The sequence below is a fragment of the Streptococcus suis genome, assembly GCF_017601095.1.
Taxonomy (GTDB): Bacteria; Bacillota; Bacilli; order Lactobacillales; family Streptococcaceae; genus Streptococcus; species Streptococcus suis_Z.
The window spans coordinates 57,515-115,185 of sequence record NZ_JAGFUX010000001.1 but is presented as its reverse complement, the minus strand read 5'-3'; the positions used below and the strand labels follow the sequence as shown (position 1 = coordinate 115,185).

At 41.8% G+C, this 57,671-nt stretch carries 57 protein-coding genes and 1 pseudogene (1 of these 58 cut by a window edge); 17 read left to right on the top strand and 41 right to left on the bottom strand.

Features of this window, described 5'->3' with window-relative positions:
* Positions 1 to 25: 25 nt before the first annotated feature.
* The 9 genes from guaC to J5566_RS00550 form a co-directional block, all read right to left on the bottom strand.
* On the bottom strand, positions 26 to 1,009 hold the full coding sequence (gene guaC, locus J5566_RS00590) for a GMP reductase (protein ID WP_208561652.1): 984 nt from the start codon (positions 1,007 to 1,009) through the stop codon (positions 26 to 28).
* Between the two features lie 293 nt (positions 1,010 to 1,302).
* The gene (nth, locus tag J5566_RS00585; RefSeq protein ID WP_208561651.1) at positions 1,303 to 1,926 is read right to left on the bottom strand and encodes an endonuclease III; all 624 of its coding nucleotides are present in this window, start codon (positions 1,924 to 1,926) and stop codon (positions 1,303 to 1,305) included.
* Positions 1,927 to 2,000: 74 nt separating this feature from the next.
* Positions 2,001 to 3,071: an ABC transporter substrate-binding protein gene (locus J5566_RS00580; protein WP_208561650.1), complete on the bottom strand. Its 1,071-nt coding sequence runs from the start codon at positions 3,069 to 3,071 to the stop codon at positions 2,001 to 2,003.
* The gene (locus J5566_RS00575; RefSeq protein WP_208561649.1) at positions 3,071 to 3,841 is read right to left on the bottom strand and encodes an ABC transporter permease; all 771 of its coding nucleotides are present in this window, start codon (positions 3,839 to 3,841) and stop codon (positions 3,071 to 3,073) included. The genes J5566_RS00580 and J5566_RS00575 overlap by 1 nt, the downstream gene beginning before the upstream one ends.
* Positions 3,841 to 4,641: an ABC transporter permease gene (locus J5566_RS00570; RefSeq protein ID WP_208561648.1), complete on the bottom strand. Its 801-nt coding sequence runs from the start codon at positions 4,639 to 4,641 to the stop codon at positions 3,841 to 3,843. The genes J5566_RS00575 and J5566_RS00570 overlap by 1 nt, the downstream gene beginning before the upstream one ends.
* Positions 4,625 to 5,779: an ABC transporter ATP-binding protein gene (locus J5566_RS00565; RefSeq protein WP_208561647.1), complete on the bottom strand. Its 1,155-nt coding sequence runs from the start codon at positions 5,777 to 5,779 to the stop codon at positions 4,625 to 4,627. Before J5566_RS00565 ends, J5566_RS00570 begins: the two co-directional genes overlap by 17 nt.
* A 17-nt stretch (positions 5,780 to 5,796) precedes the next feature.
* Positions 5,797 to 6,705, bottom strand: coding sequence for a UDP-N-acetylmuramate dehydrogenase (gene murB, locus J5566_RS00560; protein ID WP_208561646.1), 909 nt, complete (start codon positions 6,703 to 6,705; stop codon positions 5,797 to 5,799).
* Positions 6,706 to 6,827: 122 nt separating this feature from the next.
* Positions 6,828 to 7,691, bottom strand: coding sequence for a homoserine kinase (thrB, locus tag J5566_RS00555; protein WP_208561645.1), 864 nt, complete (start codon positions 7,689 to 7,691; stop codon positions 6,828 to 6,830).
* A 1-nt stretch (position 7,692) separates the two neighbouring features.
* Entirely contained in the window at positions 7,693 to 8,979 is a 1,287-nt protein-coding gene (locus J5566_RS00550; RefSeq protein ID WP_208561644.1) for a homoserine dehydrogenase, read from the bottom strand.
* A 92-nt stretch (positions 8,980 to 9,071) separates the two neighbouring features.
* Here J5566_RS00550 and J5566_RS00545 point away from each other — a divergent pair, with 92 nt between their 5' ends.
* Positions 9,072 to 10,025, top strand: coding sequence for a polysaccharide deacetylase family protein (locus J5566_RS00545; protein ID WP_208561643.1), 954 nt, complete (start codon positions 9,072 to 9,074; stop codon positions 10,023 to 10,025).
* Positions 10,026 to 10,105: 80 nt separating this feature from the next.
* On the opposite strand, the gene J5566_RS00540 is transcribed toward J5566_RS00545, so the two are convergent.
* Both J5566_RS00540 and J5566_RS00535 read right to left on the bottom strand, forming a co-directional pair.
* Positions 10,106 to 11,257, bottom strand: coding sequence for an iron-containing alcohol dehydrogenase (locus J5566_RS00540; RefSeq protein WP_208561642.1), 1,152 nt, complete (start codon positions 11,255 to 11,257; stop codon positions 10,106 to 10,108).
* Between the two features lie 275 nt (positions 11,258 to 11,532).
* Positions 11,533 to 11,871 carry an ATP cone domain-containing protein gene (locus J5566_RS00535; protein WP_105109201.1) on the bottom strand — a complete coding sequence of 113 codons (339 nt, stop codon included), beginning with the start codon at positions 11,869 to 11,871 and terminating at the stop codon, positions 11,533 to 11,535.
* A gap of 162 nt (positions 11,872 to 12,033) precedes the next feature.
* Here J5566_RS00535 and pepF point away from each other — a divergent pair, with 162 nt between their 5' ends.
* Positions 12,034 to 13,824 (top strand): oligoendopeptidase F, encoded by a 1,791-nt coding sequence (gene pepF, locus J5566_RS00530; protein ID WP_208561641.1) that lies wholly within the window; start codon positions 12,034 to 12,036, stop codon positions 13,822 to 13,824.
* A 28-nt stretch (positions 13,825 to 13,852) separates the two neighbouring features.
* On the opposite strand, the gene J5566_RS00525 is transcribed toward pepF, so the two are convergent.
* The 14 genes and pseudogenes from J5566_RS00525 to J5566_RS00460 form a co-directional block, all read right to left on the bottom strand.
* The gene (locus J5566_RS00525) at positions 13,853 to 14,455 is read right to left on the bottom strand and encodes an alpha/beta hydrolase (protein WP_244228906.1); all 603 of its coding nucleotides are present in this window, start codon (positions 14,453 to 14,455) and stop codon (positions 13,853 to 13,855) included.
* A gap of 12 nt (positions 14,456 to 14,467) precedes the next feature.
* A complete protein-coding gene (locus J5566_RS00520; protein ID WP_208561640.1) occupies positions 14,468 to 15,418 on the bottom strand; it encodes a VOC family protein in 951 nt (316 codons plus the stop codon).
* Positions 15,419 to 15,621: 203 nt separating this feature from the next.
* Positions 15,622 to 15,957 (bottom strand): Lin0368 family putative glycerol transporter subunit, encoded by a 336-nt coding sequence (locus J5566_RS00515; protein WP_172050595.1) that lies wholly within the window; start codon positions 15,955 to 15,957, stop codon positions 15,622 to 15,624.
* Between the two features lie 12 nt (positions 15,958 to 15,969).
* Complete coding sequence (locus J5566_RS00510; RefSeq protein WP_105125392.1) at positions 15,970 to 16,323, bottom strand: Lin0368 family putative glycerol transporter subunit; 354 nt, start codon at positions 16,321 to 16,323, stop codon at positions 15,970 to 15,972.
* A gap of 53 nt (positions 16,324 to 16,376) precedes the next feature.
* Positions 16,377 to 18,205 (bottom strand): annotated as a pseudogene (gene glpO, locus J5566_RS00505) (type 1 glycerol-3-phosphate oxidase).
* A 21-nt stretch (positions 18,206 to 18,226) separates the two neighbouring features.
* Positions 18,227 to 19,738, bottom strand: coding sequence for a glycerol kinase GlpK (gene glpK / locus J5566_RS00500; protein WP_208561639.1), 1,512 nt, complete (start codon positions 19,736 to 19,738; stop codon positions 18,227 to 18,229).
* A gap of 206 nt (positions 19,739 to 19,944) precedes the next feature.
* Positions 19,945 to 21,303, bottom strand: a complete 1,359-nt coding sequence (locus tag J5566_RS00495) for a helix-turn-helix domain-containing protein (protein ID WP_208561638.1) — start codon at positions 21,301 to 21,303, stop codon at positions 19,945 to 19,947.
* Between the two features lie 113 nt (positions 21,304 to 21,416).
* Positions 21,417 to 22,751 (bottom strand): FAD-dependent oxidoreductase, encoded by a 1,335-nt coding sequence (locus J5566_RS00490; RefSeq protein WP_208561637.1) that lies wholly within the window; start codon positions 22,749 to 22,751, stop codon positions 21,417 to 21,419.
* A 112-nt stretch (positions 22,752 to 22,863) separates the two neighbouring features.
* Entirely contained in the window at positions 22,864 to 23,799 is a 936-nt protein-coding gene (gene dapA, locus J5566_RS00485; protein WP_208561636.1) for a 4-hydroxy-tetrahydrodipicolinate synthase, read from the bottom strand.
* Positions 23,800 to 23,875: 76 nt separating this feature from the next.
* Complete coding sequence (locus tag J5566_RS00480) at positions 23,876 to 24,952, bottom strand: aspartate-semialdehyde dehydrogenase (RefSeq protein ID WP_208561635.1); 1,077 nt, start codon at positions 24,950 to 24,952, stop codon at positions 23,876 to 23,878.
* A 283-nt stretch (positions 24,953 to 25,235) separates the two neighbouring features.
* The gene (locus J5566_RS00475; RefSeq protein ID WP_024387563.1) at positions 25,236 to 25,523 is read right to left on the bottom strand and encodes a DUF1905 domain-containing protein; all 288 of its coding nucleotides are present in this window, start codon (positions 25,521 to 25,523) and stop codon (positions 25,236 to 25,238) included.
* An 8-nt stretch (positions 25,524 to 25,531) separates the two neighbouring features.
* Entirely contained in the window at positions 25,532 to 26,185 is a 654-nt protein-coding gene (locus J5566_RS00470; RefSeq protein WP_208561634.1) for a DNA alkylation repair protein, read from the bottom strand.
* A complete protein-coding gene (locus J5566_RS00465; protein ID WP_208561633.1) occupies positions 26,175 to 26,684 on the bottom strand; it encodes a GNAT family N-acetyltransferase in 510 nt (169 codons plus the stop codon). Before J5566_RS00465 ends, J5566_RS00470 begins: the two co-directional genes overlap by 11 nt.
* The gene (locus J5566_RS00460; protein ID WP_208561632.1) at positions 26,685 to 27,302 is read right to left on the bottom strand and encodes a DUF5052 family protein; all 618 of its coding nucleotides are present in this window, start codon (positions 27,300 to 27,302) and stop codon (positions 26,685 to 26,687) included. It lies immediately after the preceding gene.
* A gap of 328 nt (positions 27,303 to 27,630) precedes the next feature.
* Between J5566_RS00460 and J5566_RS00455 the strand changes: the two genes are divergently transcribed.
* The 3 genes from J5566_RS00455 to J5566_RS00445 all read left to right on the top strand — a co-directional run bounded on the left by J5566_RS00455 (position 27,631) and on the right by J5566_RS00445 (position 29,087).
* Positions 27,631 to 27,780, top strand: a complete 150-nt coding sequence (locus J5566_RS00455) for a hypothetical protein (protein ID WP_208561631.1) — start codon at positions 27,631 to 27,633, stop codon at positions 27,778 to 27,780.
* Positions 27,768 to 28,004 carry a hypothetical protein gene (locus J5566_RS00450; protein ID WP_208561630.1) on the top strand — a complete coding sequence of 79 codons (237 nt, stop codon included), beginning with the start codon at positions 27,768 to 27,770 and terminating at the stop codon, positions 28,002 to 28,004. Before J5566_RS00455 ends, J5566_RS00450 begins: the two co-directional genes overlap by 13 nt.
* Before the next feature lie 306 nt (positions 28,005 to 28,310).
* Complete coding sequence (locus tag J5566_RS00445) at positions 28,311 to 29,087, top strand: DUF6261 family protein (RefSeq protein ID WP_208561629.1); 777 nt, start codon at positions 28,311 to 28,313, stop codon at positions 29,085 to 29,087.
* A gap of 57 nt (positions 29,088 to 29,144) precedes the next feature.
* Here J5566_RS00445 and J5566_RS00440 read toward each other — a convergent pair whose 3' ends face one another.
* Entirely contained in the window at positions 29,145 to 30,461 is a 1,317-nt protein-coding gene (locus J5566_RS00440) for an FAD-containing oxidoreductase (protein ID WP_208561628.1), read from the bottom strand.
* Between the two features lie 181 nt (positions 30,462 to 30,642).
* On the opposite strand from J5566_RS00440, the gene J5566_RS00435 reads away from it, so the two are divergent.
* Positions 30,643 to 31,452, top strand: a complete 810-nt coding sequence (locus J5566_RS00435; RefSeq protein WP_208561627.1) for a PrsW family glutamic-type intramembrane protease — start codon at positions 30,643 to 30,645, stop codon at positions 31,450 to 31,452.
* A 45-nt stretch (positions 31,453 to 31,497) separates the two neighbouring features.
* Here J5566_RS00435 and J5566_RS00430 read toward each other — a convergent pair whose 3' ends face one another.
* Complete coding sequence (locus J5566_RS00430; RefSeq protein WP_208561626.1) at positions 31,498 to 33,168, bottom strand: formate--tetrahydrofolate ligase; 1,671 nt, start codon at positions 33,166 to 33,168, stop codon at positions 31,498 to 31,500.
* Between the two features lie 201 nt (positions 33,169 to 33,369).
* Here J5566_RS00430 and J5566_RS00425 point away from each other — a divergent pair, with 201 nt between their 5' ends.
* From J5566_RS00425 to J5566_RS00410, 4 genes are all read left to right on the top strand, one after another.
* Positions 33,370 to 34,056, top strand: a complete 687-nt coding sequence (locus J5566_RS00425) for a phosphopantothenate--cysteine ligase (protein ID WP_208561625.1) — start codon at positions 33,370 to 33,372, stop codon at positions 34,054 to 34,056.
* Positions 34,057 to 34,060: 4 nt separating this feature from the next.
* Positions 34,061 to 34,606, top strand: a complete 546-nt coding sequence (coaC, locus tag J5566_RS00420; RefSeq protein WP_208561624.1) for a phosphopantothenoylcysteine decarboxylase — start codon at positions 34,061 to 34,063, stop codon at positions 34,604 to 34,606.
* The gene (locus tag J5566_RS00415; protein ID WP_208561623.1) at positions 34,596 to 35,165 is read left to right on the top strand and encodes an ECF transporter S component; all 570 of its coding nucleotides are present in this window, start codon (positions 34,596 to 34,598) and stop codon (positions 35,163 to 35,165) included. The genes coaC and J5566_RS00415 overlap by 11 nt, the downstream gene beginning before the upstream one ends.
* Positions 35,166 to 35,255: 90 nt before the next feature.
* Positions 35,256 to 36,974 carry a phospho-sugar mutase gene (locus J5566_RS00410; protein WP_208561622.1) on the top strand — a complete coding sequence of 573 codons (1,719 nt, stop codon included), beginning with the start codon at positions 35,256 to 35,258 and terminating at the stop codon, positions 36,972 to 36,974.
* A gap of 597 nt (positions 36,975 to 37,571) precedes the next feature.
* On the opposite strand, the gene mutY is transcribed toward J5566_RS00410, so the two are convergent.
* The 8 genes from mutY to J5566_RS00370 are packed head-to-tail and all read right to left on the bottom strand — an operon-like array spanning position 37,572 to position 45,991.
* Positions 37,572 to 38,726 carry an A/G-specific adenine glycosylase gene (gene mutY / locus J5566_RS00405; RefSeq protein ID WP_208561621.1) on the bottom strand — a complete coding sequence of 385 codons (1,155 nt, stop codon included), beginning with the start codon at positions 38,724 to 38,726 and terminating at the stop codon, positions 37,572 to 37,574.
* Between the two features lie 38 nt (positions 38,727 to 38,764).
* The gene (locus J5566_RS00400; RefSeq protein ID WP_208561620.1) at positions 38,765 to 39,172 is read right to left on the bottom strand and encodes a PaaI family thioesterase; all 408 of its coding nucleotides are present in this window, start codon (positions 39,170 to 39,172) and stop codon (positions 38,765 to 38,767) included.
* A complete protein-coding gene (locus tag J5566_RS00395) occupies positions 39,165 to 40,892 on the bottom strand; it encodes an ABC transporter ATP-binding protein (protein ID WP_208561619.1) in 1,728 nt (575 codons plus the stop codon). Before J5566_RS00395 ends, J5566_RS00400 begins: the two co-directional genes overlap by 8 nt.
* On the bottom strand, positions 40,889 to 42,613 hold the full coding sequence (locus J5566_RS00390; protein ID WP_208561618.1) for an ABC transporter ATP-binding protein: 1,725 nt from the start codon (positions 42,611 to 42,613) through the stop codon (positions 40,889 to 40,891). Before J5566_RS00390 ends, J5566_RS00395 begins: the two co-directional genes overlap by 4 nt.
* 1 nt (position 42,614) lies before the next feature.
* Entirely contained in the window at positions 42,615 to 43,601 is a 987-nt protein-coding gene (gene pta, locus J5566_RS00385) for a phosphate acetyltransferase (protein ID WP_208561617.1), read from the bottom strand.
* Between the two features lie 25 nt (positions 43,602 to 43,626).
* Positions 43,627 to 44,517: an RluA family pseudouridine synthase gene (locus J5566_RS00380; RefSeq protein WP_208561616.1), complete on the bottom strand. Its 891-nt coding sequence runs from the start codon at positions 44,515 to 44,517 to the stop codon at positions 43,627 to 43,629.
* Positions 44,518 to 45,336 carry an NAD kinase gene (locus J5566_RS00375; RefSeq protein ID WP_172044225.1) on the bottom strand — a complete coding sequence of 273 codons (819 nt, stop codon included), beginning with the start codon at positions 45,334 to 45,336 and terminating at the stop codon, positions 44,518 to 44,520.
* On the bottom strand, positions 45,320 to 45,991 hold the full coding sequence (locus J5566_RS00370) for a GTP pyrophosphokinase (RefSeq protein WP_208561615.1): 672 nt from the start codon (positions 45,989 to 45,991) through the stop codon (positions 45,320 to 45,322). Before J5566_RS00370 ends, J5566_RS00375 begins: the two co-directional genes overlap by 17 nt.
* Positions 45,992 to 46,177: 186 nt before the next feature.
* Here J5566_RS00370 and J5566_RS00365 point away from each other — a divergent pair, with 186 nt between their 5' ends.
* From J5566_RS00365 to J5566_RS00340, 6 genes are all read left to right on the top strand, one after another.
* Entirely contained in the window at positions 46,178 to 46,756 is a 579-nt protein-coding gene (locus J5566_RS00365) for a CYTH domain-containing protein (RefSeq protein ID WP_208561614.1), read from the top strand.
* A 110-nt stretch (positions 46,757 to 46,866) separates the two neighbouring features.
* Entirely contained in the window at positions 46,867 to 47,844 is a 978-nt protein-coding gene (locus tag J5566_RS00360; RefSeq protein ID WP_208561613.1) for a ribose-phosphate diphosphokinase, read from the top strand.
* Between the two features lie 8 nt (positions 47,845 to 47,852).
* On the top strand, positions 47,853 to 48,968 hold the full coding sequence (locus J5566_RS00355; protein ID WP_208561612.1) for a cysteine desulfurase family protein: 1,116 nt from the start codon (positions 47,853 to 47,855) through the stop codon (positions 48,966 to 48,968).
* A gap of 1 nt (position 48,969) precedes the next feature.
* Positions 48,970 to 49,317 carry a DUF1831 domain-containing protein gene (locus J5566_RS00350; RefSeq protein WP_158455025.1) on the top strand — a complete coding sequence of 116 codons (348 nt, stop codon included), beginning with the start codon at positions 48,970 to 48,972 and terminating at the stop codon, positions 49,315 to 49,317.
* A gap of 2 nt (positions 49,318 to 49,319) precedes the next feature.
* Positions 49,320 to 49,520 carry a DUF4649 family protein gene (locus tag J5566_RS00345; protein ID WP_208561611.1) on the top strand — a complete coding sequence of 67 codons (201 nt, stop codon included), beginning with the start codon at positions 49,320 to 49,322 and terminating at the stop codon, positions 49,518 to 49,520.
* A gap of 145 nt (positions 49,521 to 49,665) precedes the next feature.
* Positions 49,666 to 50,301 carry a redox-sensing transcriptional repressor Rex gene (locus tag J5566_RS00340; RefSeq protein ID WP_158455031.1) on the top strand — a complete coding sequence of 212 codons (636 nt, stop codon included), beginning with the start codon at positions 49,666 to 49,668 and terminating at the stop codon, positions 50,299 to 50,301.
* Here the strand turns inward: J5566_RS00340 and radC are convergent.
* Genes radC through gyrA form a run of 3 tightly spaced genes read right to left on the bottom strand, consistent with a single transcriptional unit; the run spans position 50,298 to position 54,238 of the window.
* Positions 50,298 to 50,990 (bottom strand): RadC family protein, encoded by a 693-nt coding sequence (gene radC, locus J5566_RS00335; protein ID WP_208561610.1) that lies wholly within the window; start codon positions 50,988 to 50,990, stop codon positions 50,298 to 50,300. The two genes, J5566_RS00340 and radC, sit on opposite strands and share 4 nt — an antisense overlap.
* 58 nt (positions 50,991 to 51,048) lie before the next feature.
* Positions 51,049 to 51,792, bottom strand: a complete 744-nt coding sequence (locus J5566_RS00330) for a class A sortase (RefSeq protein ID WP_208561776.1) — start codon at positions 51,790 to 51,792, stop codon at positions 51,049 to 51,051.
* 1 nt (position 51,793) lies between these two features.
* Positions 51,794 to 54,238: a DNA gyrase subunit A gene (gyrA, locus tag J5566_RS00325; RefSeq protein WP_208561609.1), complete on the bottom strand. Its 2,445-nt coding sequence runs from the start codon at positions 54,236 to 54,238 to the stop codon at positions 51,794 to 51,796.
* Between the two features lie 190 nt (positions 54,239 to 54,428).
* On the opposite strand from gyrA, the gene J5566_RS00320 reads away from it, so the two are divergent.
* Entirely contained in the window at positions 54,429 to 55,412 is a 984-nt protein-coding gene (locus J5566_RS00320) for an L-lactate dehydrogenase (RefSeq protein WP_208561608.1), read from the top strand.
* Positions 55,413 to 55,445: 33 nt separating this feature from the next.
* On the opposite strand, the gene J5566_RS00315 is transcribed toward J5566_RS00320, so the two are convergent.
* The 3 genes from J5566_RS00315 to J5566_RS00305 all read right to left on the bottom strand — a co-directional run.
* Entirely contained in the window at positions 55,446 to 55,976 is a 531-nt protein-coding gene (locus tag J5566_RS00315) for a dihydrofolate reductase family protein (protein ID WP_208561607.1), read from the bottom strand.
* 479 nt (positions 55,977 to 56,455) lie between these two features.
* Complete coding sequence (locus tag J5566_RS00310; protein WP_158455046.1) at positions 56,456 to 57,409, bottom strand: ABC transporter permease; 954 nt, start codon at positions 57,407 to 57,409, stop codon at positions 56,456 to 56,458.
* 1 nt (position 57,410) lies between these two features.
* Positions 57,411 to 57,671 carry the end of an ABC transporter permease gene (locus J5566_RS00305; protein ID WP_208561606.1) on the bottom strand. It continues 801 nt past the right edge of the window, so only the last 261 of its 1,062 coding nucleotides appear in the window; the start codon falls outside the window, past its right edge; the stop codon is at positions 57,411 to 57,413.

Below are 57,671 nucleotides of genomic sequence, written 5' to 3'. Positions count from 1 at the left end.
TCTTTTGGGTCCGTCTTCATATCTATTAAATAGAATCACCGTTCCAGATTGAATTTTTCACGATGACATAATCCACGTGTTTCAAGCTGGTGATATCACGACCGCCAGCATAAGAAATGGATGATTGCAAGTCCTGTTCCATCTCTACAAGCGTATCTTTTAAGTGTCCTTTGGCTGGCAGGAGAATTTTCTTTCCTTCAACGTTTTTGTAAGCACCTTTTTGGTATTCAGAGGCAGAACCGTAGTATTCTTTAAACTGTTTGCCATCCACTTCTACAGTCTTCCCCGGGCTTTCGATATGACCAGCAAAGAGCGAACCAATCATGACCATGCTTGCACCGAAGCGGATGGATTTGGCAATATCTCCGTGGGTACGGATACCACCGTCCGCAATAATCGGCTTACGAGCAGCCTTTGCACACCAACGAAGGGCAGCCAGCTGCCAACCGCCTGTACCAAAACCAGTTTTGACCTTGGTGATGCAGACCTTACCTGGACCAATTCCAACTTTTGTTGCATCCGCACCGGCATTTTCCAACTCACGAACAGCTTCAGGTGTGCCGACATTACCAGCAATGACAAAGGTATCAGGCAATTCTTTCTTGATATGCTTGATCATTTTAATCACGCTATCCGCATGACCGTGTGCGATGTCAATGGTAATAAATTCAGGTGCGTCAGCTTTTAAACTAGAAACAAAGTCGTACTCATAGTCTTTTACACCAACCGAAATGGAAGCAATCAAACCTTGGTCATGCATGCGCTTAATGAAAGGAATTCGTCCCTCTTCATCAAAACGGTGCATGATGTAAAAATAACCATCTTTTGCTAGCATCTCTGCTACATCTTCATCCAAAATCGTCTGCATATTGGCAGGAACCACTGGCAGTTTAAAGCTGTATTTTCCAAGAGTTACAGATGTATCTGCCTCCGAACGGCTATTGATGATACATTTATTTGGAATCAACTGGATATCTTCGTAGTCAAAAACAGGTGTTTCATTAAACATGATTTTCTCCTCAGTTCGTTTTCTAATGATTTTTTACATAAGAAAAGCGTATTTGTTCGCCTTTCCTTAACCGACATCTAAAATTATATCTCATCGTTTGGTTTTTGTCAATATCAAAGGCTGTTCACGATGTAACATTCGTTTTTATGCAAAATATTCAAATAAAATCCGGCCGAATATTCGTATAATTTCATTTTAACAGGTTTTTTGTTGAATAATTTTAAAAATGTTCTGATTTAGCTAGGTATTTCTGACAAGAAAATTAAAAAAATCTCCAAAAACTGAAGATTTTTTTAATCAAATTCATATAATTGTGGGAATTTATCACAGTCAGGATTTTTTGGATGACAGACTTCTCGTCCAAAATATATCATAGCCTGATGGGCTGGTAACCACAATTCTGGTGGTAAGACTTCCATGACCCGCTTCTCCGTTTCCAAAGGAGAAGCTGATTTTTTAACGATGTCATGATGTTTGCAGATCCGTCCCACATGAGTATCAACTGCAAAGGCAGGAATGCCAAATCCAACACTCAACACTACGTTGGCCGTTTTTCTACCAACTCCAGCCAAGGCTTCTAATTCCTCACGAGTTTGAGGTACAAGGCCATCATGTCGATCCAATAACTGCTGAGCGCATTCTTTCAAAAATTTGGCTTTATTGCGATACAAGCCCAAGCGAGAAATATAGGGCTCGATGTCCTTTACTTCTGCTGCTGCCATAGCCTGGGGTGTTGGGAAAGCTGCGAACAAACCAGGTGTCGCCTTGTTGACGGCAGCATCCGTTGTCTGAGCAGATAAAAGTACTGCACAGACCAATTCAAAATGATTGCGGAAATCCAAACTTGGTTGAGCATCAGGATAGAGGGCGATAATTTCTTCAATAACTTTTCTTGCACGTTTCTTTGATAATACCATGTCATACTCTTTCTAGTTTTTTTACAATTATATCATGAACCAGGATAAAAGAAAAAGCATCAGATTAATGATGCTTATTTCCGATACATTTTAAACTGAAGGAAGAGGTCATTATAGGCTCCGAGGAGCTTGACTCCAAGGTTGTCATAGACTTCCATGTTTTCCATAGTTTCTTCTGACGGGTAGAAGGCTTCATCGTTCTGCGTTTCTTCATCCAACATAGCCTTAGCTTCTGGAATCGGTGTTGAATAGCCTACATACTCTGCATTACGGTAGGCATTTTCTGGACGAAGCATAAAGGAGATAAAGGCATGAGCACCGTCGATGTTCTTGGCTGTTTTTGGTATAACCATATTGTCAAACCAAAGGTTAGAACCTTTTGATGGTACCACGTAACGAAGGTTTTCATTTCCATCTAGCATCTCGCTAGCCTCTCCTGAGAAACTAACGGCAACTGCTGCTGCATCTTGGATCATGTAACCCTTAATCTCATCTGCAACAATGGCCTTGACATTCGGGGTCAGATTATAGAGATGATTGGCTGCTTCTTCCAGCTCGGCTGGATTTTTGGAGTTAAGACTGTAGCCCAAAGACTGCAAGCCAAAGCCCATGACCTCGCGTACACCGTCGATTAACATGATATTGTCACGGTATTCCTCTGACCAGAGATCTTCCCACTCCTCAGGGGCATTTTCTACCATGGTTTCATTGTAAACAATCCCCAATGTGCCCCAGAAGTAAGGGACAGAGTAGTCATTGTTCTCATCAAAGCTGAGTCCCATAAACTGCGGATCGATATTGTCCAAGCCTTCCAATTTAGACTTGTCCAGCTTGACCAGCATATCTTCCTCAATCATTTTTGAAATCATATACTCTGATGGAACAGCTAAATCATAGGTTGTGCCTCCCTGCTTGATTTTGGTGTACATGGCTTCGTTGGAATCAAAGGTCTGGTAATCAACCTGAATCCCTGTTTCAGCTGTAAATTCTTCAATCAATTCAGGGTCAATATAGTCTCCCCAGTTGTAAATGACCAATTTATCCGTCGTTCCCTGGGTAGACTGCTCTTCCAAATTCTGACTGACTGCCCAGAGAGCAAGGATAATTACCACTACTCCTGCTAGAAATGAATAGAGTCGCTTCATTATTCTGCCTCCTTTTCACGTGAGATAAAGTAATAGCCCACCACTAATAAGATTGAAAAGAGGAAGACAAGAGTTGACAGAGCATTGATCTCCAAAGAAATCCCCTGACGAGCCCGTGAGTAAATCTCAACAGAAAGGTTTGAATAGCCATTTCCTGTGACAAAGAAGGTCACGGCAAAGTCATCCAAGGAATAAGTAAAGGCCATAAAGTATCCTGCAATAATAGCAGGGGTTAGATACGGCAACATGATTTCTCGCAGCATCTGAAATTGGCTAGCTCCCAAATCATAGGCTGCAGATACCATATCCGCATTCATTTCTTTTAGACGAGGCAAGACCATCAACACCACAATCGGAATGGAAAATGCTATATGGCTAAGTAAAACAGACACAAAGCCTAATTGGAAGCCAATCATAGTGAAGAGAATCAAGAAACTGGCACCAATCATAACATCGGGAGCTACCATTAGGATATTATTGATAGACAAAAGAGCATTTTGAAAACGAGGACGAGCCTGATGGATATAAATTGCTCCAAAAGTACCAATAATCGTCGCAATTAAGGAACTAGTGAATGCTAGGAAAAAGGTTTGAGCAAGGATAAGCATCAAACGCTTATCCCCCAGCATGGAAGAAAAATAATCCAAGGTAAAACCAGTAAACCCGTTCATGTCACCGCCTTCGTTAAAGGCATAAGCTATCAAGTAAAAAATAGGAAGATAGAGGACAAGAAAGGCTAGCGTGAGATAAATTTTTGCAAATTTCTTCATTATTTTTTCCTCTCTTTCGTCAACCACATGGTAAAGAGCATGGCCACAATTAAGACGACACCAATTGTAGAGCCCATTCCCCAGTTTTGTGTTGTGAGGAAGTGTTGCTCAATAGCCGTTCCCAAGGTAATTACGCGGTTTCCTCCAATCAAGCGTGTCAACATAAACAAGCTTAAACTTGGAATGAACACCGCCTGCACACCTGAACGAACGCCATTCATAGAAAGAGGAAAAATCACTTTAGTAAAGGTTTGCCAAGAAGTCGCGCCCAAATCCCGACTAGCATTAATGAGATTTGGATCCAAATCATCTAGCGCATTGAAAATCGGTAAAATCATAAAGGGAATTTCAATGTAGGCCGCTACTGCTATGAAAGAAAAATCTGTAAAGAGAATCTGCTGGGCACCAATGCCAACAAACTCCAAGAAGGAATTTATCGAGCCATTTTGACCAAAAATCCCAATGAAGGCATAGGCTTTCAACAAGAGATTGACCCAGGTCGGTAAAATAATCAACATCAGCCACAGCTGCTTATGCTTGAGTTGCGTCAAAAAATAAGCAGTTGGGTATGAAACAAGTAAGGTGACCAAGGTGATAATGCCTGCATAGAAAATCGAGTTGAAACTCATACGCAGGTAAGTCATGTTTGGAGAGTTGAAATAACTCGCGTAATTATCCAAAGTAATATTTCCATCTAAATCAAAAAATGACTTGTAGATGATTAAGACAACTGGAGCTAAGACAAAGAGGAAAACCCATAGAGCATAGGGAATAGCAAACAGTCTAGAGGTTTTCTTCATTTCTCTCCTCCTCGATGGCATTGATCAAGCCATCTTCGACTTCTTCAATTTCCACGTACTCTTCAATACGAGCATCAAATTCTTCTTCCGTTTCGTTGAGACGCATGATATGGATATCTTCTGGCTCAAAGTCAAGCCCAATTACTTCTCCGACAATGGCCTTGCGTGTCGAGTGAATCATCCATTCATTGCCTAGGTCATCGTAGGCAATGATTTCATAGTGAACACCTCGGAAGAGCTGGGTATCCACTTTTACCTGCAACTTGCCTTCTTCTGGTAGAGTAATCTGCAAATCTTCTGGACGAATGACCACTTCGACCTCTTCATTTGGTCGCATACCGCCGTCCACCGCCTCAAAGCGTTTGCCATTGAATTCTACGAGGTAGTCTTCAATCATACGACCAGGCAAAATGTTGGACTCGCCGATAAAGGTTGCAACAAAGTGGTTGATCGGTTCGTCATAAATATCAACTGGTGTTCCAGATTGGACAATCTCTCCTTCATTCATGACGAAAATCCAGTCACTCATAGCCAATGCTTCTTCTTGGTCATGAGTGACAAAGACGAAGGTAATCCCCAACCGCTGCTGCAGCTCACGGAGTTCATACTGCATCTCTGTCCGCAATTTCAGGTCCAAGGCAGAAAGCGGCTCATCCAGCAAGACCACGCGGGGCTGGTTGATAATAGCACGAGCAATGGCTACACGCTGGCGTTGTCCACCAGAGAGTTTCTGGATTGAACGCTTTTCATAACCCGAAAGACGGACCATTTGAAGAGCTTCCGTAACACGGCGCTCAATTTCTGCTTTCTCTACCTTACGCAACTTCAAGGGGAAAGCCACATTTTCAAACACGGACATATGTGGGAAAAGAGCATAGGACTGAAAAACGGTATGCACATCCCGTTTATTGGTTGGAAGATCATTGATCCGTTGACCATCTAGGAAAATATCGCCAGAACTCGCGTCCAACAAGCCAGCAATAATGTTCAAAATGGTTGATTTTCCAGATCCAGAAGCACCCAACAAGGTATAAAATTTTCCTTCTTCTAATGCAAAGTTAATATCCTTGAGAACGGTTGTGCCACTATCTTCAAAAACTTTTGAGACATTTTTAAATTCAATAATTGGTTTTTTCAATTTTCATCAATTCCTTCTTAATTGGCTGACGAATCCTCACCGATGATGCGGACTTCTCTTTCTAACACGATGCCAGATTCTTTTTCAACAACAGAAATCACGTGGGCGATCAGGTCTTCGTAATCTTTAGCAGTACCATTGTCCACATTGACCATAAATCCTGCATGCTTTTCAGAAACTTCAACACCACCGATTCTGTAACCTTTTAGACCAGCTTCCATAATCAATTGACCAGCAAAATGACCAAGCGGGCGTTTAAAGACGGAACCACAAGATGGCCATTCCAATGGTTGTTTCAATTCACGTAAATGCGTTAGACGGTCCATTTCTTGTTTAATAACCGTGTGATTACCTGGCTTCAATGCAAACTTGGCAGATAATACGATGGCACCATTTTCTTGCAAAATAGATGAACGGTAGCCAAAACGCAAATCACGTCCATCCAAAGTTTCAACATATCCAGATGGAGTCAAAACTTGGGCGGAAACCAAGATATGTGCAATCTCCCCACCATAGGCACCTGCGTTCATATAAACAGCACCGCCGATGCTTCCTGGGATACCACAAGCAAACTCAAAACCTGAAAGCGAATGGAACAAGGCTACTTTAGTTGTTTCAATCAAATTAGCTCCTGCTTCTGCCTCGATTGTATAGCCAGAAACGGTCACAGACTTGAGTTCATCCATTCGGATGACAAAACCACGAATACCCCCATCTTTTACAATGATGTTGCTAGAATTACCCAGAACCATCCATGGAATCTGTTCACGATTGGCAAATTCAACAATGCGAACAATTTCATAGCGATTGCGTGGAAATGCCAGGTAATCTACTGCTCCCCCTACTTTAGTATAGGTATAGTCTTTCAACGGTTCGTCGAAACGAATATCGATTCCTTCGAGTTCTTGCCTGATTTTATCTTTCATATTACATCTCTTTTCAAAAAATAGAATATCTAACACATTATACCAAACTTTGGTATGAATTTCCATCCTATTTCCCTCCTTTCTCATTTGACCAAAAGAAAAATCCACCGCGGTGGACTTTCTTATTCTTGGATCTGGATCCCTTCTTGGTCAACTTCAAGAACATGGAGGCTACCATCCAGTTGTAAGGCAGTAATTTTCTCCGAAATACACTCCAGTTTTTCTTTGGCTGCAAGGACCATGACAGTTGGGCCTGCGCCAGAAAGATAGGTCGCATAGGCTCCTTCTTCATGACCAATTTGTTTAATTGGGTAGAATTCTTGAACCAATTTTTGACGAAAAGGCTCATGGAACATATCGGATTCAATAGCCTTACCAGCTGTTTCAATATCCCCTTTTAAAAGGGCTGCAACTGCCACGTTTGCAATGCTACTGGCTGCAACGGCTTTCTTGGCTGATAATTGACTAGGCAAGACACCGCGACTTTCGCTTGTACGCAAGGGGTAATTGGGAATGAAGGCAAGAAAACCTGACTCAGGAAAATCTGCCACAACTGCTGCTACCTTTTTATTGACATAGCTTGAAATCACCAAATTTCCATAAATAGCTGGTGCTACGTTGTCAGGATGGCCTTCTATTTCAGTCGCAATGGTCAACTTTTCTTCCTTTGTCAGTTGAAGGTTTCCAAGTTGGTTTGCCAGTTCAATACCAGCAACAATGACAGAACTAGATGAACCAAGTCCTCGAGCTAGAGGAATATCACTGGTCATCTTAAGCCGATGGGGTTGCAAATTTTTACAAACCTTTAAAGCGGTTTTTATCAATAAATTGTTTTGGTCACTTGGTACGTACTCCAAGTTGTGTTCTATTGCCCATTGGTCTGCCGGTTCAAGAATATCGATATGTAGATACTTGCTCAAGGCAACACCTACTGAGTCAAAACCAGGACCAATATTGGCACTGGTTGCAGGTACCGTAATTCTCATATTAATCTCCCAAAACTTTGAAGGTATTTTGAACTTCAACAGCTTCCGCTGCAGCTAGTTTAGCTTGTACCTTTTCCAACTGGGTTTTACTCATTGCGTGAGTAACAATGACTACACGTGCCTGGTCTCCAAGTGAAGCATCTTGCAAGATTTGTTTAAAGGAGATGGATTCGCTATTGAAGATTTCAGCCAAGCGAAGTAAGGTACCAGTCTTGTCAGGTGCTAAGATAGAGAAATAGTATTCACTCACGACATCCTCAGGTTTGGCCAACTGTAGCGGACGACTGTATTCATTAAAGGCTTTGCCAACAGTATTATCATTCAAGCGACGAACGATCCGAACGATATCTGCCACAACACTTGTTGCAGTTGGCTTTTGACCTGCTCCTGGTCCGTAGTACATGGACTCGCCAATTCCAATTGATTCCACAAAGACGGCGTTCATGACCCCGTTGACACTTGCAAGGGGGTGTGATTTTGGTAAGAAGGTTGGAGATACTTCGGCTGCAATACCAGAGGTGGTTTCTTGAATATCACCTACGAGCTTGATAACGTAGCCCAGCTCTTGCGCTACCGCTACATCTTCTGGTGTGATTCCTGAGATGCCCTTGTGTGCAACTTGTTCAAAATCAATGGTCATACCAAATGCAAATTGACTCAAAATCACAGCCTTGTAAGCCGCATCGATTCCTTCAACGTCATTGGTTGGGTCTGACTCTGCATAACCCAATTCCTGAGCTGTTTTTAAGGCTTCATCATAGGTCCATCCTTCGTCGACCATTTTAGTCATCATGAAGTTTGAAGTACCATTCAATACTCCAAGAACGCGGGTAACCTTATCAGAAGTAAGCGAATTTGCCAAGGTCCGCAAAATTGGAATACCGCCAGCGACTGCTGCTTCATAATAAAGAGCTACACCCATATTTGCAGCCAATTCGCGCAATTCACCACCATGAACAGCTAGTAAGTCTTTGTTTGCAGTAACAACATGTTTCCCTGCTTCTAATGCACGGCTAATGAAGGTTTTAGCAGGCTCGATTCGGCCCATTAATTCTACAACAATTTGAATTGTATCATCAGATAGAATATCATCAATATTGGTTACAAAATGATAATCATGTCCAGCTGCAAGCAATCGTTCCTTTTCCGCTTGGTCTTTCACCAAAACCTTTGCAACTTGGATGTTTTCTTTAGCAGCTTGTTGAATTTTCTCAGCATTTTCCTTCAACAAAAACGGAACACCACTCGCTACTGTTCCAAAGCCTAAAAGGGCAATATTAATTGTCATAAATACTCCTTAAAATCTATTTTTCCCATTATAGCACAAATTTTTAGAAAATTCTGCTACAATAGATTTATAAATAAATATAGGAGGAAAAAATGACCACCAAGCACACACGATTCAGTCGCAGATACAGGAGGAAAAGCGGCCCCAAACTTACCCTTTGGCTAGGCATGCTCCTCAGTCTTTTATTTATCCTTGGAACCATGATTCTTTTTATCAGAGGTAATAGTCTTTTCAGGCAGGATAGTCAAGCAAGCACTCCCATCTCTAGCTTTGTAACGAGCTCAACCACAAGTGAATCCCAAGCAAGTACTAGTCAAGATGACAGCACAAACTCTTCTGATATTCTTTGGGAGCAACAAGCAGAGTCGGTTAAAATCCCTATTCTTATGTATCATGCCATTCATGTCATGGCCCCTGAAGAAAGTGCCAATGCAAATTTGATAGTGGATCCAACTACTTTTGAAACCCATCTCCAAGCCTTGCAGGAAGCCGGGTATTATAGTTTGTCTCCCGAAGAAGCCTATAAAGTGTTGACGGAAAATGTCTTGCCTGCTGGAAAAAAAGTGGTTTGGTTAACTTTTGATGACAGCCTCTGGGATTTTTATGAAATTGCCTATCCGATTTTGAAAAAATATAAAATGAAGGCTACCAACAATGTCATTACTGGTCGGACAGAAAGTGGTATGACCGGCCACCTCACACTTGACCAATTGAAAGAGATGCAAGCAAATGGCATGTCCTTCCAAGCCCACACCGTGACACATCCTGATTTGGAATACTCGAGTTTAGAGGACCAGACAAGTGAACTTCAACTTTCCAAGACCTACCTAGACACCAATCTCCATCAAGATACCCTTGCAGTGGCCTATCCAGCTGGGCGCTATTCAGCCGACACCTTAGCCATCGCTGAAAGTATAGGTTACAAGTTGGGCGTCACTACCAACGAAGGGCTTGCTTCGGCTGCTGATGGCTTACTCAGTCTCAATCGTGTCCGCATCCTACCAATCACCACTCCTGAGACACTCTTACAAACAATTACACAGTAAGATATATAAACAAAAATCGCACCCCATTTTTGAGAGTTGGGGTGCTTTTTTATTCCTCGAAATCTATAACAAATAGACATCTAGAAGAGTTCTTTATAGAAGGCAATGGTCTCTTCCAGGGTCGGCATAAATGGATTGCCTGGTGCGCAGGCATCAATCAAGGCATTCTTGGAGAGGTATTCAAAGTCGAAGTCTTCCTCTTTAATGTCCAGTTCTGTTAATTTCTTCGGAATGCCAACTCTAGCAGACAATTCTTCAATTTGTGCGATGGCGTAGTCTGCGCATTCCTCATCAGACTTGCCTGCAATATCAAGTCCCAAGGCTTTTGCGACGTCACGGAAGGCAGCTGGTACACGTTTGGCATTTTCACGCTCGATGATTGGCAAAATCATGGCACAGCAGACGCCATGTGGTAAATCATATACAGCCCCCAACTGGTGTGCCATAGAGTGAACATAGCCTAGACCAGCATTATTGAAACTCATACCACCAAGGAAAATAGCATGGACCATAGCTTCCCGAGCTTCAATGTCCTGTCCATTCTCAACTGCACGAGGCAAATATTCCTTGATCAGTTCAATTGCACCCATAGAAAGTTTCTTAGTCACGCCATAAGCACCCGGTGTTACCAAAGCTTCAATAGCATGGGTCAAGGCATCCATACCCGTTGCCGCCGTTAAAGCTGCTGGTTTAGAAAGCATAAGTTCTGGATCATTAACTGACATCACAGCCAAGCTATTCTTATCTACCATTACCATTTTCACCTTACGTTCCTCGTCCGTAATAACATAGTTAATGGTAATCTCAGCAGAAGTACCTGCAGTTGTATTGATAGCGACAACTGGCAAGCCTTTTTTCTCCGACTTATGAAGACCTTCATAATCTTGAGGTTTTCCGCCGTTTGTTGCCATAATGGAAATACAGCTTGCCGCATCCTGTGGAGAGCCGCCACCAACCGAGATAATGAAATCACAGTCATTTTCCTGCAAGACTGCCAGTCCATCGTAGACATTTTTACAGGTTGGGTTTGGGTCCACATGACTGAAGACCACATAATCTACACCTGCTTCATCAAGCGGCTTGGTCACTTTGGGTAGAATATCACTTGTTAGCAGAAATTCATCCGTCACAAGCAAAGCCTTCTTGTAGCCCAGTTCTTTGACATAGCCACCGATTTCATTGACACAACCGCGACCAATCAAGTTGACAGCTGGAACATAAAAAGTTGCCATAGCAAAACCTCCGTTTAATATATATTATTATGTTTTCTATACTATTAGCATACACCTTTTTCCTAGCTTTTTCAATTAATATGTGAAGTTTTTCTCAATTAATTCACGAAAATAAAAGAAGGTAAATAACGCATTCTATCCTCGATTAATTGAATGCCACCAAGAATAATGAAATACGACACTAGTCATATAAATGATTAACCTAGAATTCTATTTAATAATCAATCAGCTCAACTAAAAAAACGACCAACAAATAGTTGGACGTTTTCTTTGAATTAACGAATCTGTTCAAATCGCAAATGTACAACAATCTTATCTGCATAGCCATTGCGTTCCAAATCACGTTGCAAACGATAAGAAATATAATGTTCAGCAATGGTAATATAGCCTGCATCCAAGAGACGATGCTCAACTTGTGACTGAACCATGCTAATGGTTGGACGTTCTGTATGAGCTTCTTCCAAGTCTAGCACGACTTTTTTAGTCACTTGCGCTAGGTTCTTCCGCCATGTATCGTCGATTACATATACAGTTTGAGCTGCCTTAATAATGGCTTGGTAAATCTTTTCTGGGTCGAATTCTACAATTTCACCACTTCGTTTAATAACCTGCATATCTAACTCCTTTCCGGTTTTCAGTAAACCCTTTCATACTATAATTATCTACGTTTTTAAGCATTTTGTCAAGTTTTCTTTTCATAAATTGGTCTATAATAATTTTTCCTCAAACCAATTCTTATGTTATAATGTAGCTATCAATAAGAAAAGGAGAAATATATGACTTCTGCAATGCCAAAGCGTCAAGAAATTGATGCGCAATTAACTTGGAATACCGATTTGCTATTCCCAACACCTGAAAATTACAAAGAACAATTGGTTGCTTATACAAATCAAGTCACTGCCTTCGAAACAAACTTCAAAGGAAAACTAACAGACAAGGAAACCATTGTAGCTGCTCTCAAAGAATATGAGAAAATCGTTATTCTGGATAGCCGACTTTCCCACTATGCATTTTTGCCACTTGAAGTCGATAAGATGAATACTGAACTTGCTAGCCTTGCCAACGAATATGACTTGGTTGCAGCTAAGACTCTTCCAAAACGTGATTTCCTCTATTCTGAACTTGGTCAGTTAGATGAAGCCTTTCTTCTTGAATTAAAAGATGAACAACCACAATGGGCTGCATTCTTTGACGGCATTCTCCGTGACAAGCCGCACCAGCTTCATCCACTTCAAGAAGAATTGCTAGCAAACTTTGCACCAACCTTTGGTCAGCCTTATAACAACTATGGTGTGACAAAGTTTGAGGATATGACCTTTGACAACTTTGAGGCAAATGGCGAGACGCTCGGAAACAGCTATGTACTTTTTGAAAATGATTATGAACTCAGCCACGATACCGAAATCCGTCGCAATTCCGCGGCTAGTTTCTACTCAACCTTGAAGAAATACAAGAATACAACCGCAGCAACTTATTTGTCTCACATCAAGAATGAGCAAATCGAAGCTCGCTTGCGTGGCTTTGACAATACCATTGACTTCCTCTTACATCGTCAAAACGTATCCCGTGACCTATTTGATCGTCAGATTGATGTCATCATGAAGGAATTGGCTCCTCACATGCGTCGCTATGTGAAATTGGTTGCCAAGGCTCATGGTTTGAATAAAATCACTCATGCTGACTTGAAAATCAGCTTGCCATCGGAATACAACCAACGCATTACTCCTGAAGAATCCAAACAATTCTTGATTGACTGCTTGGGCATTCTTGGTGAAGATTATGTGAAAATGATTGAACAATCATTTGATGAGCGTTGGATTGACTTTGCTCAAAACGAAGGCAAGGCAACAGGTGGTTTCTGTGCTACTCTTTATGATGGACCATCCTATATCCTCCTTTCATGGACAGGTTTGATGAACGAAGTCTTGGTTTTGGCTCACGAATTAGGCCATGCTGGACATTTCCAATGGGCGAAAAAACAAAGCGTACTTAGCTATGAACCTTCACTTTACTTCATCGAAGCTCCATCAACTGCTAATGAAGTCTTGACCTGTAACACCCTTTTGAAAAACAACCAAGACCCTGGCTTCCAGGCTTACTTGATCAGCGAGTTGATCAGCCGTACTTACTTCCACAATATGGTGACTCACTTGCTTGAAGCAGCCTTCCAGCGTGAAGTCTATACTCGTTTGGATAATGAAGAATACCTCAATGGTGATATTCTCTGCCAAATCAAGTTGGATGTCATCAAGGAATTCTGGGGTGAAGACTTTGAAATCGGTGATGATGCAGGTCTTATCTGGATGCGTCAACCACACTACTACATTGGTTTGTATCCATATACCTACTCAGCTGGTTTGACCATCGGTACAGCCATGGCAAAACAATTGGAAGAACATCCTGAAGAAGTTGTTGAAAAATGGTTGGAAACCTTGTCACTGGGTGCTAGCCTTTCTGCTCAGGACCTTGCTAAGCACGCAGGTGTTGACGTTTCAACTGACCAACCACTTAAAGAAACTATTGCTTACGTCGGTTCCTTGGTGGATAAATTGGAATCACTAATCTAAGACACATAAAAGACTTGAACTTATTAGTTCAGGTCTTTTTGTCTATTCTTTCTTGATACCAATTTTTTATATAGGTCAATTCATCCTGACTTAAAAAATGTCCCTTGTCAAAACGAGCTAGGTTGGCTTTGGAAAAAGCTGACGCTTGCCAATCTACTACAAGATTTTCAAGAGCCAATGGGTCAATTAACACATCATTCTGACCTAACGTAAATAAAAGTTCTGCTCTGCTATTTTCCATAGGAAAAGCATAATCTAAGGCTGAGGGATGGAGTAAGATATAATTGTCCGCCAGGTTTGACTGCTTGGTCAACAAGCCCATGATGAAATTAGCACCGTTTGAAAAACCTACGAAAGTAATCTGACGATAATCTCGGATGTCCAAGTCCTGCCAAAAATCCAGAAAAGCCGACAAGCGCATTTCAAAATCGACAAGATCCAGCTGACCGTCGATCAGCGGTGCAAAGAACCGCCTTTCCCTGCCTTGGCCCCAACTTCCATCCAAGGAAAGGACAAAAGCTTCTGGATCCAGCTGTTGGCGGAGAAAGAGCATGGAGTCCTTGTTGCCACCTGTGCCATGGAAAAAGAACAAAAGACTAGGACTGGTCCCTTTGATGAAGCGATAATCCATACTTCATTTCTCCTAATAACGTTGGGAGAGATTTTTTTCGATAACCTGTCTGTCCTCTTCAAAGAAACTTGGCAAGAACAGTTCAACTTTATCTAGTAACTTATCTTGTCTTGGCATGGCAGCCTCTCTTTCGCCAGTCATGGTCGCGACCTCAAACATAAGGTAATTTGGCGCGCGGAAGTACAAGGAATGAATGAAATCTCGATTTATGATACCAGAATGTGGACGATTGATGAGATTTAATCGGCTAATCAGATCTTCCAAATCAGACTCATCTAAGACACCAAATGCAATATGATGAATAGCCCCAACTCCCAATACACTGATTGGAGACTCTTGGTCTAAAATCAAATAAAGGCGATGCTGGAAGGTGTTAACAAAGAGCAGAGAAATCACTAAATTATCTTCAAAAACAAATCGACCTTCCTCGACGAAACCAAAAGTCTCTGTCAATAAAGATAACAATTCTTTTTCTTCACGAATCCGCATATGTAGACTGGCGATGCCAAGAATAGCATATTCCAACGGAATTCCATCTGTTTCATATGGAAACATTTCACCGACAGATTCATGATAGGTCAATCCAAGCAATTGTCCATCTTCATCTTGGAAATTCAGAATATGCCCATTTCCAAAAGCAAGAATTCCTTCATTTTCCACTTCCAAATCTGTCAACCTTTTCTGCCAAAATTCCAATGCCTCAAAATCTTTTACCAGAAAAACAGTTCTTTCCAAGCGATTGGTTCCGTTTCGATGACTGGGATGGTTAGGCATATCAAAAATGGTGTATTCCGTTCCAAAACGACCTTCATCATCACCAAAAAAAAGATGATACATGCTTGAATCTTCTTGATTGACTGTTTTCAAGGTCAATTTCAAACCAAGAATATGATGATAAAAATGATAGGCTTGGTGTATGTTCCCTACCAAACTTGAAATGTGATGAATACCTGTATTGTTCATAGCTTTACCTCGATAGTTAATATGAATGTATTTTATCACTAATTAGTTATAAAATCAAGAAAAATGCACAAAGAAAACACCTGAATGACTTCAAGTGCTTCTAGGAGATTATATGAAAAAGATGATTTTATTATAAGGCACTTTCCTTAAAACAATCTAAACCAAAAACAACTAGAAAAAAATGTTCTAGCTGTTTCTATCTATTATAAAATGAAGGAGAGGATTAAGCCACCTAGGATTCCACCTACAAGTGCTGCAAGTAGATTATTTGTCGCTTTACCAACTTTACCACCTCTGGCTGCCGAAGCAACAAATAAGCCGATACCTGCTGCCAATCCCATGTCAACCCAAACTGCACCAGACTGGGTCATGAGTCCAACACCGTGGTTAAGGGTCCAAATTGTTCCGACAATCATAGAAGCTGCCATCCATCCTCCAATGGCACCCCAGTGCTCAACCATTTTTCCCCACATCAGGCGAATGACAAATGGGAAGATAAAAGCACCTACAATTGTTGCGATTGCTTGTTGAATTGTCATCTCTACTCCTCCTTAATCTTTTTCCATATCTTCTTCGACTTTTGCAGCAACCAAGCCACCCAAAACAGCACCTACTGTAATCAGAAGAATGGTTGGAAGAGAATCTGCCAGTGTTCCAAATCCATTGAGAAAGGCATCACGGAAAATACCACACAGCGCAATTCCCAATCCCATATCAACAAAAGCTGAATCAGAATCGTGTTTGATTAGACCTAGATAGTGGTTCATAAACCACATAGGTCCAATGATAATAAAGGCTGCAAAGTAGCCACCTGCTATGCCATAGGCTTCCGCAAAGGCTCCCCAAACACTCATGACAATCATACCGGCAATCATATAGCCGATTGTTGAACGTAAAAATTTCATAATTCCTCCTTTGGATATTCTAATCTACTACCTTGTAAATCAGATAAATTATATTATGCTTGTTTCAAATATGCCAAATCATTCTTAACGAGTGTATCAGCTAGCAATTGTTCCTGTTGAGTCACTTCCTCCTCAGACCAAGCATAATAGGCTGCCATTTCCTTGATGATTTTAGGTGCTACTGCATCCAATTGTTCTCGCATGAAGAGCATATAGTTTGTTCTACGAAGCAGATAATCCACTACTGTTAAGGTCATTTCTTCTTTCATGGCATAATGAAGAGAAAGCAAATCACGTTGATTAAGGTCAGACACAGCCTCTACTTTATGGTTCAAGGCAAAAACTTTAGGTGCATTTGAACCGTACAAGTTAGCAAGGTAGAGTGCATCCTCGTAATCCAAACCTTTTTTCACCCCTAATTGTGCCAAGTGTTCGATTTCTTCTGCTACATTAGCTGGGTTCAATTCACCACCAGATACAGGATAGGTCTTGGAATTGATGAGTTTAAAGCTACGCCCATGTTCTTCTTTTAGAATGCTTGCCACTTTTTCAAGTGCACCTTCTGCCATCTTACGGAAGTCAGTGATTTTACCACCGGCAAGTGTGAGTAAACCATTGTCATCACGGTCAAGGGCAGAACCACGCGATACAGCAGACGGATCCAAGTGTTTTTCAGAAACACTACCTTCCAGATGAGTCAAATCGTGTTCCACATCATCACGGGTCTTTTCATTGTTCAAGTAACCTTTGACTGTTTCAATTAAGCTGTTGAAACTATCATCGCTGAGTTTTCCATTATTGCCACCATTGTAGTCAGAAGCACCATTTCCAGATAAGAGGGGACGAAGACCAGCCCAGCCACTTTCAATATCATCCAAGGTCAAGTGTGCTTCTGGGAAACGATTGTTAACGATATCCAATAGATAATCGACATCTTCTTGAGTGACCGTTGGGTTTGCCAAATCGCCTGTATAGTCCGTATCTGTCGTACCAAAATAGGTTTTGTTTTCACGAGGAAGGACAAAGACCATACGGCCGTCAGCGTGACCAGTGTCGAAATAGGTTGGCTGAGGGACAGACAAGCGAGAGCTATCAACAACTAGATGCACCCCCTTGGTTGGACGCATTTGGAGAACACCTGAGCCTTCTCCTCCAAGATTACGCACTTCGTCACTCCATGGTCCTGTTGTATTGATGACCAAACGCGCACGGATTTCAAAGGTGCTGTCTGTCAGCAAATCACGAGCGATGATTCCGACAACTTTTCCAGCCTCATCCTTGATGAATTTTTCCGCTTTGACACGGCTGGCAATCAAGGCTCCGTCTTTGGCTGCACGTTTGATATTTTCAATTACCAGACGAGCATCATTGTTACGGAAGTCAAGATAAACACCACCACCAAGCAAGCCTTCTTTTTTCAAATGCGGTGCTCGTTCCAGCACTTCTTCTCTCGTCAACACCTTATTGGCAAGGTCAGTATTGTTGACACCAGCCAACAAATCATAGAGATCCATAGCCACTTTCAAGCGGAAGAGGCTAAAGGTAGATCCTTCTTCATCGTAAACTGGAAGCAACATTGGGTCTGGTTTGGGAATGTGAGGTGCAATATTTTGCACTACTGCACGTTCTGAAACTGTATCTGATACTACTTCTACATCAAACTGTTTGAGGTAACGAAGCCCACCGTGAACCAACTTGGTTGAACGACTGGATGTCCTTCGGCAAAGTCCTGCATTTCAATCAAGCCAGTTTCCATACCACTAGCAGTGGCTTGGAGGGCAACACCCGCCCCCGTAATACCACCACCAATAATCAAGAGATCCAACTGTCTATCTTGCATTTTTTCAATCGCTAAGCGACGTGTTTCTTTTGAAAATTCCATGTTTTCACACTTTCTAACTTTTTACTCTTCATCCAATTGTGCAAATAATTGCGTTGCAGCAACTGCTTTTTTCCAGCCTTTATAGAGCTGTTCTTTGCGTGCTTCATTCATTGCTGGCTTGAAGGATTGACCAACTGCATTCAATTCCTTCAATTCATCCAAGTCCTTCCAGAAACCAACTGCTAAACCTGCTAAGAAGGCTGCACCAAGTGCAGTTGTTTCCAAGTTTTTCGCACGGGCAATCTCAATACCAAGGATATCTGCCTGGAATTGCATGAGAAGACTGTTCATAGCCGCGCCACCATCAACCTTCAAGACAGAAATGTCGATACCTGAATCAATTTGCATGGTATCAATAACATCTCGCACCTGGTAGGCAATAGATTGAAGAGTTGCTTTCACAAAATCTTCCTTGGTTGTTCCACGCGTCAAGCCAAAGACTGAACCACGCGCTTCTGAATTCCAGTATGGAGCTCCTAGACCAGTAAAGGCTGGCACAACATAGACTTCATCATTGCTGGTTGATTTGCGAGCCAACTCTTCAGATTCTGGTGATTCTTTAACCATTCGCATACCGTCACGAAGCCATTGCACAGCTGATCCTGCGATAAAGATTGACCCTTCGAGTGCATAGTAAACTTTACCGTTGATACCATACCCGATTGTGGTCAAGAGGCTATTTTCAGAAAGCTGCATTTCCTCACCCGTATTCATTACGATGAAGGAACCTGTTCCGTAAGTATTTTTCACCATACCTGGTTCAAAGGCCAACTGTCCAAAGAGGGCTGCTTGTTGGTCACCTGCCATACCTGAGATTGGAACTTCTGCACCGTAAAAGTGGAATGGTGCTGTTGTTCCGTAGATTTCTGAGTTGGAACGAACTTCTGGCAGCATGGCTTTTGGAATATTGAGCAGTTCAAGGATTTCATCATCCCACTTGAGTTCCTTGATATTATAAAGCATGGTACGAGCTGCGTTTGAGTAGTCCGTCACATGGCACTTGCCGTTTGTCAACTTCCATACCAACCAAGTATCAATAGTGCCAAAGAGGATTTCACCTTTTTCTGCACGTTCTTGGGCTCCAGGAACTTGGTCCAAAATCCAACGAACTTTTGTAGCTGAGAAGTAAGCATCAATGACCAAGCCTGTTTTCTTATGGAAAAGGTCAGCATAACCATCTTGTTTTAACTGTTCTGCAATATGTGCTGTCTGACGAGATTGCCAGACAATGGCATTGTAAATTGGAAGTCCTGTTTCCTTGTCCCAAACAACTGTAGTTTCGCGTTGGTTGGTAATCCCAATCCCCTCGATCTGGTCTGGACGAACACCACTTTCAATAAAGGATCCCGCAATAACAGACTGAACGGAATTCCAGATTTCATTGGCATTGTGTTCTACCCAACCTGGTTTAGGGAAAATTTGAGTAAATTCTTTTTGGTAACTACCCACTTTCTCACCTTTTTTGTTAAAGATGATGGCGCGTGAACTCGTTGTACCTTGGTCGATGGCCATGATGTATTTTTCTGTTGACATTTCCTGTCCCCCCTATTTTTTGTTTTTGAAAACGCTTCCGTTTTCCTTGTGACTTTATTGTAAACTATTTTGTGAATTTTTCCTTATCATTTTTTTTACATTTTACAAAAAATCTGATAAAACACTCTTCTATCAAGGCTTAAACCAACTTATGAATCATACAAAACATGCAAAAACTTCCTAGATTTTTCTAGGAAGCTGATTGATTATCGGCGCTCAATCTTATAATACTCTCCTTCCAACAATCGCTTGGCTCGGTCAAATTTTTGAAGATGTAGAGAGGAAATAATCTTTTTTAGAGCGAGAATATCATGTTGATGTGGATAGGAAAAAAGCTGATATGTATGAGAGCTAGTCAGGGGGTAATCCAAGCATAAAATCAGGTCATAGTCTTTTCCTTCTTCGAAGAATTCAAACTGTAGAGCACCATTTCCATCTAATTCCTGTTGCAAGTATTGGAACAAGGGAAGATTCCTTACTTTGGAATAACTAGAAGCCAAAGCAAGGCGAACCTTAGTTCTCTCAACTTGTAAGAGATAGACAATGAGTTGGACCATGGCTTGAAACTGCTGGTCAGCAATTGGTTTTGACACTTGCTGAAACCAATTTTCTTGAACTGAAATCAGTATGTGCTTGGTTAAATCCTGTAAGGCTGTTGGACATGATGGGCATTCTTCGAAGCCTGTTTCAATCCAAGATTGAAAAAAATAGAACTGACTTAAGAGTTGATTGAGTTGATAAAGGCTCTCTTCTTCCATCATCAACTCCATCTGCATTGAAGTTTTTAGTTCCTGAAAACTCCAACTGGTCGCTTCCATGATTGGGCCACCAAAGCCTAGCAATTGCTCTAATTGATGGGCAGCCAAGATACCTTGACTAAATAGAAAAGCAAAAATCGTCATGGTATCTCTTTCTTGAAAGGAGCTTGATTTTTGTTGACTCATGGTGAGAAAAAGGCTGCGCAATTGACGGTAAAATTTATGCTGGTGATAGGGCTTCATTCTTTCATAAGTCGACTGGAAATCCAGATCCTTTAAGCGCATGCGTTTTTGAACCAAGGTCAACCAGAGAGCCAATTGGTGGGCTTGACGAGGATTAAAGGATGATTGATACTGTCTTTCAAAAATAGGTAAGTAGGCCAATTGTTCCTGGTAAACCCGATCCAGTTCAAAATCAGAGGCCGGCTGGGTTAGCCACAGCAAATGAAAATAGAAATAGCGGATCTGTAACTCACTCCCCTTTAGTTTCCCACCCTTGATTCCAATTTGAAATTCCTTTAGCAGTTTATTAAGACTGGCTAATTGACGGCTAATCGTTGCCTCACTAACCAACAATTCCTGAGCCGATTGTGGAATTGATACATCATTGCGATCGAGTAAACAAAGTAAAAGCTGGTAGCGTAAGCTCGGACGACAGAGATAGCCCAATAATTCCTGACTAGACAAACTTGCAGACCGTTTCAAAGTAAGACTTTCGTCTTCTAAGGAAAATTCCAAGCCTAGTTCATCTACGCCCGCATCTTCATTAAAAGTTGTAATATAGCGAAGAAGTGTTGATCGTGACACATCAAGACGTCGGCATGCCTCTTTCAAACTAAGAGCATATCCCCATCTTTGTAAATCTATTATCAAGTGTAGTATGGTGCTTTCACGTTTTTCTAATAAGAGAGCAATATGCACTAGATACCTGCCTCCCTTCTTCGTTTTTCGTGGTAATAGTAATTGGCTGCTTCTATTAAAAATGGAACCAGAGCAGTCTGCTGGGGTAAACAAAGCCAAGATTGTTGTAACAAATCATCAATTGCTAATCCTTGCTGAATAGCTAAAGCCAGCTGATTCATTTGTGCCAGATGATCCGATTTTGAAATCAATTGTCCGCCCAAAAGACGACCATCGGTCTGGCTCAAAACCAGCTTGAAATCCAGTTTTTCCTTATCCCATTGACTATAAGGTTGCTGGATACGAACCACGTCTGTGTCCAGCCACAATTGCGCCTCTTTTTCTGTCAATCCAACGCTTGTCATATTCATCCCAAAAATCCGACTGGAGACAATACGCACAACATCTTTTAATGGTCGCTTCTTCTCTTGTAAATTTGCAACTGCTAGACGACCTGTTAAAATTGCATGGTTGATCATTGGGAGATAGGCTTGACCAAAAAAGGCAAATGGAAGTCGTATAAGGTCGCCAACCGCAAAAACTCTTGGACGACTGGTTTCTAGGAAGGCATCAACAACCAAGCAACCATCTGGATCCATTTCTAATTGCCCTTGCAAGAGCTGACTATTGGGTCTAAAATTCGTTGCTAAAAGACAAAAGTCTGCCCGAATGCCTTCTTCATAAGTTTCACAGACAAAACTACCATCCTCAATCTCTAGCTTATTAACAGTTTGACCGAAATAGGTTTTGATATTTCGACTGTCAAATTCCTCTAAGATAAACTCCGTCATCTCTTGATCAAAATACTTTGCCAGCGGCCACTCTTGTGACTCAATCAACTGCAATTCGATGGGATATTCCGATAAAGCATCAATGGTTTCCAAGCCAATTTGCCCTGCCCCAATAACTGCAATCTTTTTGGCAGTAGCGATTTTTTCAAATGCTACCAAAGCCTCTCGTTTCGATTTACAAGATAGAATTCTCTCCCTGCTATCCTGACTTTGGTATTCCCATACCTGACAGGAGCCCATAGCAAGAATCAAATAATCAAAAGAAAGATTCGTTACTTGACCATTTCGACTGATTTGGATTACATTTTCCTCCTGAGATAAGCTCAAGAATCGCGTTTCCAAGAGTAGCTCAATGTCCGAAGAAAGGACTTCCTCATAGAGTTGACAAGTAGCTTCTTCCCAAGTCGAAATACGATTTTTCATTCGCCAATTGAAAGCATTGGGAAAATAGCCAACTTCTTTTTCCTGGTCAATCAGACAAATATTAGCCTGAGGATAGGTTTTTCTTGCCTCTACTGCTGCTGCTAATCCAGCAAAAGAAGCTCCAATAATAATAATTTCCATACAAGATCCTTATTTGTTTTTGCTATTATAACAAGAATTACCCAAAAATGAAAAGGCTTGCAACTAAAAAACACATCAGAAATCTGATGTGTTTCACTACATGGAATATTTTTTAATAATCTGGTCTTACGACTCCTGTTACTGTTGCTTTGGTTGCTTCGTAGTCGCCATCAACGACAACTTTGATAATGCGTTTGGCATCTTCTTCTGGACATGGTACCAATGGTAAGCGGAGCGGGCCAACTTCAAATCCCATATAATTAAGAACTGCCTTAATCGGTGCAGGACTTGGGTAGGAGAAGAGGGCATTGACTTTCGGAATAAACTTACGTTGAATCGCGGCTGCTGTTCGGATATCTTGTTGCTCAATGGCTGTGAACATCTCATACATCTCATCACCATTTGTATGGGAAGCCACTGAAATTACACCGTCTGCTCCCAAGTTCATGGCATGGAAGGCATCTCCGTCCTCACCTGTATAAATCAAGAAATCTTCTGGCTTGTTTTCAATCAAGTAAGCCATATTGGCAAGGCTGGTACACTCTTTGACCCCAATGATATTGGGATGTTCTGCCAAACGCAACATGGTTTCTGGCGTCATTTCAACAACGACACGACCTGGGATATTGTAGATAATGATTGGCAAATCTGAAGCATCTGCAATGGCCTTAAAGTGCTGATACATTCCTTCTTGAGAAGGTTTGTTGTAATAAGGCACGATGGCAAGACCAGCCGCAAAGCCTCCGAATGCCGCTACTTCCTTAGCAAACTCAATCGAATCGCGCGTATCGTTGGTACCGATACCTGCAATCAAGGGGACACGACCGTTGACAATCTTTTGCACGGCAGCAAATAATTCTAATTCTTCCGCGTGAGTAAGGGTTGGACTTTCAGCAGTTGTTCCTGCCAACAGAATCCCTTCTGTGTGATGGGACAACAGATGCTCAACCAACTCGGGCAAGACTGCATAATTTATCGAACCATCCTCATTGAATGGTGTAATCATAGCTGTAATAATTTTTACATCTCGTAACTCTTGAATAGACATGGCATTCCTCTCTTATACTTCCTTTCCAAAAAAGGCTGATTTGAACCAATGGTTCTCAATCAAGCCTATCCATTAATTATTTCAATTCAAATTTCAATTCTGCAGTTGGACGAACTAGACCACGTTCATGAAGAGTCTCAGCGATTTGCACAGAGTTCCATGCAGCACCCTTGAGCAAGTTATCAGAAACAACCCACATGTGGATACCGTTTTCCTTATCCAAATCTTTACGGATACGACCGACAAAGGTATCACGGCTACCAACAGCGTTAATGGCTTGCGGATATACTTGGTTTGCCACATCATCTTCCAAAACAGCACCTGGGAAGGCTGCAATGGCTGCTTTTACCTCATCAATCGGTGCAATTTCTTTTGTCTCAATATAAACAGACTCAGAATGAGCAGACAAGACTGGAATTCGAACACAGGTTGCAGAAACGGCAATGCTGTCATCTTCCATGATTTTCTTGGTTTCTTTGGTCATCTTCATCTCTTCATAAGTGTAGTCATTTTCAGTGAAGAGGTCAATTTGTGGAATCGCATTGAAACCGATTGGATAGTGCTTCTTATCACCACCTGAAGGAAGAATATTTGCTTCTACCGCTTTTGGTTCCACGCCATCATTCAAGACAGAACGAAGCTGAGCTTGTGTTTCCAAGATTGCTCCCATACCAGCACCAGAAACTGCCTGATAGGTTGATACGATAATCCGCTCCAAGCCCCATTTCTGACGAATAGGCTCCAATGCAACCATCATCTGAATAGTTGAGCAGTTTGGACAAGCAATGATACCATTATGGGCATCAAGCGCGTGTGCATTAACTTCAGGAACAACCAACGGTACATCTGGATTTTGACGGAAGTAAGAGGTATTGTCAACTACTACAGCTCCTGCTTTTACCGCATAAGGAGCGTACTTGGCAGATGTAGAGCCTCCAGCTGAGAAGAGGGCAATATCCACTCCTTCAAAGGCTGTTTCTGTTGTTTCTTCAATGACAATGTCCTGTCCCTTAAACTGCAAGGTCTTGCCTGCTGAACGGGCAGAAGCAAGGAAACGCACTTTCTCGATTGGAAGTGTTGACTCTTCCAACATTTTTATCATTTGGGCACCAACTGCACCAGTTGCACCAACAACAGCTACTACATAAGCCATAGAAATCTCCTTTAGGTTAATTCTTCAAAATTTTCTAAAAATTTGTTATTTCATAATTATACCACAATTTCAATAAATGGAAAGTCTGAAATACAAAAAAAAGCCCACCTAAGTGGGCAAGGGCATCGTTTCCGATGAGAATAGAAGGTTCACACAACTATTCAAGGTCCGCTCCTGCGTTTCAATCTAATGAAGACCTCCCTAGCGTCGAATGTGACAAAGTCACTACTCGGCTCATCGCATGAATCTATTCTACCATAATCTCAAGGATTTGCAAGCCTGATTACTCCATTCGTTCTTGAATGGTTACTTGTACTCTATCGCCAGCCTGTTTTCCAATAGCCGCTCGAATAGCTTTTTGAACGCCTATTATGTAACAGATATTGCCTGCTTCATCCTTAACTCCCATATTGACAATGGAGCCATCATAAGGATGACCATCAAATCTGGCATGGACTTTTACCCTTCCCTTACCAAATTCTTCTCGAATATCATAGGGAAAGATGACATAGGCTCCGCCCTTATCTGGTACTGGATGTATAAGGGTTTCAAATTCATAGACTTTGGACATGGCTCCTCCTAGATATACTTACTGGCTTCGCGAATGGACAAGCCTGCCATTTGGGAGCGGTATGTGTCAAGGAAAGCCCGTACCCATTCAGGATTGGTTTTAGAATAATCCCGCAAACTCCAGCCAATCGCCTTGTTGATGAAAAATTCAGTCTGATTGAGATTGTTGACCAGAATTTTCTCTAGAAGTTCTGTATCTGTCTTTTCTTTTTGCAAGAGTTGATGGTCAATGGCAATTCGCCTCAACCAGAAATCATCATCAAGACTCCATTCCAAAACGGTCTGCTTGGCCTCTGGATTGTCCAAGACAATCTTACCAACTAACTTATCAAGACCGTCAATACTGTCCCACCAAGACTTGCTTTGAGCCAGTTTTTTCAAGCGGGATAAATCAGCTAGAACCAGGTCTTTTTTCTTAGTAACCAGGTAATCAATGGCGATATACTGAAACTCACGATAAGGCTTTTCCCAACAAGCCTCCACAAAATCCCAGTCAATTCCCGGAGCCTTAAAATCTTTGAAAAATTGCTTGGCAACTGTTCGACGGTTAGGTGTCCGAACTCCCAGAAAATCAAAGTTATTTTTCATGTAGGCCTTCATAGGCTGGACCTGACTGGCATCTGCTACCGCCATCAAACGTTTTTCTAATTCTTTAATCTTCATTACATTCACCTACCAAGGATTTTTGTAGCCAGACAATATCATGCCAGGTCCCAAATTTATATCCCACCTTTTTGAAATGCGCCATCTGTTCATATCCCCTCTTCTCATGGAGGGCAAGGGAGGCAGGATTTGGCAGGGCAATACAGGCTAAAAAGTTCTTAAAACCACGCACTTTCAATTTCTCTTCCAAAGTATCATATAAAAGACTTCCGATTCCTTTTCCTCGTGCTTCTTTACTGACATAAACAGACAATTCAACTGTCCAATCGTAAGCAGCACGGGCATAGTAGGTCGATGCATAAGCATAGCCCACAACTCGCCCATCTTCTTCAGCGACTAGATAGGGAAAATTCTCCAAGGTCTTTTCTATTCTACTTGCAAAGTCTGTCACAGTCGGCACTTGAGTCTCAAAGGTAAAAGCGGTCTTTTCTACATAAGGTGCATAAATTGCCGCCAGGTCTGCAGCGTCCTCTATCCTTGCGGAACGAATTTCTATCATCTAGTTCTCCAATAATTCTCTATCATAAATGGTATAGTCACAACGATAGATGATCAAACGCTTGCCGTCAATCAAGAGCTCGGAAGTCTTTGGTGCATCTGAGGCATAAAGCGATACCTTATCCCCAACATAGGTCGCAAGTGGTGTCCCGTTTTGCGAACGAATCAAGACCACCTTGGCCTTACCAGTAAAATCATTTTTCAGGCTAGAGACCATGCGATTAACCAGGGGGATAGAATGGTCATAGTTGGCAATATCGACTGTAGTTTGGTACTTGGCAAACAAATCTTCCAACCCCTCTTCTGCTGCAATTAAGGAGGAACCGACATGGTCAATTTCATAATTGCCAAGTGTCACCTTCAAAACAGACGAATCCGCATTAGAGTAGCCTTCGGCATCCACAGAGTCGAATTCTTCATTCCGCGAAATCGATAGGGACTTACCAGACATTTCATCTATCAATTGAGAATTTTCATCGTATGTCCGTACCGTCATCTCCAAGCCAATCCATTCTTCCTTGGTATTTTTCCACCAATTTGAAATTGATTGACAAGCAGACAAGGTGACTAGGCTGGTTGCTAATACAGCACCCAGTGCTAACTTTTTATTCCATTTCATATAAAACCTCCAATGGTTGATACCTTATTGTAACATGAAAACTGGTTTTTAGACTCGTTAAGCTAGAGAGTAGTTTCTTTTTTCTACTACCTGAGGAGTGTAGATAAGAATAATACTCTTATCACTTTAACGAGCTAGAAAAGGAAATTAGAGCCTTTGAACAACGGTATGCTGATAAGAATGGTTTATCTTTGGCTGAAGTGAAGGCTCGAGTTGATGACTTCGATGTCAAGGCTTTTGAGGAAAAAGCAAGGCGGTATGTGGCTGAGAAAAATTTTTCGGCACGGGCGAATTCAGAGCTTGCTTTGTACAACTTGAAAATAAAATGATGGCTGAATTTGAAACGAAAGCCTATGATGCTGAATTAGCCTTTTATCGCTTGAATAATGTTGCTGAAGAGTCTATAATTAGATTAGAGAAATTGAAAGAAGCTGAATTAAAACGAATAGAAAGTAGTTGGGCTAAATGGCAGGAATAGTGGACAAATTAAAATTCATTCGTAACGTTGTTGAAAATCGTGATACTAGTGAAAATGCCGTGACTCTCTTGACTGATTTGAAAACAGATAAAGAACTGCTACCTGTCTACAAAGTACCTATTAGTGTTTTAGCTGTAGCCGCACTTGATGTGTTAGGGATTGAAAAATACCAAGGGTTTGATGATGATGTCCAACTTTGGAAAGTAAATTTATTAAATACATAAGCACCTAGAAAAATCTACGTGCTTTTTTTGTTATTGAAAATAGAATCATATCATTTCAATTTGAAAACTCGCAAAACCAATGATTTTATTGCAAAAACAATTTTTAAACATGTAAATCAAACTGAATTGCCACTTTTAAACATTTATATCATTGTGTTTCAATGTAATTTTTAAAAAATAAAATTGTATTATAGGAAAACCATATGATTTGACAAGTTTTTTAAAAATTTTTTTCTATTTCATATTTTTCTCCTACATATTTTCGAATAAATAGATGACCATAAAAAAAGATAGTGAGGTACACAAATGAAAATCCGAATCCCTTTATATACACAACGATTGAATCAAGCAGAATTTACACAACTCATCACCACTAGTGTTGATACCTTGAAACAATATAGTTCAGCCACCAATGATCCCATGGTAACTGACTTAATCACACAGCTTGAAGAATCCTTGCCCATGTTGAAAAAAAGTATAAAACAAAAACGAGGCTCAGATATGACTAGTGCCCTAAACAAGGCCTTAAAGAATCGAAAGGCTGACTACTCTGCATTTGTCAATGGATTAAAACTCTTTAAAAATGCGCGAACACCAGAGAAATTACAAGCCTATCACCGCCTGCAAGAACTCATCAAATTATACAAATATACACGGTCTAGCAACATGCAAGAATCGTCTGCTTTACTGGATTCACTTCTAGCTCGACTGGCAAAGTCCCCCTACTCAGAAGATGTTAGCCTACTGCTGTTGGATGAAGCTGTTGCCAATCTTCGAGAAAGTCATGAAAGTGCTTATCATATTTATCTAAATAGAAGTCAAGACACCGGCACTCGTGAAAAGATAAACAGTTTTGAGGTCCGTAAGACAGCCCTTAAATACTACACTCTTCTTTATAGCCACTTGGTCAATAAAATCAGCTATGACCCAACGGCACCAGAGAAAGTTATCCTGCAGGTCTTAAATGACATTCGTCAAGATTTTTCAGAAAGAACTCGACAGAAAAATCAAACTGGAACAAGTACTGCTTCCATAAACATCGTGACAAGTCTATCACAAGGAAAAGAGATTGAAACGACATAGAAAAATTCCCCCTAGTCGACATGATTAGGGGGTACATAATTTCATCCTTTAAAATGCTTAAAAATTAAAGACGTCATTCAAATTCTCAGCCATAGTCGGATGGGTGAAAATCTGTGTTTTGAAGTAGGTATAAGGAATCTTATTGTCAATGGCCATAGCAATCAAGTTGATCAACTCTTCAGAATTGCGACCAAAGAGAGTCGCGCCCAGAACAAGCTTACTTTCCTTATCCACGATAACCTTGAAAATGCCTTTGAGGTCATTATTGACATGGGCACGTGGCATATTGGCAACAAGCAATTCATTGGCAATGTAGTCGTAACCTGCTGCCTTGGCTTCCTTCTCGGTCAGACCGACACGAGATAGCACAGGCGTGATAAAGACACTGGTTGGGATTGACTTACGTTGGCTCAAGCTGTAAGTTCCAGTTCCAGTCAACTTGCCGAAAACGATACGGAAGTCGTCTAGGGATGTGTAAGTGAATTGTGGACCGCCATTGACATCGCCCACTGCGTAGACACCTGGAACAGTGGTTTCACAGTAGTCATCCACCTTAACAGCACCATTTTCCAAACGCTCAATCGCCGTATTTTCCAAGCCCAAGTCAGCAGTGTTTGGCACACGACCTGTCGCATAGAGGACAGCATCGAAGATTGCCGTTTCACCATTAACCGTCACAGCAACTTGCTCGCCCGCAGCTGCTACTTGCTCGATGTTAGCTCCAAGCTCGAAGGACACACCAGCTTCTTCCATATACTCCTTGGCTAACTTGGCAACCACTTCCTCTTCTCTTGGTAAAATAGCAGAGCTGGCTTCATATACTGTCAACTGGCTGCCGAGTTTGCTATAAAGACCAGCAAATTCCAGTCCAATGTTACCACCGCCGATAATAGCCAACTTACCAGGACGAGTTTCCAAGTTCTGAATGCCTGTACTATCATAAACGTGAGCTGTATCCAACAAACCTGGAATTGGAAGCACGCGCGACTTAGCACCTGTATTGATGACAATAGTTTCCGCAGTTAGTTGGATGGATTCCTCACCTGCCGACACTTCAACAACTTTGTCCGCAACAAAACGTGCGTGACCTTGATAAAGATTAGCACCACTACCTTTCAAGACTGCCTCGTTTTTGTTCCTCAAGCGAGTGGTGACCATTTCCTTTTGCTCCATTACCTGCTCAAAAGTCCAGTTTTTATCTGCTGCTACCAAGAGAGTCTTGGTTGGAATACAGCCAATATTGATACAGGTTCCGCCAAACATAGCAGGATTTTCCTCAACCAAGGCAACCTTTTTTCCAGCTGCTGACAGCTTACCTGCCAAGGTCTTACCAGCCTTTCCAAAACCAATGACTACTAAATCATATTGTTCCATAAAATACTCCTTTTATTTTTTCAACATTAGTCTATCAAAAAAGAAAATTTTTGGCTCAATTCTGCTACGACAGTAAAATTTTACGGCATTTCGGCAAAAAACAGATAAAAATTAGACAAAATGTCACATTTTTTGCTACAATGTATTCATACACTAACCAATTAATACAAAGGAGTTTTCAATGCGAACCATAATACACTATTGTAAAACCTATTTCCCGATTCTTTTAGCCAGCTTTGGCTTTGTAAAAGGCTGTCAGATTATCTTTGAAGAATTGGCCAAACCAAATGGCATGGAAGCCAAGTACCCCTTATTTTTACTGACTATTTCTGTTGCTGCCCTTTATATCATTCCCCTGGTCTATTTGATCCGCTACTTGGAAAACCGCTATGCTATTTCCAAAAAAGTCAGTCATTTAAGTTGGATTTTGGGACTAACTGCCGGAGTGGCTTTTTCAGACTACGGACACACTGCTATCGGTTACTTTTTGCTAGAGATTGTTAAGGTCAGTGATGATTTTCGTTATGACTGGGGGGCTGCTGTTTCTGCCCCGTTTGCAGAAGAGTTTGGCAAGGCTCTAGTTGTTGTCTTAGTTTTACTCATTGCAAGAAAAATGACTCTCAAACATGCCTTGGTCAGCGGTATGATTGCAGGTCTTAGTTTCCAAATTGTTGAAGATATCATGTTCACTTTTCGTGATATGTTTATTGGTAAACTAGATGGGTTTGAGACCATTATCGGTCGTGTTGGACAGGCTGGTTGGACCCACTGGGTATTTACCATGCTCTTTGCTGTTGGTATGGTGGCACTTTTTACCAAACAAAAAGCCATGTCAACTGTTCAAGGTCTACTGTGGATTACAGCCAGTATCTGTCTTCACTTCTTCTTCAACTCCCCATTGCATACAGGTATTTTGACAACCCTGCTTCCGATGGCTAGTGTCTTACTAGGACTTCTTGCCTATAGAACAGTTGATCAACTACCAGAGTAATAGAAAAATCCGCCCAACCGAGCGGATTTTTTCTGTTCATTCTGATTAGAACAAACCGATTGCTGTCCCATCTTCTGCCACGTCCATATTGAGGGCTGCAGGGGCTTTGGGCAAACCTGGCATGGTCATGACATCTCCGGTAAGAGCTACGATGAAGCCTGCTCCCAATTTTGGAACAAATTCACGGACTGTAATGTCAAAGTCAGTCGGCGCCCCCAGTGCAAACTGATCATCAGAGAAGCTATACTGGGTTTTAGCCATGCAGACTGGCAACTTGTCCCAGCCATTCTTAGCAAATTCAGCCAATTGATTACGGGCTTTTTTCTCGAAAACGACTCCTCTACCACCGTAGATTTGCGTAACAATTTTAGTCACTTTTTCTTCCAAGCTGTCTTCAGACTTGTAGAGACGTTGGTAGTTTGCTGCTTGGTTATCAATAGTAGCAACAACAGTTTCAGCCAATTCGACACCACCATCAGCTCCATTTGCCCATACGCTTGCTAATTCCACAGGTACGCCAATCTGGTCACAAAGTTCTTTCAAAGCAGCAATTTCATCAGCGGTATCGGAGACGAATTCATTGATAGCAACAACTGCTGGAATACCATACTTGCGGATATTTTCCACATGGCGTTTGAGGTTGGCAAATCCAGCTTTGACTGCTTCAACGTTCTCGCTAGAAAGCTCTGCCTTGTTCACCCCACCATGCATTTTGAGGGCACGAAGAGTTGCGACGATGACAACGGCATCGGGTGCTTTTGGTAAGTTTGGCACCTTGATGTCAAGGAACTTCTCTGCACCCAAGTCGGCACCAAATCCTGCTTCTGTGACAGTATAGTCGGCCAATCGCAGAGCTGTAGTTGTTGCAAGAACTGAGTTACAGCCGTGGGCGATGTTAGCAAATGGTCCACCATGAACAAAGGCTGACGTGCCATAGATGGTTTGGACAAGGTTTGGTTTAATGGCATCCTTCAAAATGAGGGTCAAAGCACCCTCCACCGCCAAATCACGCACATAGACAGGACTGCGATCGAAACGATAACCAATCACAATATTTGCCAAGCGTTCTTTCAAATCATTGATATCTGTCGCTAAACACAAGATAGCCATAATCTCAGAAGCAACAGTAATATCAAATCCATCTTCACGTGGAATGCCATTGAGCGGACCACCCAAGCCGACTGTTACCTTACGAAGGGCACGATCGTTGAGGTCCACAACACGTTTCCAGATAATACGACGTTGATCAATCCCAATCGCATTTCCTTGGTGGATATGGTTATCGATCAAGGCTGAAAGAGCGTTGTTTGCTGTGGTAATGGCGTGCATATCTCCTGTAAAATGCAGGTTAATGTCTTCCATTGGCAAGACTTGAGCATAGCCACCGCCTGCAGCTCCACCCTTGATCCCCATTACAGGCCCCAAAGATGGTTCACGGAGGGCGATCATGGTTTTCTTACCAATTTTAGACAGGGCATCCGCCAGTCCAATGGTTACCGTTGACTTGCCTTCTCCAGCAGGGGTCGGGTTGATAGCCGTCACCAAAATTAACTTGCCTGGTTCATTGTCCTTAACAGCATTGATCTTATCAAAAGATAATTTAGCCTTGTATTTTCCATAGAGTTCAATATCATCAAAGCTGATACCAATTTTTTCAACGATTTCTGTGATGGGCTTTAATTCTACACTTTGAGCGATTTCAATATCGGTTTTCATTGCTAACTCCATTCTATTTGCTAGTTGTAGTATATCAAAAATTTTGCTTTTTGCTAAATTTAGATGCAATTTTCTAAAGATCGTACGGATTTTTTCACTTAGTCAACGCCCAGTTTTCTCTAATATCTTGTTTTAGTATTTTTAAACTGAACTTGGTCTTGAAAACTTTACGAAAATAGTTATTTCTAGTAAAATAGGACCATGAAAATCTTGATTACTTCTGGTGGGACGAGCGAAGCTATTGACCGCGTTCGCTCCATCACCAACCACGCAACAGGTCACTTAGGAAAAATAGTGGCAGAAACTTTTTTAAAAGCTGGGCATCAGGTCACATTGGTCACAACCAAGGCTGCGGTAAAACCCTCGCCGACCTCTGGTTTAGTCATCCATGAAATTACTAATGTAGAAAGCCTCAAAGCATGTTTAGAAAAACTTGTTCCGCAGCACCAAGTCCTCATTCATAGTATGGCTGTTTCTGACTATACTCCTGTTTATATGACTGGTTTAGAAGAGGCAGAGCAAGCCGAGCATCTCTCAGATTTATTGACCAGAAGCAATACTGAAACAAAAATTTCTTCCAAGGATGACTACCAGGTTCTCTTGCTCAAGAAAACCCCTAAGGTTATTTCGCTTGTAAAAGACTGGAATCCTGCTATCCAATTAATTGGCTTTAAACTCTTGGTCGATGTTTCAAAAGAAGAACTCTTTTCTGTTGCAAGAGAAAGTCTGGACAAGAACAAGGCAGACTACATTGTTGCCAATGATTTATCAGAAATTGGTCCCAACTATCATCATGCCTATTTGGTGTCCAAGGATGATACCGTCTTGGCAAAAACTAAGGAAGAAATTGCAGAATTGATTTTGAAAAGTGTTCAGAAAGGGGAATAAAGCAATGGCAAATATCACTCTAGCTGTTTCTGGTTCCATATCTGCTTATAAATCAGCAGATTTGACCAGCCAACTGACCAAGCAAGGTCATCAAGTGACGGTTTTAATGACAGAATCAGCTACACAGTTTATTACTCCCTTAACCTTGCAAGCTCTGTCGAAAAATATAGTTCATACTAATATTATGCAAGAAGAGGAGCCCCGTTCCATCAAGCACATCGATATCGCAAAGGGAACGGATTTGTTTTTGCTAGCTCCAGCCTCTGCCAATAGCATTGCCAAACTAGCTCATGGCTTGGCAGACGACCCTGTCTCAACTGTTGCCCTGGCTCTACCTATTGGAGTACCTAAACTTCTTGCTCCTGCAATGAATACCAATATGTATCTCAATCCTGCTACCCAACGCAATCTCCAATTGCTTGAAAAATTTGGTTTTCAGGAAATCAAGCCTCGAGAAGCCTTGTTGGCTTGTGGCGATTTTGGGACTGGCGCCCTCGCCGAAATTGATATTATTTTAGAGAAAGTGAGTCGAACGCTCAGTGAAAAATAAAAAATCCAATCAAGTTGCAACCCTAGCTATTTTTATTGCCATTATGATTGTTCTTGAATCCATCAGTCAAGCAATTTTTGCCGCTTTTGTCCTCCCTATCAAACCAACCATTACCCATATTCCAGTCATCGTTGCCAGTATCATCTATGGACCGAAAATTGGAGCACAGTTGGGAGGCTTCATGGGGGTTATGAGTATGATTCGTAACACTATATTGTTGGGTCCCATGAGTTATGTTTTCTCTCCATTTGTAGAAAATGGTAATTTTAATTCCATTCTCATCGCAGTCCTTCCTCGTATCCTCATCGGGATTACCCCATTCTATGTCTATAAAGCCATGTCAAACCGTACTGGATTGGCTTTGGCTGCTGCAACTGGTACATTGACCAATACTTTGTTTGTTCTCTCGGGTATCTTCTTCCTGTTCGGATCTGTCTATGCTAGCAATATTCAAGCTCTCCTGGCTTCAATCGTTTCCTTCAATACCTTGGCAGAGTTGATTATTTCTATCAGTCTTGTTTTGGCCATTGTTCCGGTTTTACAGAAAGTTAAAAAATAAATATCAGAAAATCACGTGAAAGCGTGATTTTTCTTTTCAAACATGGTATAATGAAAGCGTTTAATAGAAAAATTTTTAAGGAGATATGCGATGACTTATCAAGAAACCTATCAAACATGGCTGGACTTTGCGGACCTTCCAGACTACTTGCGTGAAGAATTAGTCGCAATGGATGAAAAAACAAAAGAAGATGCCTTCTATACAAATCTTGAATTTGGTACAGCTGGTATGCGTGGCTATATTGGCGCTGGTACCAACCGCATCAACGTATTTGTAGTCCGTCAAGCTACTGAAGGTTTGGCAAAATTGGTAGAATCAAAAGGTGAAGAAGCTAAAAAACGTGGTGTAGCTATCGCCTACGACTCACGCCACTTCTCTCCTGAATTCGCCTTTGAATCAGCTCAAGTGTTGGCAGCACATGGTATCAAGTCTTATGTCTTTGAAAGCCTCCGCCCAACTCCTGAGTTGTCATTCGCTGTACGCCATTACAATGCCATAGCAGGTATCATGGTGACTGCCAGTCACAACCCGAAAGAATTTAACGGCTACAAGGTTTACGGTGAAGACGGCGGACAAATGCCACCTGCTGATGCAGATGCTCTTACTAACTTCATCCGTGCCATCGACAATCCATTTGCAGTTGAATTGGCTGACCTTGAAGTAAGTAAGGAAAATGGCTTGATTACAGTTCTTGGCGAAGAAACTGATGTCAAATACTTGGAAGAACTCAAAGACCTCAACATTAATCCTGACTTGATTGCTGAGTACGGTAAGGACATGAAGATTGTCTACACACCACTTCATGGTACAGGGGAAATGTTGGCTCGTCGTGCACTGGCACAAGCTGGTTTTGAGTCTGTTCAAGTTGTGGAAGCTCAAGCAACTGCCGACCCTGACTTCTCTACTGTCGCTTCTCCAAACCCAGAAAGCCAAGCAGCCTTTGCCCTTGCGGAAGAACTCGGCCGCCAAGTCGGTGCAGATGTCCTTCTTGCAACTGATCCTGACGCTGACCGTGTTGGTGTTGAAGTTCGTCAAGCTGACGGTTCATACTGGAACCTCTCTGGTAACCAAATCGGCGCAATCATTGCTAAATACATCCTTGAAGCCCACAAGCAAGCTGGCACACTTCCTGCAAACGCTGCCCTTGCTAAGTCAATCGTTTCAACTGAGTTGGTAACCAAGATTGCTGAAAGCTACGGCGCTACCATGTTCAACGTCTTGACAGGTTTCAAATTCATCGCTGAGAAAATCCAAGAGTTTGAAGAAAAACACAACCATACCTACATGTTTGGTTTTGAAGAAAGCTTTGGTTATCTCATCAAGCCATTCGTACGTGACAAGGATGCTATCCAGGCTGTACTTATGGTTGCTGAAATTGCTGCCTACTACCGTTCACGTGGCATGACACTTGCTGACGGTATCGATGAAATCTTCAAAGAATACGGCTACTTTGCTGAGAAAACAATTTCTGTTACCCTTTCTGGTAAAGATGGTGCAGAGCAAATCAAGGCAATCATGGCTAAATTCCGCGATAACTCACCAGCACAATTCAACGCGACAGACATTGCAGTCTTTGAAGACTTTGCCCTACAAACCAAGACAGACAAACTTGGAAACGTTGAAAAACTCACTACTCCTCCATCAGATGTCTTGAAATACACCTTGGCAGATGATTCTTGGTTCGCTGTCCGTCCTTCAGGAACAGAACCAAAAATCAAATTCTATATCGCAACTGTTGGTGAAACACTTGCTGAAGCAGAAGAAAAAATCAACAACATCGAAAAAGAAATCAACGAATTTGTTGGCTAATCCTTTAGGTTCAACAAAAGACAAACAACGAATTGTTTGTCTTTTTTGTTGCATAAACATAGCCGACCATCAAACATGACGTTTTTTTATCAGGCACCTTTCAGAACCTTCTGGACAGAAAGTCAATAAAAAATGGAGGCGAAAGCCTCCACTTTATTTCATAAATCGGAAAAGTCCATTGCTGCTAATTACTTTTTTATTTAATCGTTTCCTACCATTTACAAAGAGGTATCATACTACTTGTCATAAAGTGCGGAGTTTGCATGTTAAAGTTTTATAATGATTCTATCCTTATCTCGGACAGTCCAACCCCTCTTGAACTCAACATTTTCTGATTCCAAGATAAGAATGGTGGCAAATTTTTTCAGACAGCTAGCTACTAGAGCATGAGTTATATATGTGAAATATATGTGAGAATGGCACAACAGACTTTTCCTCTATTGATTTCCCTATTGGAAACCAGTAGTTGTAATTTATCGGATTGCTAAACCCTTTCCTCCTTCTTATCATTTAGCAACCGCTTTCCTTTTCTAAGTCTATCTTACCACCTTTAAAAAAATAAATCAAAAAATTGTATGCTCAAAACAAACAAATTTTTTATTTCTTATTTTTAGTTGCCAAATAGGATTCCCACATCTTCTGTTGGGGTTTCGCGAAAGGGTAGGCATGGAAGTCTTCAGCAGCAACCCACTTGATTTCAAGGTCCTCTGGAAAACTAGCTCCGGTAGCAATTCCTTCTGTCAAGTCAATCTGCCATTTGCGGTGGCTGAAAATGTGTTGAACAGAGGGAAATTCTTCATCCTGCCAGTCGACTGTCAGTCCATACTGGTCTGTAAAGCTCTGCCTTGTATCTGGCTGAACAGGCTCTTCTGCAACTTCGAAGAGGGAAACTTGTTTGTCTAGGACAATCCCTTTTTCCAAAATTGGAAAAGACCAGAAACCTGCAAGCAGTTGGCTGCTTTGATTTTTCTCGAGGAGAAATTCGTTGTTCTGGTTGCGGATAATCATGCCTTGGTAGGCAACGGGGATAGGCTTTTTCTTGGGTGCCTTGATAGGAAACTTGTCCATGGTGCCGTTGAGATAGGCAGCACTAAAGGCTTTAACTGGACTATCTTCTGGCCGTGGATTGACAGGTGCCTCGATGTCGGAGCCAAGATCCATGAGGGCTTGGTTGAAATCCCCTGGTCTGTCTGGATCAATCAGGATGTCCATCATAGCTTGGAAAATCTTGCGATTGGCAGGCACTCCGATATCGTGATTGACTTCGAAAAGTCGGCTCAAGACCCGCATGACATTGCCGTCAACAGCAGGTTCTGGCAGGTTAAAGGCGATACTGGCAATAGCTCCAGCCGTGTAGGGACCAATGCCCTTGAGGCTAGCAATCTCTTCGTAAGTCCGTGGAAACTGGCCGTCGAACTGTTCCACCATTTGCTGAGCCGCCTTTTGCATATTGCGGACGCGAGAATAATAGCCTAGCCCTTCCCAGAGTTTGAGAATGACCTCCTCTTCTGCCACCGCCAAATCTCGAATGGTTGGTAAATGGTGCAAAAAGCGTTCATAGTAAGGAATGACGGTATCAACCCGGGTCTGTTGCAACATGATTTCTGATACCCAGATTGCATAGGGATCTCGTGTGCGACGCCAAGGCAAATCACGCTTGTTGGTATCATACCAATCTAAAAGTGCCTTGCGGAAGGCTTTTATCTTGTCTTCCTCCCACATAGTCACTCCATATTTTTTCAAATCTAACATAGGTCTAGTATAACAAAAAAAGAGAGAGTTAGCTTCAACTAACTCCCCACTTCTTTGGTAACAAACATGGTAAAACTTGCGTTTGCGACTAGTTCGCCAGCTTGGTTTTGAATAACAACATCTATCACCTTTGTCGTCCGACCGTCATGGAGACACTTGCCACTAATGGACAGGCAATCTCCCTCCTTGGCAGCCTTTAGATAATTGATATTGGACTGCAGGGTTACTGAAAAATAGCCCAGCGAATAGACCGTCATGCCTGCGACCGAGTCGGCCAAGGTAAAGAGATAACCACCATGAGCCAGTTGATAGGGATTGAGCGAATCTCGTTTCACTCGTACCTCCATAGTAACCTGACCAGGCTGAGCTTCCCTGATGTCATATTCATCTAATACTTGAATTGGCTGTAAGCCAAAATTGGCTAGTTCTTTTCGTAAATCAGTCATCTATACTCCCTTGACTTTTCTGCATCTGATAATAAACACCCTTGGCTTGCATAAGTTGAGCATGATTGCCCTGCTCCACAATCTCCCCATCAACCATCACTAAGATAATATCAGCTGATTGAATGGTTGATAGGCGGTGGGCGATGATAAAGCTAGTTCGCCCCTGCATGAGTTTGGCAAAAGCTTCTTGCACTAAAATCTCCGTTCGCGTATCGATTGAAGAGGTTGCTTCATCTAAGATTAAGATTTTTGGTAGCTTGACAAAAACTCGTGCAATGGCCAGCAACTGCCGTTGTCCTTGAGATATGGAAGCTCCTCCATCTACCAGGACAGTGTCATAGCCATCTGGCAACTGGCGAATAAAGAAATCTGCATTAGCAGCCTGGGCTGCTTCTATCACCGATTCTCGAGTAGCATTGGGATAGCCGTAGGCAATATTATCATGAACGCTAGCCGACTTAATCCAGGTTTCTTGTAAGACCATACCAATCTGCTGTCGCAAGTCTTCGCGACTGTACTTGGTCACAGGCTGACCATCTAGTAAAATCTGCCCTTGATTGACTTCATAAAAACGCATGAGTAGATTGATGAGGGTAGACTTACCAGCTCCGGTCGGTCCCACAATGGCCACTTTGGCACCTGCTGGTACAGATAGATTCAGATTTTGAATAAGGGGCTTGTTAGGATTGTAGGAAAAAGCAACTTGCTTGAAATCAATCTGTCCTTTAACCTCTGTTATTTCAGCGCACTGCCCTCTTTCTTCCACATCATCCTGGTCAAGAATTGCAAAAAGCCTCTCGGCACAGGCTAAAGCGCTCTGCAATTCTGATAAAACCGAAGATATATCGTTGAAGGGCTTGGTGTATTGGCTTGCGTAGTTGAGGAAGGTCGTTAATTCACCAATCGTAAAGCTACCAGCCATAATCCGCAGAGCTCCCAAGCCAGCCAAAAGCGCATAAATTAAGGCATTGATGAATCGGGTGCTAGGGTTTATAGTTGAAGAGACAAAGATGGCAGCTTGCGAATAATGGGCATATTGAGAATTTTCTTCGACAAAATCTTTCTGAAACTGCTCTTGAGCATTAAAGCTCTGAATCAAGCTCAGTTGGCTAATACTTTCTTCCAAAAAGCGACTTTGACGGCCACGAGCAGTGGTTTGCTGCTGATAATAGGTATAACTTTTTCGAGCAATAGTTTGAGCCACCAAGAGACTCAATGGTGTCAAAGCCACTACAACAAGCATCATAATCCAATCCAAACGCGCCATCGTAACAATGGTCAATAAAATTGTTAAAATACCAAGGAAAAATTGGTTAAAAATCATCAATAGTCCATTGGTCAACTGCTCGCTATCTGTCGAAATCCTTGCAACCAAATCTCCGACCGATTGCCTATCAAGAAAAGATAGAGGCAAGCGATGCAACTTATCATAAACTTGCTGGCGTAGTTCCGCCATCAGATCATAAATCAAACGATTGCTTGCCAAAGGGAGGTACCATTGGACCAGAGTATTGGTAAGTACCACCGCCCCCATCTGAACCAGTACGCTAAAAAAAGCTTGCCCATCACCGTCCAGAATCAAATCCAAGGCCCGCCCCATCAAAATCGGTTGATAAACAGTTAACAAAACCTGGCAAAGCGTTCCCACTATCAAGACCAGCAAAGAAAAAGGTTTACGCCAAAGTAGAGCCACTAAAGAGTTGAATACATTTTTTCTCATGCCTCCACCTCCTGACTCTGTTGCGATTGATCGATGTCATAGTAAATAGCAGAGCTTTCTAACAAGTCTTGGTGACGGCCTAGCCCCACTTGTTTCCCCTTGTCCAGCACTAGAATCTGGTCAGCAACCTTGAGACTGTTCGTCCGTTGACTGATGACAATCATAGTCTGGTCTGGTAATTCCTGACGAATCGCCGCAAACAATCGACTTTCCGTCAGATAGTCCAGAGCAGATGTCGCATCGTCCAATACCAAAATCGGAGCTTCCTGTACCAAGGCTCTGGCAATGGTTATCCGTTGCCGTTGACCGCCAGAAAAATTTCTTCCAAAGGATTCTACTTCTGTGTCCAATCCAGTCTTTTCCAAGAGAAAATCCTTGGCCTGAGCTATTTCCAGTGCCCACCACAATTTCTCATCGCTGTACACGCCACCTATGGTCAGATTTGAACGAACTGTCCCTGAAAAGAGCTGGGCCTGCTGTGGCACAAGGGAAAACTGTCCCCGCCAGTCAGCCAGTGTGGATGGACTGCTCCCCTCCTGATACAAACGGATTTGATCATCTGCTGAAGGATAGAGTTTCAATAGGAGGTCGATCAAGGTTGATTTACCAGAACCTGTTCCCCCGATAATGCCCATAAACTGCCCCTTCTCTAGCTGAAAACTGAGATTTTCCAAGGCTGGCTGAGATGCTCTGGGATAGGTAAAGGTCAAATCTTGGACAGACAAAACAAGATTAACTTGATCCGTTTGAGTGTTTGATAGGGGAGCTTCTACATCTTCTGACTGCTGGTCTAAGATTGCCTGAACGCGTTTAGCAGCGATAAAACTTTGGTTCAAACTGGATATAACCATGACCATTTTGACCAATTCTACTAAAATTTGCAAGAGATAGTTGATAAGGGCAATCAGCATCCCTTGTTCCAATTGGTTAGAGGTAATTGCAAAATTCCCATGCCAAATGAGAACAATCAAGGTCATATTTACAATCAGATAGGTCAAGGGTGTCAGACTAGATGACCATCTTCCTGCACGCACTAACTGACCAAGATAGGCTTGATTTCCTTTTTCAAATGCTTCTTTTTCACGCAGTTTTTGGCCAAATGCCCAAATCACTCGAACACCTGTTATCGTTTCACGCACCTGGCTAACCAAGCTATCCAACAACTTACGAATACTCTGGTAATGACGACTGGTAACCCAACTGATGAATGTAACGACTAGAAAAAGCAGGAAAATCATATTGACAAAATAGGCTGCCAAGCTTGGACTTATTAGGTAAGCCATTATCAGGGAACCAAAGACGACAATCGGAGCCCTCAGAAAGAGGCGGAGAAAAATGTTTATTCCAGACTGAATCTGCAAAGTATCGCTAGTTAGTCTAGTAAAGAGGCTTGAAGAAGACAAACTGTCTCGAGAAGCCTTGGGAAGAGATAGTATTTTTTGATACAGATCCTGAGTCAAATCCTTGGTAAAGCCAACTGCTGCCTTGGCTGCAAAATATTGAGCTGTCAACGAAACCACTACGCCAACAATCGCCAAAGCAACCAGATATAAAATCATAGCAACCAAGTTTCCTTGGTTGCTATTGGGTATTACCTGGTCAATAATCATGGCGATAATAAGCGGAACCACCAATTCAAAACTGGCCTCCAGTAGTTTGAAGAGGGGGGCTAAGATAGCCTCTTTGAGATATGCATGAAAATACCGAACCAGTTCTTTCATATTACAAAGCCGCTACTGCTTGTGCAGCTGTGATGATACCAAGCTTGTAAACATCTTCTGAACTGCATCCACGTGAAAGATCGTTCACAGGCTTATTCAAACCTTGCAAGACCGGACCTACCGCTTCGTAGCCTCCAAGTCGCTCAACTACTTTGTAAGTAATGTTGCCTGCTTCAATAGCTGGGAAGACAAAGACATTTGCTTGACCTGCTACTGGACTTCCAGGTGCTTTCAAACGTGCTGTATCAGGAACCAAGGCAGCATCCATCTGCAATTCTCCGTCAATCAAAAGGTCTGGGCGAAGTTCTTGAGCCAAGCGAGTTGCTTCTACAACCTTATCAACACGTGGACCTGAGCCTGAACCTTTTGTAGAATATGAAATCATTGCTACTTTCGGATCGATACCAAATGTTTTAGCAGTTTCTGCTGATTGGATTGCAATCTCTGCCAAGGTTTCTGCATCTGGTTCAATGTTGATTGCACAGTCACCAAAGACAAACTTGTGTTGGTCTTTAACCATCAAGAAGACACCTGACGTACGTTTTACACCTGGTTTTGTCTTAATGATTTGAAGGGCAGGACGTACAGTATCTGCTGTTGAGTGGATAGCACCTGACACCATACCTTCAGCCAAGCCAAGTTGAACCAACATAACACCGAAGTAGTTTACGTCACGCAAAATTTCATCTGCCTGCGCCTCATCAACCTTGCCTTTACGAAGTGTTACAAATTCTTGCTTCATTGAATCAAAATTGGCATAGTTATTCGGATCAATCACAGTAATACCTGGGTTTGAAAAACCAAAGTCTGTCAACAAAGTATGAACATCTTCAGGTACACCTAGAATAATTGGCTCTACCAAACCTTCAAATTTCAAACGAGCAGCTGCACGAACCACACGCTCATCCGTTCCTTCTGGGAAAACGATCCGTAGTTTTTTACCTACGATTTTTTGCTTCATTTCACCAAATAAATTCCGAATTTCCATCTAAATTCTCCTTAAAAAATTTTTTTTAATTATTTAACAATTTTATGACAGCCTGAAAATCATCTGGCAAGATCGACTCTAAATCAATCCTTTCGGCTGTAAAAGGATTGTCGAAAGCTAGATTATGGCAATGCAAAGCCTGTCGTTCAATGCCTAATTCTAAACTCCCCCCGTACAGATCATCTCCCAGTAAAGGAAAACCAATATGGGAAAAATGCACCCGAATCTGGTGGGTTCGACCAGTATGAAGTTGAATATCCACTAGATGAACATCTCCCCAAGACTGAACGACACGATAGGAAGTATGGGCATACTTGCCATCCTTTGTCACACAGCGTGTGATAATGCTATCTGTCGGACGACCAATTGGAGCAATAATTTCTCCAACTACATCAAGTTGGCCCGAACCTTGAACCAAGGCAAAATACCGTTTGAGAATGATCTTGGCTTGTAGCTGTTTGTCCAAACGAGCATGAGCATAGCCATGTTTTGCAAACAACATGATGCCAGAAGTATCCCGGTCTAAGCGCGTGACAATATGCACCTGCTTGTTCTCATAGTTTTGCTTGACCAAATAGCCCTTGACAAAGTTGGCTATGGTCGAAGAATGAATGGAACTAGGAATCGATGCATAGCCAACTGGCTTGTTTATAGCTAAGAAATTCTCATCTTCGTAGAGAATATCAAGAGGAAAATCAATTGGTTCCAGTTGGCCTGTTACATCTTCCTCCGCCGGAATATCAATTGTAACCTTGTCACCGATATCAAGCAAGTAGGTCGCTTTTTCTTCTCTGCCATTTACTAAAATCAAACCACCTGTATATTTGATTTTGGCAAGCAGACTCTTTGAGACCCCATGTTTTTTCAAGAAAACCTTGATTTTGACATGTTGGTCCGCAACAAATTCAAACCGCATCTATTCAACCTCTCCAATAAAGGCATCCTTGACCCGATTCCAAAAACTGGTGTGACTTGGACTGGCTACAAAATGAATCTTTTTCTGATCAATCTGGTAATCAATCTGCTGGATCTTGTCATAAGTGTAGTTTTTGTTGTCGATGGAGATAGAATATCGATCATCATGCTTGGGCTCAATGACAATCTTATCTTTCTTTGGAACAACAATCGACGATCCAAGAGTTCGATAAACACGATTATTCAAACTAGCCACTTCTGCAATCTGAAGCGCTTCAATAGTCGGATGCAGGACTGCCCCTCCTAAAGATTTATTGTAAGCAGTGGATCCAGTTGGTGTCGAAACCGAAATCCCATCACCACGAAAACGCTCAAAGGCTACACCATTAATAAAAATATCGGCAACCATGGTTTTAGACAAGCGCTTAACGGTTGCTTCATTCAAGGCTCGCATGGTCAATACCCGACCGTCCATCAATTTCACCTTAACATTTAAAATGGGATAGGAAACACGCGCTCCAGTATCAAGTGCAAGATTATCCACCAGTTTATCGACTTCAAAATCACGGTAATCTGTATAGAAACCCAGGTGACCAGTATGAATCCCTACAAATCGAACATGGTCAATCAATTTTTCGTACTTGTGAAAGGCAGAAAGCAACATGCCATCCCCCCCTATCGAGATAACAACATCTGGATTTTTAGGGGTTAGAATGAAATTTTTTTCTTTTAACTTTGTCCAAAGACTTTGCAAGACTTCTTGACTCTTCGGATTGCGGCTGGCCATCAAGGCTACTTTTAGTCTATCTGTATTCTTCATCAGTATCGTCGCTGTTTCCGACACCATCGTTTACCTTACGATTTGGTGGATTAAAAAGCACCTGGGCTTCTTGTATATCATCTCGGATTTGCCGCATCTCCTCATCTAATTGGTAAGCAATTTTTGCTGTAATTTCTAAGCGCTTCTTGATTTCTTCAGGGAACTTACCCTTATACTTATAATTCAATGAATGCTCAATGGTTGCCCAAAAATTCATTGATAAGGTCCTGATTTGAATTTCTGCTAAAACAGTTTCATTGCCATTTATGGTATCAACAGGATAAGAGATAACTACATGATAGGAACGGTAGCCGGAAGACTTCATATTATTGATGTAATCTCTTTCATGGAGAATCTGCATGTCCTTGCGTTTTCTCAAGATAGCTAGGACTTCTTCGATATCATCAACGAATTGGACCATAATCCGTAATCCTGCAATATCTTGCATGTCTTGCGCTAGCTGCTCGTAAGAAATATGGCGTAGGGCCATCTTCTCTTTAATGGACTCAACAGGCTTGACTCGACCTGTCACGAATTCAATCGGTGAATGACGGTTGGCCTTATGGTACTGTTTGCGAATGCCTCGCAACTTGATTTTCAATTCTCCAACTGTTTGGATATAGGGATCTAAAAAATTTTCCCAGTTAAATTCCATCCGCACCTCCTAAATTTGATTGATACGCACAAGGAATATTATACCACATATACTAGATTTTAGTATATATACAGCCTGAAATAACAGCTATGATTTTCCTTTTCTCAGTGCATCTTTCTGGCTTATAAACTAGTCAGAATCGTTTTTTTGGTGTATAATATTTTGAAATAAATTGAGGAAAAAAGAATGGACAAGACAAATTTAGAAATTGAGTTTAAAACACTGCTTTCACCAGCGGATTACCAGGCACTCCTGCCCTTATTTCAGACCGTTCCTTTGGTCAAGCAGACCAATCACTACATCGATAGTCCGGATTTTCAATTGAGAGCCAATAAATGCTCTCTCCGTATTCGTACCTTTGTTGATCGTGCAGAACTGACTTTAAAAATTCCACAGGAAATCGGCAATTTGGAAATCAATCAAGCTTTAGAACTCAAGGAAGCTGAAAGGCTCATTGACAATTTTCAGTTGCCAGATGGTCCCATCAAAGCCTGCCTTGAACAAAAACATCTGGATCAACTCCCCCTATCTGTCTGGGGCACCCTTACCACCCAACGAAAGGAAATGGAGTCTGACATTGGCTTGATGGCCCTTGATAAAAATATTTATGGTGATCAGATTGATTTTGAACTGGAACTGGAAGTTCATCAAGCTAGCAAAGGTGAAAAAGATTTCCAAGCCTTTCTGGCCAAACATGCTATTCCATTTCGCTATGCTCAGAGCAAAGTGGCACGAACAGCAAAAAATCTATTGTCCGCAAAATAAAGGACAATAGATTTTTTTTACTGAAAAATATGGATTTTTTTGATAAAATAGAAAACAGTTAGGGTCCAAAAGGCTTGGACAGAGTTGAAAACAAAAAAGGAGTTTATTTCATGGTACAGCCATACGGTGACAAGCAAATCAAACTATTTACTCTTAACGGAAATCCTCAGATTGCAGAAAAAATTGCTCAGTCTGCTGGCATTCCACTTGGAAAGGTCTCGTCACGTCAATTCTCTGATGGAGAAATTCAAATCAACATTGAAGAAAGTGTTCGTGGTGTTGACGTTTATATCATCCAATCTACTAGCTACCCAGTAAATAACCACCTCTGGGAACTACTCATCATGGTTGATGCTTGCAAACGTGCATCAGCTAACACCGTTACCGTTGTTATGCCTTACTTTGGCTACGCTCGTCAAGATCGTACAGCTTCTCCTCGTGAACCAATCACAGCAAAATTGGTAGCAAACATGCTGGTGAAAGCTGGCGTAGACCGCGTTTTGACACTTGACCTTCATGCGGTTCAAGTTCAAGGTTTCTTCGACATTCCAGTCGATAACCTCTTTACTGTACCTCTTTTTGCGAGCCACTACTTGGAAAAAGGGCTGTGTGGTGAAGATGTTGTTATCGTCAGTCCAAAAAATTCTGGAATCAAGCGTGCGCGTGGCTTAGCTGAGCATTTGGACTCGCCAATTGCCATTATCGACTACGCTCAAGATGATTCTGACCGTGCAGAAGGGTATATTATCGGCGATGTTGCAGGTAAACGCGCGATTTTGATTGATGATATCCTAAATACAGGTAAAACCTTCTCAGAAGCAGCTAAAATTGTTCAAGAAGGCGGAGCTACTGAAATTTATGCAGTTGCTAGCCATGGCTTATTCGCTGGAACTGCTGCTCAACTCTTAGATCAAGCACCTATCAAAGAAATCTTGGTAACAGACTCTGTTGCAAGCATAGAACAACATCCAAAAAATATTGCTTTCCTTACTGCAAGTGACTTGATTGCGGATGCCATTATTCGTATCCAAGAACGCCGTCCAATCAGCCCGCTCTTCAATGTCGCTCAACCTGAAAAACACAACTAGGAGATCGTTTGATTTATTTCGACCATGCTGCAACGACTCCCATGTCTCCAGCAGCCTTAGAAACTTATTTATCCATCGCCCAAACAGTTTATGGTAATCCATCCAGTATTCATAGTGCGGGTAGATTGGCCCATAAAGAATTGCGTCAGTCACGACAAACCATCGCAACTGCTATTGGTGTTCATACTGACCAGATTGTCTTTACATCAGGAGGGTCAGAAGCCAACAATCTCGCAATTAAAGGCTATGCCTTAGCTAACCAAAGCAAAGGCAAACACATAATAACCACTGCTATCGAGCACCATTCCGTTTTGGAAACCATGGACTATTTAGCAACACAACATGGTTTTGAAGTAACCTATCTACAACCAGTAGATGGTAGCATATCGGCTCAACATGTGAAAGAGGCACTAAGAGCTGATACCATTCTCGTTTCAATCATGTATGTAAATAATGAAACTGGTATGATTCTTCCCATCGAAGAGATTGCATCAGTTCTTGCTGATCACCCTGCTCGCTTCCATGTGGATGCCGTCCAGGCTATCGGGAAACTACCGATTCAGCTAACAGATCTAGCCATTGATTTTCTTTCAGCATCGGCCCATAAATTTCATGGACCCCGAGGGGTCGGTTTTCTGTATGCTGCTGACATGCATTTTCATGCCTTGATACACGGCGGCAAGCAGGAAGGACAACGTCGAGCTGGAACTGAAAACCTTGCAGGTATTGCTGCTATGGCAACAGCCTTGACACAACAGTTGGAAAACATAGAGAACAATACGAAGCTTGTCCAAGATTTAAAAGACTATTTTCTTGAACAGCTGAGTCCACTCCCTCACTATCTAAATTTACCAAAGAATCATCTTCCATATGTCTTGAATGTTGGTTTACCAGATACGCTTAACGAGCAGGTGCTTATGCGACTTGATTTGGCAGGTATTGCCCTCTCTAGTGGCTCTGCCTGTACCTCTGGCGTCGTCCAAACTAGTCATGTTTTAGAAGCTCTCTATGGAAAGGATTCACATCGTTTGAAAGAATCCCTTCGAATTAGCTTGGCGGAATCCAACACCAAGGAAGAAATTAATCAATTAATTCATCAACTATCACTTATATTAGGAGTTTAATATGGCTTTTGAAACATCCGTCAGCTTGAAAGACTGTTTATATACCTACGAAATCAGTCCTCAGATTAAAAAATATACTTTAAAGGACACCACTTTCGAAGAAACAAAAGCAGGGCATTTTCAATTGACTCGTCTCCTTGAAGAAATTCCGAATTCAAAAAAAGGATTTCTGCTGAAAATCATTATTAATAAAGATTTGACTGCCTTTAAAATCAATATTACAGACCAATCCGGTTTGCGTATTGTCAATATCTTCAAAGAAAATAGCAACCCAGTTATTCAAGAAAAATTTTACTTTTTGCTAGAAAGTCTTGTTGATCGCAACATCTTTAACAAGATTGAGAGGTAAATATGATTAATATTACCTATAAAGATGCCTATCAGCAAGTTCGAAGCCAAGAATTTCCTGATCTGACTGCTGCTCAGCTAGCATTTTCTGGCTGCCTTACCTTACCCGATTATTATCCTGTTCTGTCACTTACAAAAGACGGTGAAGACTTGGGCTTTACTGGTTCGATTGGTCAAGTTTATCACTTTTTACAAAGTCTATAATCAACTATCTGGTTTTCTTAGCAACGATTTCACAAATCCTCTGCTTTTGTAAAACCAGATTTTTCTTGTCATTTTCCAAGCTAATCTGTTGCAATATTCACAAACTTAATCTAGAATATTTTTAGAAACTGAAGGAGAATATCGAGTGAAGAACGAAAAATCGTCTATCCCAAGAGCAACAGCCAAGCGTCTGTCGCTCTACTACCGTATTTTTAAACGCTTTAATGCAGAAAATATTGAAAAAGCTAGTTCCAAAGAAATCGCTGAAGCCATTGGCATTGATGCCGCAACCGTCAGAAGGGACTTTTCTTATTTCGGTGAATTAGGTCGCCGTGGTTTCGGTTATGATGTGAAAAAACTAATGGAATTTTTCGCAGACATCCTAAACGATAATTCCATCACTAATGTTATGCTTGTCGGAGTTGGTAACATGGGACGAGCCCTACTCCACTATCGATTCCATGAGCGCAATAAAATGAAAATCGTGATGGCCTTTGAAGCAGATGAAAATCCTGCTGTTGGAACTGTGGATGCAGGAATTCCTATCTATGCCATTTCTGAAATTGAAGAAAAAATCAAGGAAGCCAAGTCACAAACTGCCATCTTAACTGTCCCGAGTAATAAGGCACAAGAGGTTGCAAATATCTTAGTAGCTGCTGGTGTAAAAGGCATTCTGAGCTTTTCACCTGTCAATCTTTCTGTTCCAAAAGATGTTGTAGTCCAGTACGTAGATTTGACAAGTGAACTACAAACCTTGCTCTACTTCATGAGAAAAGACTAGTTGAAGCTATCAACCAATTCCCCCTCTTCTCGAAAACTAAAATAACGCGACTTTCCAACGATTAGATGGTCCAAAAGTACAAGTCCTAGCATATTGCAGGACTTTTTTAATGCCTGAGTAAACAAGAGATCATTCTTACTTGGCTGAACAGAGCCAGATGGATGATTATGAACTATAATCACACTTGTTGCCATGTTTTTGACAGCATAGTAGAGAATCTCTCTTGGTTCTGCGATAGACTTATTGACACTTCCGATGAAAATCGTTTTCTGCTGAATGATGCGGTTTTGGGTATCCAAATAAATAGCTACCAGATGCTCTTGCTTTTTATCTCCTAACTCCTGCATCATACGAGAAGCTAGCATCTCACTGCCTAAAACTTTTTGTTTTAGGGTGATTTCGGACTGGTGAATCCTACGCCCCAATTCAATCATGGCTTGAATTTCAATTGCTTTGACGCGACCAATTCCGCAAATCGATTGTAATTCTTCAATGGACATTCCCTTCAAATTTGCCAGATGATCCACCTCTTTTAGGATTTTTGTAGCCAATTCCTGGACTGGGTGCTGCTTGGTGCCAGTTCGAATAAAAATCGACAGCAATTCTTGATTACTAAGTCCTTCAGGTCCAACTTCTAGAAGTCGCTCTCTTGGTAATAATGAATTCTGATGAAATGATATACTATACATTTTTTATCATCCTCCTACTTCTTCTATTCGAAAAAAAAAAGAGAGCCTTGCTCTCTTTTTAAAGTTGAATTTGATTGTAAGAAATTTCAAATGAATCTAAAATCTCTGCATCTGTCTCATCAAAAGCGGTTACCGTCTCAAGCTCTCCTTGAACAATTGTTCGCATTGTGGCTGCTGCGTCTTCACAAGTTACAAGCGTTACTTGGTTCTTCCCTTCAACATCATCAATCACATAGACGCTTTCTGGTGTCACAACTTCAACACTAGTTACAATATAAGTATAAACATTTGTTTTGTCCGTTAAGTAGATTTTCATACCCTCTTTTGCATGTTCCAGGGGTGAAAAAAGGGTATCACTGGCTCCTGCAATTCCAAATATATGATGGCTTGCTAGGGCATAGTTACCTTGCCCCATAACCTGGTCCTCTTTCATGGTACCAGCTCCGTACATAAGAGCTACATTGTCCAAGCCTTTAAAAATCGGCAGGTTGATCTTTAAATCTGGAATTGCTATACCACCAATTACAGGCAAGTTTTGAGCTTCCCACTGGGCCTTCAAAACTGCTTCAGTTGAAATAGATTCTACTTGTTCGAAATCAAAAGTAGAACTTGCTTGTTTGTTTTGCTCAATTTCCTCTTCAGACACCTGTGTCACCTGATAACGATTACTGTTCCAGGCGATAATCATATTTCGAATAGAGCTATTAAAAATCAAGCAGATCGCTAGAATAATCAAAATTCCCGATAGAATATTTCTCCAAAGAGAGGAGCGCTTCTTTTTTGTTGATTGGTCTTTTCCCATCTTATTCCTCAGTTTCCTTTTCATCAGCTGCGTCTACCAAGGCAAAAGTCATAATGTGTGCATCTTGGTCCAATCGCATGACTTTAACACCCATGGTCGAACGGCCAGTTTGCGAGATATTGGCTACACTGGTTCGGATAATGACACCTGTGTCTGTAATGACCATGATATCTTCATCTCCATTAACTGTGGTCAGACCAGCAAGGTAGCCGTTTTTCTCTGCAACTTTTAGAGTCTTCATCCCTTTACCGCCACGGCCTTTTGTTGGGTATTCGCTGGCTGGAGTTCGTTTCCCGTAACCATTTTCTGTCAAGACCAGAACTTCTTGGTCTTCTGAAACGACTGTTGCATTAACAACATGGTCTTGGTCACGTAAGGTAATACCTCGAACACCCGTTGCTGTGCGTCCCATATTTCGAACGGCAGTTTCCGTAAAACGTACCGAATAGCCAAACTTGGTTCCCATGATGATGTCTGCTTGACCATCTGTTAGGAAAACATTGATCAGCTCATCATCATCTTTCAAGTTCAAAGCCTTGAGACCATTTTGACGGATATTGCCAAATTCTGACACACTAGTTCGCTTAACCAAACCTTGACGCGTTGCAAAGAAGAGATAGTGGTCTGCTTCTTGATACTTAGTAACGTTAATGATGGTCTGAATAGACTCGTTTTCTTCTAGTTTTAAGAGGTTGACAATTGGCAAACCTTTCGCTGTTCGACCGTATTCTGGAATTTCATAACCCTTGAGTCGGTAAACACGACCTTTATTGGTGAAGAACAAGAGACGGTCATGGGTGCTGGTCGATACTAATTCACGGACAAAATCATCATCTTTGACACCTGTCCCCTGTACGCCACGACCTCCACGTTTTTGTGCTTGAAATTCATCTTGCGATAAACGTTTAATATAGCCTTGATTTGACAAGGTAATCAATACGTCCGCTTCTTCGATTAAATCTTCATCTTCAAGCGAGAGAACTTCGCCAACCATCAATTCTGTACGGCGTGGATCTGCATACTTACGTTTGACTTCTTCCAATTCTTCCTTGATAATCAAAACGACACGTCCTGGTTTGGCAAGAATATCCGCCAAATCTGCAATCAATGCAACCAAATCATCGTACTCTGACTGAATCTTATCACGTTCCAATCCTGTCAAACGACGTAGACGCATGTCCAGAATAGCTTGACTTTGACGCTCAGATAGGTTGAATTTCTCCATCAACTCAGCCTGGGCAATAGCGTCCGTTTCTGAATTGCGGATAATACGAATCACTTCGTCGATATGGTCAAGGGCAATCAGCAAGCCTTCCAAGATATGAGCACGCGCTTCTGCTTTTTCTTTATCGAATTGCGTACGACGAGTGACTACTTCCTTCTGGTGTTCAATATAGGATTCTAAAATCTGACGGACAGAAAGAATTTTCGGCACCCCGTTTTGGATGGCCAACATATTGAAACTGAAATTAGTCTGCAACTGGGTTTGCTTGAAGAGATTATTCAAAATGACATTGGCTGAAGCATCGCGACGAACTTCGATGACAAAACGCACACCCTCGCGGTTGGATTCGTCCCGAACAGCCGTAATTCCATCTATGCGCTTCTCTTGCACCAATTTGACAATATGTTCTTGAACCTTGGACTTGTTAACCATGTATGGAAACTCAGTAACGACAATACGCTCACGGCCGTTTCCATACTCTTCGATTTCTGTACGTGAACGAAGGGTAATAGAGCCATTACCTGTCTCATAGGCACGGTGGATACCTGATTTCCCCATGACCAAGGCACCAGTTGGAAAGTCTGGCCCAGGAAGGACTTCCATGATTTCCCGAGTTGTTACCTCTGGATTGTCCATCACCAGCTTCACAGCTTCGATGGTTTCGCCCAAGTTATGTGGCGGAATGTTGGTCGCCATACCAACGGCAATACCAGTCGTACCATTAACCAAAAGATTAGGGAAGCGAGCCGGTAGAACTTCTGGCTCACGCTCACTAGCATCATAGTTGTCCGCATAGTTTACCGTATTCTTGTTAATATCACGGAGCATTTCCAAAGCAATCTTGCTCATACGAGCCTCTGTATAACGCTGGGCAGCAGCTCCATCACCATCCATAGAACCGAAGTTTCCGTGGCCATCAACTAGCATATGGCGATAGCTCCACCACTGCGCCATACGAACCATGGCGTCATAAATGGCCTTATCCCCGTGCGGATGGTATTTACCCATAACATCCCCTGTGATACGGGCAGATTTCTTATGGGGTTTATCTGGTGTAATCCCTAACTCATTCATTCCGTACAAAATACGGCGATGAACAGGCTTGAGACCATCACGCACATCTGGCAGGGCACGTGAAACAATGACACTCATCGCATAGTCAATGAAAGACGTCTTCATTTCACTGGTTAAATTTACATTTACTAGGTTTTTATCCTGCATTCAATCAGTCTCTTTTCCACAGTATTTATCTAGTCTATTATATCACAAATAGGCTTAAATTTCTTGATAATGGTGGACAATGTAAACATTTTCAAAGACCGATTAACAAGTGACAAAAGGCACAAAAAGTGCTAGAATGTTATCTGTTAGGGAATTATTCCCACAATAAAACTAAGGAGATGTTTAGAAAATGACTGCAACTAAACAACACAAAAAAGTAATCCTTGTCGGTGACGGTGCCGTAGGTTCTGCTTATGCTTACGCACTTGTTAACCAAGGTATTGGTCAAGAATTGGGTATTATCGATATCAACAAAGACCGTACACAAGGTGACGCAGAAGATTTGAGCCACGCATTGGCCTTCACTTCGCCTAAAAAAATCTACTCTGCTGAGTACTCTGACGCTCACGATGCAGACTTGGTTGTATTGACAGCAGGTTTGCCACAAAAACCAGGTGAAACTCGTCTTGAGTTGGTAGAGAAAAACCTCCGTATCAACCAACAAATCGTTACAGAAATCGTTAAATCAGGCTTCAACGGTATTTTCCTTGTTGCTGCTAACCCAGTTGATGTCTTGACTTACTCTACTTGGAAATTCTCCGGTTTCCCTAAAGAACGTGTTATCGGTTCAGGTACTTCACTTGACTCAGCTCGTTTCCGTCAAGCCTTGGCTGACAAAATTGGCATCGACGCACGTTCAGTTCATGCCTACATTATGGGTGAGCACGGTGACTCTGAATTTGCAGTTTGGTCACACGCTAACGTTGCCGGTGTGAAATTGTACGACTGGTTGCAAGACAATCGCGACATCGATGAGCAAGGTCTTGTTGACTTGTTTGTATCTGTTCGTGATGCTGCTTACTCTATCATCAATAAAAAAGGTGCTACTTACTACGGTATCGGTGTTGCACTTGCTCGTATCACAAAAGCTATTTTTGACGATGAAAAAGCAGTACTTCCATTGTCAGTTTACCAAGCTGGTCAATACCAAGGTGTTGAAGATGTCTTCATCGGTCAACCTGCTATCATCGGTGCACATGGTATCGTTCGTCCAGTAAATATCCCGTTGAACGATTCTGAATTGCAAAAAATGCAAGCATCTGCTAAACAATTGAAAGACATCATCGACGATGCTTTCGCTAACCCAGAAATCGCTGCTGGTGTTAAAAACTAATATGAAAAGGTGAACCATTGGTCCACCTTTTTTCTATGCTCGCACGTCATAACGCAACATGGCAATCCCGTCTGTAACCGTTGACTCCACCAAGGTCAGCTTCTGCTCCTCTGGCAGTTTGTCAAAAAGGGAAATCCCTTCTCCCAGGATTGTCGGAATAATGCCGATGATAAAATGATCAATTAATTTGGCTTCCAAACAAGTCTGCACCAGCCCTGCTCCACCAAAAAGCCAAATATCACCACCTTCTTCAGTTCGCAATCGCTCAATTTCTTCAACAATGTCCTGCACAAATCGAACATTTTCATAATCATTCTGTTCAGCACGGCTGGCAATGATAAACTCTTTATCCTGATATCCTTCAATCATCTCCAGAGGGCAGTCTTCCAGTGATTTTCGTCCCATAATGACCGTATGGCAACCGCTGAAAAATTCAGGATTATCGAATTGAAGGGCAGTGTCATATTGAGCTGTTCCATGCCCCTCTATCCAATCATAAGTACCGTCTGTACGAGCGATAAAACCGTCCAAACTCATGGCAATATTCAAGACTAAGCGTCGCATTTTGTATCCTCCGTTTGAAAATGTATAAATTTAGTATAGCATAAAGAAAGTGAAAGAATTAAGAAAGGGATCGTTCGATAGACAGAAAGTACCTCCGCATTCAAGGTTTGGTAAATATCACTTTTCTATTATTAAGCTTCTTTCCTTTCTCACCATCTCATTTCTTGGCTCAGGCTGAAAGCGCCTATTCCTAGGCTCTACCTCGCTTTTTCATTACTAGGCTCGGGCTGAAAGAGCCTATCCCTAGGCTCTACCTCGCTTTTTCATTTCTAGGCTCGGGTTGAAAGAGCCTATCCCCAGGCTCTACCTCGCTTTTTCATTTCTAGGCTCGGGTTGAAACAGTTCACTGAACTGTTTCAATCCACCAGACCTTAATTCGCGTTCGTATTTTCATGCTCGTGAAAAAACAACCCTTTGAAGTTGTAAATTCGCTTTCATATTTCCAAGCTCATGATAAAAAGGTCCACTGGACCTTTTTATTACTTCGATTTGATATAGTTGACGCCGTCGGCTTTAGGTGCTACTGCTTTTCCAAAGAAAGCTGAGAGAGCAACTACTGTAATGAGATATGGTGCGATTTGAAGATAAACAGTTGGAATATCCTTCAAACCTGGTAACTGGCTTCCAATAACGGCCAAACTTTGTGACAAACCGAAGAAAAGGCTGGCCAACATGGCACCGATTGGGTTCCATTTACCAAAGATTACCGCTGCCAGCGCAATGAAACCTGAACCAACGATTGTTGTTGCTGAGAAGTTGATGTTTACAGATTGTGCACTAACAGCACCACCTACTCCACCTAAGAATCCGGCAATAATAACACCAGAGAAACGCATGAGGTAAACATTGATACCAAGAGTATCAGCTGCTTGTGGGTGCTCACCAACCGAACGCAAACGCAAGCCAAATTTTGTCTTATACAAGATAAACCAAGCAAGGAAAGCTGTTGCAATAGCCACATACCCCATCAAACTCGTATTCTTGAAGAAAATATCTCCAATCAGAGGGATATCTGCCAAGACTGGGAAAGAGAATTTACCAAATGACTCGCGAATGCTATCAGTTTGACCCTTGTTATAAATGACTTTGACAAGGAAAACCCCTAAAGCTGGCGCTAAAAGGTTTAATACCGTACCAGAAACAACGTGGTCTGCCCGGAAATAAATAGTTGCTGTAGCATGAATGATTGAAAACAGCAAGCCAGCAAGTCCACCGACCAAAATAGCCAAAAGTGGAGTGGATTTGCCAAAAACTTCTGCAAACTCGATGTTGAAAACAACCCCTGCAAAGGCACCAATAACCATAATGCCTTCCAGACCGACGTTAACAATACCGGCTCTTTCAGAGAAGACACCACCCAAACTTGTGAAAATCAATGGTGCGGAATAAATGAGCATTTGCGAAACGAGTAAAGCAAGTATAGTTGTATTCATCTTATTTCGCTCCTTTCGCTTTGTTTCTTGGTTTCAATAATTGTTCGAAAATGAATTTGACACCAATGAAGAAAATGATGGAAGCTGTCACAACGTTGATCAACTCTGAAGGAATTTGTGCACGAACCATACCAGGAGCACCGATTGAAAGGACACCAAATAGGAAGGCTGCAAATGGGATACCAAGAGGAGAGTTAGAAGCTAGCAAAGCAACTGCCATACCATCAAAACCAATATCCAAACTTCCACCTTGAATATAGAC

Coding starts and splice junctions, on each gene's coding strand:
- J5566_RS00525 (WP_244228906.1), bottom strand. CDS start 14,455: ATGGATTATCGCTTCATCAAAGGGACCAGTCCTAGTCTTTTGTTCTTT.
- J5566_RS00440 (WP_208561628.1), bottom strand. CDS start 30,461: ATGGAACAATATGATTTAGTAGTCATTGGTTTTGGAAAGGCTGGTAAG.
- nth (WP_208561651.1), bottom strand. CDS start 1,926: ATGGTATTATCAAAGAAACGTGCAAGAAAAGTTATTGAAGAAATTATC.
- J5566_RS00550 (WP_208561644.1), bottom strand. CDS start 8,979: ATGACAATTAATATTGCCCTTTTAGGCTTTGGAACAGTAGCGAGTGGT.
- J5566_RS00535 (WP_105109201.1), bottom strand. CDS start 11,871: ATGCAGGTTATTAAACGAAGTGGTGAAATTGTAGAATTCGACCCAGAA.
- mutY (WP_208561621.1), bottom strand. CDS start 38,726: ATGTTAGATTTGAAAAAATATGGAGTGACTATGTGGGAGGAAGACAAG.
- J5566_RS00460 (WP_208561632.1), bottom strand. CDS start 27,302: ATGAAATGGAATAAAAAGTTAGCACTGGGTGCTGTATTAGCAACCAGC.
- guaC (WP_208561652.1), bottom strand. CDS start 1,009: ATGTTTAATGAAACACCTGTTTTTGACTACGAAGATATCCAGTTGATT.
- J5566_RS00465 (WP_208561633.1), bottom strand. CDS start 26,684: ATGATAGAAATTCGTTCCGCAAGGATAGAGGACGCTGCAGACCTGGCG.
- J5566_RS00370 (WP_208561615.1), bottom strand. CDS start 45,991: ATGGAATTTAACTGGGAAAATTTTTTAGATCCCTATATCCAAACAGTT.
- J5566_RS00380 (WP_208561616.1), bottom strand. CDS start 44,517: ATGCGGTTTGAATTTGTTGCGGACCAACATGTCAAAATCAAGGTTTTC.
- J5566_RS00490 (WP_208561637.1), bottom strand. CDS start 22,751: ATGGAAATTATTATTATTGGAGCTTCTTTTGCTGGATTAGCAGCAGCA.
- J5566_RS00395 (WP_208561619.1), bottom strand. CDS start 40,892: ATGAGAAAAAATGTATTCAACTCTTTAGTGGCTCTACTTTGGCGTAAA.
- J5566_RS00515 (WP_172050595.1), bottom strand. CDS start 15,957: ATGACAATTCAACAAGCAATCGCAACAATTGTAGGTGCTTTTATCTTC.
- J5566_RS00315 (WP_208561607.1), bottom strand. CDS start 55,976: ATGCGACGCTTAGTCTTGAATATTGCCATGAGTTTGGACGGTTTTATC.
- coaC (WP_208561624.1), top strand. CDS start 34,061: ATGGCAAATATCACTCTAGCTGTTTCTGGTTCCATATCTGCTTATAAA.
- J5566_RS00330 (WP_208561776.1), bottom strand. CDS start 51,792: ATGGGAAAAGACCAATCAACAAAAAAGAAGCGCTCCTCTCTTTGGAGA.
- J5566_RS00520 (WP_208561640.1), bottom strand. CDS start 15,418: ATGAACAATACAGGTATTCATCACATTTCAAGTTTGGTAGGGAACATA.
- J5566_RS00435 (WP_208561627.1), top strand. CDS start 30,643: ATGCGAACCATAATACACTATTGTAAAACCTATTTCCCGATTCTTTTA.
- J5566_RS00430 (WP_208561626.1), bottom strand. CDS start 33,168: ATGAAAACCGATATTGAAATCGCTCAAAGTGTAGAATTAAAGCCCATC.
- radC (WP_208561610.1), bottom strand. CDS start 50,990: ATGTATAGTATATCATTTCATCAGAATTCATTATTACCAAGAGAGCGA.
- J5566_RS00455 (WP_208561631.1), top strand. CDS start 27,631: ATGGCTGAATTTGAAACGAAAGCCTATGATGCTGAATTAGCCTTTTAT.
- J5566_RS00470 (WP_208561634.1), bottom strand. CDS start 26,185: ATGAAGATTAAAGAATTAGAAAAACGTTTGATGGCGGTAGCAGATGCC.
- J5566_RS00400 (WP_208561620.1), bottom strand. CDS start 39,172: ATGACTGATTTACGAAAAGAACTAGCCAATTTTGGCTTACAGCCAATT.
- J5566_RS00390 (WP_208561618.1), bottom strand. CDS start 42,613: ATGAAAGAACTGGTTCGGTATTTTCATGCATATCTCAAAGAGGCTATC.
- J5566_RS00445 (WP_208561629.1), top strand. CDS start 28,311: ATGAAAATCCGAATCCCTTTATATACACAACGATTGAATCAAGCAGAA.
- pta (WP_208561617.1), bottom strand. CDS start 43,601: ATGGAAATTCGGAATTTATTTGGTGAAATGAAGCAAAAAATCGTAGGT.
- J5566_RS00345 (WP_208561611.1), top strand. CDS start 49,320: ATGATTAATATTACCTATAAAGATGCCTATCAGCAAGTTCGAAGCCAA.
- glpK (WP_208561639.1), bottom strand. CDS start 19,738: ATGTCAACAGAAAAATACATCATGGCCATCGACCAAGGTACAACGAGT.
- J5566_RS00310 (WP_158455046.1), bottom strand. CDS start 57,409: ATGAATACAACTATACTTGCTTTACTCGTTTCGCAAATGCTCATTTAT.
- pepF (WP_208561641.1), top strand. CDS start 12,034: ATGACTTCTGCAATGCCAAAGCGTCAAGAAATTGATGCGCAATTAACT.
- J5566_RS00545 (WP_208561643.1), top strand. CDS start 9,072: ATGACCACCAAGCACACACGATTCAGTCGCAGATACAGGAGGAAAAGC.
- thrB (WP_208561645.1), bottom strand. CDS start 7,691: ATGAGAATTACGGTACCTGCAACCAGTGCCAATATTGGTCCTGGTTTT.
- gyrA (WP_208561609.1), bottom strand. CDS start 54,238: ATGCAGGATAAAAACCTAGTAAATGTAAATTTAACCAGTGAAATGAAG.
- J5566_RS00350 (WP_158455025.1), top strand. CDS start 48,970: ATGGCTTTTGAAACATCCGTCAGCTTGAAAGACTGTTTATATACCTAC.
- J5566_RS00510 (WP_105125392.1), bottom strand. CDS start 16,323: ATGAAATTTTTACGTTCAACAATCGGCTATATGATTGCCGGTATGATT.
- J5566_RS00360 (WP_208561613.1), top strand. CDS start 46,867: ATGGTACAGCCATACGGTGACAAGCAAATCAAACTATTTACTCTTAAC.
- dapA (WP_208561636.1), bottom strand. CDS start 23,799: ATGTCTATTCAAGAGTTACGAGATGTAAAAATTATTACAGCTATGATT.
- J5566_RS00480 (WP_208561635.1), bottom strand. CDS start 24,952: ATGGCTTATGTAGTAGCTGTTGTTGGTGCAACTGGTGCAGTTGGTGCC.
- J5566_RS00475 (WP_024387563.1), bottom strand. CDS start 25,523: ATGTCCAAAGTCTATGAATTTGAAACCCTTATACATCCAGTACCAGAT.
- J5566_RS00410 (WP_208561622.1), top strand. CDS start 35,256: ATGACTTATCAAGAAACCTATCAAACATGGCTGGACTTTGCGGACCTT.
- J5566_RS00365 (WP_208561614.1), top strand. CDS start 46,178: ATGGACAAGACAAATTTAGAAATTGAGTTTAAAACACTGCTTTCACCA.
- J5566_RS00375 (WP_172044225.1), bottom strand. CDS start 45,336: ATGAAGAATACAGATAGACTAAAAGTAGCCTTGATGGCCAGCCGCAAT.
- J5566_RS00540 (WP_208561642.1), bottom strand. CDS start 11,257: ATGGCAACTTTTTATGTTCCAGCTGTCAACTTGATTGGTCGCGGTTGT.
- J5566_RS00575 (WP_208561649.1), bottom strand. CDS start 3,841: ATGAAGAAATTTGCAAAAATTTATCTCACGCTAGCCTTTCTTGTCCTC.
- J5566_RS00570 (WP_208561648.1), bottom strand. CDS start 4,641: ATGAAGAAAACCTCTAGACTGTTTGCTATTCCCTATGCTCTATGGGTT.
- J5566_RS00320 (WP_208561608.1), top strand. CDS start 54,429: ATGACTGCAACTAAACAACACAAAAAAGTAATCCTTGTCGGTGACGGT.
- J5566_RS00450 (WP_208561630.1), top strand. CDS start 27,768: ATGGCAGGAATAGTGGACAAATTAAAATTCATTCGTAACGTTGTTGAA.
- J5566_RS00425 (WP_208561625.1), top strand. CDS start 33,370: ATGAAAATCTTGATTACTTCTGGTGGGACGAGCGAAGCTATTGACCGC.
- murB (WP_208561646.1), bottom strand. CDS start 6,705: ATGAAAGATAAAATCAGGCAAGAACTCGAAGGAATCGATATTCGTTTC.
- J5566_RS00580 (WP_208561650.1), bottom strand. CDS start 3,071: ATGAAGCGACTCTATTCATTTCTAGCAGGAGTAGTGGTAATTATCCTT.